The organism is Nonomuraea sp. ATR24 (genome assembly GCF_041950485.1).
Lineage (GTDB): Bacteria > Actinomycetota > Actinomycetes > Streptosporangiales > Streptosporangiaceae > Nonomuraea > Nonomuraea ceibae.
In genome coordinates this window covers 84,965-139,524 of sequence record NZ_JBGNUU010000014.1, presented here as the reverse complement: position 1 = coordinate 139,524, position 54,560 = coordinate 84,965, and the positions used below count along the sequence as shown (strand labels likewise).

The 54,560-nt window shown below is 73.8% G+C and carries 54 protein-coding genes, 3 tRNA genes and 1 pseudogene (2 of these 58 running past the window's edge); 30 read left to right on the top strand and 28 right to left on the bottom strand.

The features are described 5' to 3' along the window. The 3 genes from ACBI99_RS30230 to ACBI99_RS30220 form a co-directional block, all read right to left on the bottom strand. A protein-coding gene (locus tag ACBI99_RS30230; protein ID WP_357587560.1) for a hypothetical protein crosses the window boundary here: on the bottom strand, positions 1-277 show its 5' portion. 221 nt of this gene lie to the left of the window's left edge; only the first 277 of its 498 coding nucleotides appear in the window; its start codon is at positions 275-277; its stop codon lies off the left edge, out of view. A gap of 116 nt (positions 278-393) precedes the next feature. Then, positions 394-1,398: a LacI family DNA-binding transcriptional regulator gene (locus tag ACBI99_RS30225; protein ID WP_375074051.1), complete on the bottom strand. Its 1,005-nt coding sequence runs from the start codon at positions 1,396-1,398 to the stop codon at positions 394-396. Continuing rightward, positions 1,379-2,701, bottom strand: a complete 1,323-nt coding sequence (locus ACBI99_RS30220; RefSeq protein ID WP_375074108.1) for a rhamnulokinase family protein — start codon at positions 2,699-2,701, stop codon at positions 1,379-1,381. Before ACBI99_RS30220 ends, ACBI99_RS30225 begins: the two co-directional genes overlap by 20 nt. A 170-nt stretch (positions 2,702-2,871) precedes the next feature. On the opposite strand from ACBI99_RS30220, the gene ACBI99_RS30215 reads away from it, so the two are divergent. From ACBI99_RS30215 to ACBI99_RS30200, 4 genes are all read left to right on the top strand, one after another. Beyond that, complete coding sequence (locus tag ACBI99_RS30215) at positions 2,872-3,183, top strand: L-rhamnose mutarotase (protein WP_219502014.1); 312 nt, start codon at positions 2,872-2,874, stop codon at positions 3,181-3,183. Positions 3,184-3,196: 13 nt separating this feature from the next. Then, entirely contained in the window at positions 3,197-4,342 is a 1,146-nt protein-coding gene (rhaI, locus tag ACBI99_RS30210) for an L-rhamnose isomerase (protein ID WP_219502016.1), read from the top strand. Further along, on the top strand, positions 4,342-6,381 hold the full coding sequence (locus ACBI99_RS30205) for a bifunctional aldolase/short-chain dehydrogenase (protein WP_246644311.1): 2,040 nt from the start codon (positions 4,342-4,344) through the stop codon (positions 6,379-6,381). The genes rhaI and ACBI99_RS30205 overlap by 1 nt, the downstream gene beginning before the upstream one ends. A 310-nt stretch (positions 6,382-6,691) precedes the next feature. Continuing rightward, positions 6,692-9,004, top strand: a complete 2,313-nt coding sequence (locus ACBI99_RS30200) for a DUF4132 domain-containing protein (protein ID WP_375074050.1) — start codon at positions 6,692-6,694, stop codon at positions 9,002-9,004. Positions 9,005-9,112: 108 nt separating this feature from the next. Here ACBI99_RS30200 and ACBI99_RS30195 read toward each other — a convergent pair whose 3' ends face one another. From ACBI99_RS30195 to ACBI99_RS30160, 8 genes are all read right to left on the bottom strand, one after another. After that, entirely contained in the window at positions 9,113-9,754 is a 642-nt protein-coding gene (locus ACBI99_RS30195) for an FMN reductase (RefSeq protein ID WP_375074049.1), read from the bottom strand. Between the two features lie 13 nt (positions 9,755-9,767). Next, positions 9,768-10,871 carry an LLM class flavin-dependent oxidoreductase gene (locus ACBI99_RS30190; RefSeq protein WP_375074107.1) on the bottom strand — a complete coding sequence of 368 codons (1,104 nt, stop codon included), beginning with the start codon at positions 10,869-10,871 and terminating at the stop codon, positions 9,768-9,770. Positions 10,872-10,946: 75 nt separating this feature from the next. Continuing rightward, on the bottom strand, positions 10,947-11,567 hold the full coding sequence (locus tag ACBI99_RS30185) for an epimerase (protein ID WP_375074048.1): 621 nt from the start codon (positions 11,565-11,567) through the stop codon (positions 10,947-10,949). Beyond that, positions 11,564-12,328, bottom strand: coding sequence for an IclR family transcriptional regulator (locus tag ACBI99_RS30180; RefSeq protein ID WP_219502026.1), 765 nt, complete (start codon positions 12,326-12,328; stop codon positions 11,564-11,566). The genes ACBI99_RS30185 and ACBI99_RS30180 overlap by 4 nt, the downstream gene beginning before the upstream one ends. A 53-nt stretch (positions 12,329-12,381) precedes the next feature. Continuing rightward, a tRNA-Val gene (locus ACBI99_RS30175) sits at positions 12,382-12,453 on the bottom strand. 1 nt (position 12,454) lies between these two features. Then, positions 12,455-12,529 (bottom strand) — tRNA-Gly (locus tag ACBI99_RS30170). A gap of 34 nt (positions 12,530-12,563) precedes the next feature. Next, positions 12,564-13,037 carry a hypothetical protein gene (locus ACBI99_RS30165; protein WP_357587552.1) on the bottom strand — a complete coding sequence of 158 codons (474 nt, stop codon included), beginning with the start codon at positions 13,035-13,037 and terminating at the stop codon, positions 12,564-12,566. 36 nt (positions 13,038-13,073) lie between these two features. Next, complete coding sequence (locus tag ACBI99_RS30160) at positions 13,074-13,808, bottom strand: SDR family oxidoreductase (RefSeq protein ID WP_375074047.1); 735 nt, start codon at positions 13,806-13,808, stop codon at positions 13,074-13,076. 85 nt (positions 13,809-13,893) lie between these two features. Between ACBI99_RS30160 and ACBI99_RS30155 the strand changes: the two genes are divergently transcribed. Both ACBI99_RS30155 and hutH read left to right on the top strand, forming a co-directional pair. Next, positions 13,894-14,628, top strand: coding sequence for an ArsR/SmtB family transcription factor (locus ACBI99_RS30155; protein ID WP_375074046.1), 735 nt, complete (start codon positions 13,894-13,896; stop codon positions 14,626-14,628). Positions 14,629-14,645: 17 nt separating this feature from the next. After that, on the top strand, positions 14,646-16,196 hold the full coding sequence (hutH, locus tag ACBI99_RS30150) for a histidine ammonia-lyase (RefSeq protein ID WP_375074045.1): 1,551 nt from the start codon (positions 14,646-14,648) through the stop codon (positions 16,194-16,196). Here the strand turns inward: hutH and ACBI99_RS30145 are convergent. After that, positions 16,193-17,356 (bottom strand): NAD(P)-binding domain-containing protein, encoded by a 1,164-nt coding sequence (locus tag ACBI99_RS30145; RefSeq protein ID WP_375074044.1) that lies wholly within the window; start codon positions 17,354-17,356, stop codon positions 16,193-16,195. The two genes, hutH and ACBI99_RS30145, sit on opposite strands and share 4 nt — an antisense overlap. Positions 17,357-17,413: 57 nt before the next feature. Here ACBI99_RS30145 and ACBI99_RS30140 point away from each other — a divergent pair, with 57 nt between their 5' ends. The 4 genes from ACBI99_RS30140 to ACBI99_RS30125 all read left to right on the top strand — a co-directional run bounded on the left by ACBI99_RS30140 (position 17,414) and on the right by ACBI99_RS30125 (position 20,927). Continuing rightward, entirely contained in the window at positions 17,414-18,328 is a 915-nt protein-coding gene (locus tag ACBI99_RS30140; RefSeq protein WP_246644312.1) for a LysR family transcriptional regulator, read from the top strand. Continuing rightward, a complete protein-coding gene (locus tag ACBI99_RS30135; protein ID WP_375074043.1) occupies positions 18,298-19,308 on the top strand; it encodes a chorismate-binding protein in 1,011 nt (336 codons plus the stop codon). Before ACBI99_RS30140 ends, ACBI99_RS30135 begins: the two co-directional genes overlap by 31 nt. Continuing rightward, the gene (locus tag ACBI99_RS30130; RefSeq protein WP_219502050.1) at positions 19,305-20,135 is read left to right on the top strand and encodes an aminotransferase class IV; all 831 of its coding nucleotides are present in this window, start codon (positions 19,305-19,307) and stop codon (positions 20,133-20,135) included. The genes ACBI99_RS30135 and ACBI99_RS30130 overlap by 4 nt, the downstream gene beginning before the upstream one ends. 102 nt (positions 20,136-20,237) lie before the next feature. Beyond that, a complete protein-coding gene (locus ACBI99_RS30125; RefSeq protein WP_219502052.1) occupies positions 20,238-20,927 on the top strand; it encodes a hypothetical protein in 690 nt (229 codons plus the stop codon). Here the strand turns inward: ACBI99_RS30125 and ACBI99_RS30120 are convergent. After that, a complete protein-coding gene (locus tag ACBI99_RS30120; protein WP_308125653.1) occupies positions 20,921-22,297 on the bottom strand; it encodes a hypothetical protein in 1,377 nt (458 codons plus the stop codon). The genes ACBI99_RS30125 and ACBI99_RS30120 overlap by 7 nt on opposite strands. An 82-nt stretch (positions 22,298-22,379) precedes the next feature. Between ACBI99_RS30120 and ACBI99_RS30115 the strand changes: the two genes are divergently transcribed. After that, positions 22,380-22,988: a DUF305 domain-containing protein gene (locus ACBI99_RS30115; RefSeq protein ID WP_375074042.1), complete on the top strand. Its 609-nt coding sequence runs from the start codon at positions 22,380-22,382 to the stop codon at positions 22,986-22,988. A gap of 1 nt (position 22,989) precedes the next feature. Here the strand turns inward: ACBI99_RS30115 and ACBI99_RS30110 are convergent, their stop codons facing one another. Then, on the bottom strand, positions 22,990-23,406 hold the full coding sequence (locus ACBI99_RS30110) for an SsgA family sporulation/cell division regulator (RefSeq protein WP_049570603.1): 417 nt from the start codon (positions 23,404-23,406) through the stop codon (positions 22,990-22,992). 444 nt (positions 23,407-23,850) lie between these two features. Between ACBI99_RS30110 and ACBI99_RS30105 the strand changes: the two genes are divergently transcribed. After that, a tRNA-Val gene (locus tag ACBI99_RS30105) sits at positions 23,851-23,925 on the top strand. A 407-nt stretch (positions 23,926-24,332) separates the two neighbouring features. Here the strand turns inward: ACBI99_RS30105 and ACBI99_RS30100 are convergent. The 4 genes from ACBI99_RS30100 to ACBI99_RS30085 form a co-directional block, all read right to left on the bottom strand. After that, a complete protein-coding gene (locus ACBI99_RS30100; RefSeq protein WP_375074041.1) occupies positions 24,333-24,797 on the bottom strand; it encodes a hypothetical protein in 465 nt (154 codons plus the stop codon). Positions 24,798-24,981: 184 nt separating this feature from the next. Further along, positions 24,982-26,271 carry an FAD-binding oxidoreductase gene (locus tag ACBI99_RS30095; RefSeq protein WP_375074040.1) on the bottom strand — a complete coding sequence of 430 codons (1,290 nt, stop codon included), beginning with the start codon at positions 26,269-26,271 and terminating at the stop codon, positions 24,982-24,984. A 12-nt stretch (positions 26,272-26,283) separates the two neighbouring features. Beyond that, positions 26,284-26,976, bottom strand: coding sequence for an SDR family oxidoreductase (locus ACBI99_RS30090; RefSeq protein ID WP_375074039.1), 693 nt, complete (start codon positions 26,974-26,976; stop codon positions 26,284-26,286). Beyond that, the gene (locus ACBI99_RS30085; protein WP_219502089.1) at positions 26,970-27,422 is read right to left on the bottom strand and encodes a carboxymuconolactone decarboxylase family protein; all 453 of its coding nucleotides are present in this window, start codon (positions 27,420-27,422) and stop codon (positions 26,970-26,972) included. The genes ACBI99_RS30090 and ACBI99_RS30085 overlap by 7 nt, the downstream gene beginning before the upstream one ends. A 121-nt stretch (positions 27,423-27,543) precedes the next feature. On the opposite strand from ACBI99_RS30085, the gene ACBI99_RS30080 reads away from it, so the two are divergent. Together ACBI99_RS30080 and ACBI99_RS30075 are read left to right on the top strand one after the other, a co-directional pair. Next, positions 27,544-30,276 carry a BTAD domain-containing putative transcriptional regulator gene (locus ACBI99_RS30080; protein ID WP_375074038.1) on the top strand — a complete coding sequence of 911 codons (2,733 nt, stop codon included), beginning with the start codon at positions 27,544-27,546 and terminating at the stop codon, positions 30,274-30,276. A 125-nt stretch (positions 30,277-30,401) separates the two neighbouring features. Further along, the gene (locus ACBI99_RS30075) at positions 30,402-31,757 is read left to right on the top strand and encodes an FAD-binding oxidoreductase (RefSeq protein ID WP_375074037.1); all 1,356 of its coding nucleotides are present in this window, start codon (positions 30,402-30,404) and stop codon (positions 31,755-31,757) included. Positions 31,758-31,762: 5 nt separating this feature from the next. On the opposite strand, the gene ACBI99_RS30070 is transcribed toward ACBI99_RS30075, so the two are convergent. Continuing rightward, a complete protein-coding gene (locus ACBI99_RS30070; RefSeq protein ID WP_219502093.1) occupies positions 31,763-33,190 on the bottom strand; it encodes a PLP-dependent aminotransferase family protein in 1,428 nt (475 codons plus the stop codon). Between the two features lie 170 nt (positions 33,191-33,360). Between ACBI99_RS30070 and ACBI99_RS30065 the strand changes: the two genes are divergently transcribed. Then, positions 33,361-34,188, top strand: a complete 828-nt coding sequence (locus ACBI99_RS30065; RefSeq protein WP_375074036.1) for an MBL fold metallo-hydrolase — start codon at positions 33,361-33,363, stop codon at positions 34,186-34,188. On the opposite strand, the gene ACBI99_RS30060 is transcribed toward ACBI99_RS30065, so the two are convergent. Together ACBI99_RS30060 and ACBI99_RS30055 are read right to left on the bottom strand one after the other, a co-directional pair. Continuing rightward, on the bottom strand, positions 34,170-35,480 hold the full coding sequence (locus ACBI99_RS30060; RefSeq protein WP_375074035.1) for an FAD-binding oxidoreductase: 1,311 nt from the start codon (positions 35,478-35,480) through the stop codon (positions 34,170-34,172). The genes ACBI99_RS30065 and ACBI99_RS30060 overlap by 19 nt on opposite strands. Continuing rightward, positions 35,480-35,938 carry a cupin domain-containing protein gene (locus tag ACBI99_RS30055; RefSeq protein ID WP_375074034.1) on the bottom strand — a complete coding sequence of 153 codons (459 nt, stop codon included), beginning with the start codon at positions 35,936-35,938 and terminating at the stop codon, positions 35,480-35,482. The genes ACBI99_RS30060 and ACBI99_RS30055 overlap by 1 nt, the downstream gene beginning before the upstream one ends. A 78-nt stretch (positions 35,939-36,016) precedes the next feature. Here ACBI99_RS30055 and ACBI99_RS30050 point away from each other — a divergent pair, with 78 nt between their 5' ends. Continuing rightward, positions 36,017-36,991 carry a DUF5937 family protein gene (locus tag ACBI99_RS30050; protein WP_375074033.1) on the top strand — a complete coding sequence of 325 codons (975 nt, stop codon included), beginning with the start codon at positions 36,017-36,019 and terminating at the stop codon, positions 36,989-36,991. Positions 36,992-37,160: 169 nt separating this feature from the next. Here ACBI99_RS30050 and ACBI99_RS30045 read toward each other — a convergent pair whose 3' ends face one another. After that, positions 37,161-38,129, bottom strand: a complete 969-nt coding sequence (locus ACBI99_RS30045; RefSeq protein ID WP_219502103.1) for an MBL fold metallo-hydrolase — start codon at positions 38,127-38,129, stop codon at positions 37,161-37,163. Positions 38,130-38,256: 127 nt separating this feature from the next. Here ACBI99_RS30045 and ACBI99_RS30040 point away from each other — a divergent pair, with 127 nt between their 5' ends. After that, positions 38,257-39,594 (top strand): Dyp-type peroxidase, encoded by a 1,338-nt coding sequence (locus ACBI99_RS30040; RefSeq protein ID WP_375074032.1) that lies wholly within the window; start codon positions 38,257-38,259, stop codon positions 39,592-39,594. Positions 39,595-39,821: 227 nt separating this feature from the next. Here the strand turns inward: ACBI99_RS30040 and ACBI99_RS30035 are convergent. Continuing rightward, positions 39,822-40,079 (bottom strand): annotated as a pseudogene (locus ACBI99_RS30035) (MBL fold metallo-hydrolase); the annotation flags it as partial. Here ACBI99_RS30035 and ACBI99_RS30030 point away from each other — a divergent pair. From ACBI99_RS30030 to ACBI99_RS30015, 4 genes are all read left to right on the top strand, one after another. Continuing rightward, on the top strand, positions 39,991-40,797 hold the full coding sequence (locus ACBI99_RS30030) for an ABATE domain-containing protein (RefSeq protein ID WP_375074031.1): 807 nt from the start codon (positions 39,991-39,993) through the stop codon (positions 40,795-40,797). The pseudogene ACBI99_RS30035 and the gene ACBI99_RS30030 sit on opposite strands and share 89 nt — an antisense overlap. A gap of 180 nt (positions 40,798-40,977) precedes the next feature. Continuing rightward, on the top strand, positions 40,978-42,375 hold the full coding sequence (locus tag ACBI99_RS30025) for a hypothetical protein (protein ID WP_219502107.1): 1,398 nt from the start codon (positions 40,978-40,980) through the stop codon (positions 42,373-42,375). A 6-nt stretch (positions 42,376-42,381) separates the two neighbouring features. Beyond that, positions 42,382-42,840 carry a hypothetical protein gene (locus tag ACBI99_RS30020; protein WP_219502115.1) on the top strand — a complete coding sequence of 153 codons (459 nt, stop codon included), beginning with the start codon at positions 42,382-42,384 and terminating at the stop codon, positions 42,838-42,840. Beyond that, a complete protein-coding gene (locus ACBI99_RS30015) occupies positions 42,837-43,127 on the top strand; it encodes a hypothetical protein (protein ID WP_219502116.1) in 291 nt (96 codons plus the stop codon). Before ACBI99_RS30020 ends, ACBI99_RS30015 begins: the two co-directional genes overlap by 4 nt. A gap of 27 nt (positions 43,128-43,154) precedes the next feature. On the opposite strand, the gene ACBI99_RS30010 is transcribed toward ACBI99_RS30015, so the two are convergent. Further along, the gene (locus tag ACBI99_RS30010; RefSeq protein ID WP_357587508.1) at positions 43,155-43,577 is read right to left on the bottom strand and encodes a helix-turn-helix domain-containing protein; all 423 of its coding nucleotides are present in this window, start codon (positions 43,575-43,577) and stop codon (positions 43,155-43,157) included. Between the two features lie 136 nt (positions 43,578-43,713). Between ACBI99_RS30010 and ACBI99_RS30005 the strand changes: the two genes are divergently transcribed. The 4 genes from ACBI99_RS30005 to ACBI99_RS29990 all read left to right on the top strand — a co-directional run bounded on the left by ACBI99_RS30005 (position 43,714) and on the right by ACBI99_RS29990 (position 45,711). Next, the gene (locus ACBI99_RS30005) at positions 43,714-44,004 is read left to right on the top strand and encodes a DUF3040 domain-containing protein (protein WP_357587507.1); all 291 of its coding nucleotides are present in this window, start codon (positions 43,714-43,716) and stop codon (positions 44,002-44,004) included. A gap of 76 nt (positions 44,005-44,080) precedes the next feature. Beyond that, positions 44,081-44,308: a hypothetical protein gene (locus ACBI99_RS30000; protein ID WP_357587506.1), complete on the top strand. Its 228-nt coding sequence runs from the start codon at positions 44,081-44,083 to the stop codon at positions 44,306-44,308. Beyond that, positions 44,305-45,021 (top strand): hemerythrin domain-containing protein, encoded by a 717-nt coding sequence (locus ACBI99_RS29995; protein ID WP_375074030.1) that lies wholly within the window; start codon positions 44,305-44,307, stop codon positions 45,019-45,021. The genes ACBI99_RS30000 and ACBI99_RS29995 overlap by 4 nt, the downstream gene beginning before the upstream one ends. A 57-nt stretch (positions 45,022-45,078) precedes the next feature. Further along, positions 45,079-45,711, top strand: coding sequence for a metal-dependent phosphohydrolase (locus ACBI99_RS29990; RefSeq protein ID WP_375074029.1), 633 nt, complete (start codon positions 45,079-45,081; stop codon positions 45,709-45,711). On the opposite strand, the gene ACBI99_RS29985 is transcribed toward ACBI99_RS29990, so the two are convergent. The 3 genes from ACBI99_RS29985 to ACBI99_RS29975 are packed head-to-tail and all read right to left on the bottom strand — an operon-like array spanning position 45,674 to position 47,865. Beyond that, a complete protein-coding gene (locus tag ACBI99_RS29985) occupies positions 45,674-45,937 on the bottom strand; it encodes a DUF4031 domain-containing protein (protein WP_219502124.1) in 264 nt (87 codons plus the stop codon). The two genes, ACBI99_RS29990 and ACBI99_RS29985, sit on opposite strands and share 38 nt — an antisense overlap. Then, entirely contained in the window at positions 45,934-46,677 is a 744-nt protein-coding gene (locus ACBI99_RS29980) for an HAD family hydrolase (protein ID WP_219502125.1), read from the bottom strand. Before ACBI99_RS29980 ends, ACBI99_RS29985 begins: the two co-directional genes overlap by 4 nt. 18 nt (positions 46,678-46,695) lie before the next feature. Then, a complete protein-coding gene (locus ACBI99_RS29975) occupies positions 46,696-47,865 on the bottom strand; it encodes a cytochrome P450 (RefSeq protein WP_219502128.1) in 1,170 nt (389 codons plus the stop codon). A 359-nt stretch (positions 47,866-48,224) separates the two neighbouring features. On the opposite strand from ACBI99_RS29975, the gene ACBI99_RS29970 reads away from it, so the two are divergent. Together ACBI99_RS29970 and ACBI99_RS29965 are read left to right on the top strand one after the other, a co-directional pair. Then, entirely contained in the window at positions 48,225-49,463 is a 1,239-nt protein-coding gene (locus ACBI99_RS29970; protein WP_219502130.1) for a hypothetical protein, read from the top strand. 19 nt (positions 49,464-49,482) lie between these two features. Beyond that, entirely contained in the window at positions 49,483-50,172 is a 690-nt protein-coding gene (locus ACBI99_RS29965) for a DUF2786 domain-containing protein (RefSeq protein ID WP_219502131.1), read from the top strand. 246 nt (positions 50,173-50,418) lie between these two features. On the opposite strand, the gene pgm is transcribed toward ACBI99_RS29965, so the two are convergent. Then, a complete protein-coding gene (gene pgm / locus ACBI99_RS29960) occupies positions 50,419-52,047 on the bottom strand; it encodes a phosphoglucomutase (alpha-D-glucose-1,6-bisphosphate-dependent) (RefSeq protein ID WP_219502133.1) in 1,629 nt (542 codons plus the stop codon). Between the two features lie 99 nt (positions 52,048-52,146). Here pgm and ACBI99_RS29955 point away from each other — a divergent pair, with 99 nt between their 5' ends. The 3 genes in view from ACBI99_RS29955 to thrS are tightly spaced (at most 42 nt apart) and all read left to right on the top strand, a layout consistent with a single transcriptional unit that may run on beyond the window. Further along, positions 52,147-53,049: a TIGR03564 family F420-dependent LLM class oxidoreductase gene (locus ACBI99_RS29955; RefSeq protein ID WP_219502135.1), complete on the top strand. Its 903-nt coding sequence runs from the start codon at positions 52,147-52,149 to the stop codon at positions 53,047-53,049. Positions 53,050-53,079: 30 nt separating this feature from the next. Then, positions 53,080-53,685 carry a GH25 family lysozyme gene (locus tag ACBI99_RS29950; protein ID WP_219502137.1) on the top strand — a complete coding sequence of 202 codons (606 nt, stop codon included), beginning with the start codon at positions 53,080-53,082 and terminating at the stop codon, positions 53,683-53,685. A gap of 42 nt (positions 53,686-53,727) precedes the next feature. Then, positions 53,728-54,560 carry the start of a threonine--tRNA ligase gene (thrS, locus tag ACBI99_RS29945; protein ID WP_375074028.1) on the top strand. It continues 1,132 nt past the right edge of the window, so only the first 833 of its 1,965 coding nucleotides appear in the window; its start codon is at positions 53,728-53,730; its stop codon lies beyond the right edge, outside the window.

Sequence of the window (54,560 nt, the reverse complement as noted above, 5' to 3'; positions counted from 1 at the left end):
CGCCGAGCATGAGCAGGATGCCCTGGAGCGCCAGGCCGGTGTAGCCGTTGCGCAGGAGGCCGGGCAGCAGCTGCTCGGGCCGGAACTCGATGCCGTACATCGTCAGGAACGGCACCACGCCCAGCAGCACGTACAGCAGCCCGCCCATGAGCGAGGCGACGGGGGAGATCCGTGACCCGGCGAGGAACGCCAGCCCGGCCCCGGCGAGCACGACGAGCCCGAGCCCCGGGAACGACAGCTCGAAGCGTTGCGCCAGCGTGAGCGAGAGGTGTGACACCCCGTACATCAGGGCCAGGGCTGCGAGCGGCGGCAGGAGCAGACCCGCGAGGAACCCCAGCCCATGACGAACACCATTTGACATCATTCACCCCGTTGCTCCGCTTATGTCCCAAGCTACCGCGTGGACTCCCGCACGACGAGGTCCGGCTGGAACATGACCTGCTGGTGGGCGTGTGTGGCCGGGTCGTCGCACTCGTCCAGCAGCAGCTCGGTCGCCGCCCGGCCGAGCTGGTAGGTCGGCTGCCGGATCGAGCTCAGCGACACCGCGGACGCCGAGGCGAAGTCGATGTCGTCATAGCCGATCAGCGACACGTCGGCGGGCACCCGCACCCCCGCCTGGAGCAGCCCGCGCAGCACGCCGAGCGCCAGCAGGTCGTTGGCGCAGAACAGCGCGTCGGGCAGCGCGTCCTCGGCGAGCAGCGTCAGGGCGGCCTGCTGGCCCGCCGCCGCCGTCATCGCCGGCATGGCCAGCTCCCGCAGCTCCGCCGGGTCGCGCCCGGCCGCCGCCAGCGCCCGCCCGGCCCCCCGCAGCCGGTCCTGGCACTGCCGGATCGAGGCGGGTCCCGACACGTACGCGATCCGGTCGGCCCCGCCCGCCAGCAGGTGCGTCACCGCCAGGGAGCCGCCGGCGACGTCGTTGACCGCGACCGCGCACTGGTCGGGCCGCTCGGCCGGATGGTCGACCAGCACGACGGCGATGCCGCGCTCGCGCAGCATGGCGAGCCGGCGCGGGTCGGCGCCCGACGGCGTGATGAGCACCCCGCGCACCCGCTGCTCGGCGAAGACCAGCAGGTTGCGCTCCTCCTTGGCCGGGCTGCCGGAGGAGTTGCCCAGGATGACCGCGTAGCCGCGCTCGCTGGCCAGGTCCTCCACCCCGGCGGCCACGTCGGTGAAGAACGGGTTGCCGATGTCGATCACCGACAGGCCGACCGTGCGGCTGTGGCCGGCGCGCAGCGTGGAGGCCGAGCCGTGGCGGACGAAGCCGAGCTGCCTGATCGCGGTCTCCACCCGGTCGCGGGTCGAGCCGGCCACCTTCTCGGGCCGGTTGAGCACGTTGGACACCGTGCCGGGGGACACCCCGGCCAGGGCCGCCACGTCCTTAATGCTCACCGTGGTCATCTTCGCCCCCGTGTGGCTCGTAGGTGCGCACGCCCGCGCTGCGCCGGATCAGGTCCCGCATCTCGGCCAGGTCGCCGACCAGGCCGCGCGCCCGGGCCTGCATCAGCGCGTTGCCGAGCGCGGCCGCCTCGACGGGCCCGGCGACGACCGGCAGCCCGGTCGCCCGGGCCGTCAGCCGGCACAGCAGCTCGTTGAGCGAGCCGCCGCCGACCAGGTGGACGACCTCGACGGGCCGGCCGCTGAGCCGCACCGCGTCGTCGATCGCCCGCCGGTAGGCGAGGGCGAGGCTCCGCAGGATGCATCGTACGACCTGCGCCCGCCCCTCCGGAGCGCGCTGCCCGGTCCTCGCGCAGTGATCGGCGATGCGCGCGGGCATGTCGCCGGGCGGCAGGAACGCCGGGTCGTCCGGGTCGACGACCGCCTCGGCGCGGACGCGCTCCGCCTCGGCCAGCAGCGGCTCCAGCGGCGGGTTCCCCCACACGCGCAGGCACTCCTGGAGGATCCACAGGCCCATGACGTTGCGCAGGTAGCGGGTGGTGCCGTCGACGCCCGCCTCGTTGGTGAAGTTCGCCAGCCGGCTCTCCTCGGTGAGCACCGGCGCGGGCAGCTCCACGCCGACCAGCGACCAGGTGCCGCACGAGATGTAGGCGAACCGGGAGGTCTCGGCGGGCACGGCCACCACGGCGGAGGCGGTGTCGTGCGAGGCGACCCTGACCACCCGGGTCTGGTAGCCGACCTCCTCGGCCACGTCGTCCAGCAGCGCGGCGCCGCCGCCGTCCGCGGCGATCGGCGGGAAGATCCGGCGCGGCAGGCCCAGCGTGTCGATCAGGTCCCACGCCCAGTCGCGCCGCCTCACGTCGTACAGGCCGGTCGTGGAGGCGTTCGTCCGCTCGGCCCCGATCGTTCCGGTCAGCCAGTAGCCGAGCAGGTCCGGGATCATCAGCATCGTCGCGGCCCCGTCGAGGCGCTCGCGCAGCAGCTGGTTGACCGTGTTGAACGGCAGGAACTGCACCCCCGTCACCTCGTACGGGTCCACCCGCGCGGTGACGCCGGCGGTGCGCGCGTCGCGGTAGTGCACCGGGTTGCCGATCAGGCGCCCGGCGCCGTCGAGCAGCCCGTAGTCGACGGCCCAGGAGTCGATGCCGACGGACTCGGCCGGTCCCGCCGCCCGCAGCCCGTCGAGCACGCCCCGGTAGAGGCCGAGGATGTCCCAGTGCAGGGTCCCGGACACCCGTACGGGCCGGTTGGGGAAGCGGTGCACCTCCGTCAGCGTCATCCGCCCGGCCGACACGTCGGCCCGCATCACCCGTCCGCTGGACGCACCCAGATCAACAGCCGTGAATCGCACAGCCTGATTAAAACGTAACAATCACAGCTGCGCCAGAGTGCTCCTGGAGGCATTGACGGCGGAAGGAACAGCACCTAGATTCCGGAGGCGGCTGGTTAAAACGTTCCTAACGAAGGAGATCGCGCGTGGAGCGGGTGTGCTTCCTGCTGAACGTACGGCCCGACCGCCTCGACGAGTACCGGGAACGGCACCGGCAGGTGTGGCCCGGCATGCTCGACGCGCTGCGGGAGGCCGGATGGCGCAACTACTCGCTCTTCCTGCGCGACGACGGGCTGCTCGTCGGCTACCTGGAGACCGACGACTTCGCCGCCGCCCGGCACGCGATGGCCGCCACCGAGGTGAACGCCCGCTGGCAGCGCGACATGGCGCCGTTCTTCGAGGAAGGCCGGCCCGACGAGAGCATGGTCAGGCTCGGCGAAGTCTTCCATCTGGACTGATTCGGGGAAGTGGATGATCAAGGAAGCGCTGCGGAAGCAGCGGATAGAGACCCCCTCGTGGGCCTACGGCAACTCCGGGACCCGGTTCAAGGTCTTCGCGCAACCGGGAGTCCCTCGCGACCCGTACGAGAAGATCGCCGACGCCGCGCAGGTGCACCGGTTCACCGGCGTGGCGCCCACCGTCGCCCTGCACATCCCCTGGGACAGGGTGGACTCCTACGCCGACCTGGCCCGGCACGCCGCCGAGCTGGGCGTCGGGATCGGCGCGATCAACTCCAACGTGTTCCAGGACGACGACTACAAGCTGGGCAGCGTCACCCACCCCGACCCGGCGGTGCGCGCCAAGGCGCTGGCGCACCTGCTGGAGTGCGTGGACATCATGGACGAGACCGGGTCCGACACGCTGAAACTGTGGTTCTCCGACGGCACCAACTACCCCGGCCAGGACGACATCCGCGCCCGGCAGGACCGGCTCGCAGAGGCCCTGTCGAGCGTGTACGAGCGGCTCGGCGACGGGCAGCGCTTCCTGCTGGAGTACAAGCTGTTCGAGCCCGCCTTCTACGTGACCGACGTGCCCGACTGGGGCACCGCCTACGCCCACTGCGTGCGGCTCGGGCCCAAGGCCCAGGTCGTCGTCGACACCGGGCACCACGCGCCGGGCACGAACATCGAGTTCATCGTGGCGTTCCTGCTGCGCGAGGGGAAGCTCGGCGGGTTCGACTTCAACTCGCGCTTCTACGCCGACGACGACCTCATGGTGGGGGCGGCCGACCCGTTCCAGCTGTTCCGCATCATGTTCGAGGTGATCGGCGGCGGCGGTTACACCGAGCGGACCGCGTTCATGCTCGACCAGTGCCACAACATCGAGCCGAAGATCCCCGGGCAGATCCGGTCCGTCATGAACGTCCAGGAGGCCACCGCCAAGGCGCTGCTCGTCGACCGCGACGCGCTCGCCGCCGCGCAGCGCGCCGGTGACGTGCTCGGCGCGAACGCGGTGCTCATGGACGCGTACAACACCGACGTGCGGCCGCTGCTGGCCGAGCTGCGTGAGGAGATGGGGCTGGCGCCCGACCCGATGGCCGCCTACGCCAAGTCCGGATATTTCGCGAAAATCGCCGCCGATCGGGTGGGCGGCAACCAGGCAGGATGGGGAGCCTGATGACCGTCGTCGACGAACTGCTCGCCCGGGCGCACACGCTCGGCTCCGACCCGCGCAACACCAACTACGCCGGCGGCAACGCCTCCGCCAAGGGCACCGGCACCGACCCCGTCACCGGCGGCGACGTCGAGCTCATGTGGGTCAAGGGCTCCGGCGGCGACCTCGGCACGCTGACCGCCGCCGGCCTGGCCGTGCTCCGCCTCGACCGCGTCCGCGCCCTCACCGCCGTCTACCCGGGCGTCGAACGCGAGGACGAGATGGTCGCCGCGTTCGACTACTGCCTGCACGGCAAGGGCGGCGCCGCCCCGTCCATCGACACCGCCATGCACGCCCTCGTCGACGCCGCCCACGTCGACCACCTGCACCCCGACTCCGGCATCGCCATCGCCACCGCCGCCGACGGGCCCGCGCTGACCGAGCGGATCTTCGGCGACCGCGTGGTGTGGGTGCCCTGGCGGCGGCCCGGCTTCCAGCTCGGCCTCGACATCGCCGCCGTCAAGGAGGCGAACCCCGCCGCCATCGGCTGCGTCCTCGGCGGCCACGGCATCACCGCCTGGGGCGCCACCAGCGACGAATGCCAGGCCAACGCCCTCGACATCATCCGCACCGCCGAGCGCTACATCGCCGAGCACGGCCGCCCCGACCCGTTCGGCCCCGTCGTCCACCAGCCGCTGCCCGAGGACGCCCGCCGCCGCCGCGCCGCCGAGCTGTTCCCCGTGATCCGCGGCCTGGCCGGCACCGACACCCGGCAGGTCGGCCACTACACCGACAGCCCCGAGGTGCTCGACTTCCTGTCCCGCGCCGAACACCCCCGCCTGGCCGCCCTCGGCACCTCCTGCCCCGACCACTTCCTGCGCACCAAGGTCGCGCCGCTCGTCCTCGACCTGCCGCCCGACGCGCCCCTGCCCGACGCCCTGGCCAGGCTGCGCGAACTGCACGCCGCCTACCGCGAGGAGTACGCCGCCTACTACGCCCGCCACGCCACACCCGGCTCGCCGCCCATGCGCGGGGCCGACCCGGCCATCGTGCTCGTCCCCGGCGTCGGCATGTTCAGCTTCGGCAAGGACAAGCAGACCGCCCGCGTCGCCGGCGAGTTCTACGTCAACGCCGTCAACGTGATGCGCGGCGCCGAGGCCCTGTCGTCGTACCGGCCCATCGACGAGGCCGAGAAGTTCCGCATCGAGTACTGGGAGCTCGAAGAGGCCAAACTCCGCCGCCTGCCCGCGCCCAAGCCGCTCGCCGGGCGCGTCGCGTTCGTCACCGGCGGCGGCTCCGGCATCGGCGCCGCCACCGCCCGCCGCCTCGCCGCCGAAGGCGCCTGCGTCGTCGTCGCCGACCGCGACCACGCCGCCGCCGAGAAGGTCGCCGCCGAACTCGGCGCCCGCGCCCACCGGCCCGCCGACGCCGCCATCGCCGTCGCCGTCGACGTCACCTCCGAGGACCAGGTCACCGACGCCGTACGGCAGGCCGTCCTCGCCTTCGGCGGCATCGACCTCGTCGTCAACAACGCCGGCCTGTCCCTGTCGCGCTCCCTCCTGGAGACCACCCTCGACGACTGGGACCTGCAGCACGACGTGATGGCGCGCGGCTCGTTCCTCGTCTCCCGCGAGAGCGCCCGCGTCCTCATCGACCAGGGCACGGGCGGCGACATCGTCTACATCTCCTCCAAGAACTCCGTCTTCGCCGGGCCCAACAACGTCGCCTACGGCGCCGCCAAGGCCGACCAGGCCCACCAGGTACGGCTCCTCGCCGCCGAACTGGGCGGCCACGGCATCCGCGTCAACGGCGTCAACCCCGACGGCGTCGTCCGCGGCTCCGGCATCTTCGCCTCCGGCTGGGGCGCCAACCGGGCCGCCGTCTACGGGGTCGAGGAGGAGAAGCTCGGCGAGTTCTACGCCCAGCGCACGCTGCTCAAGCAGGAAGTCCTGCCGGAGCACGTCGCCGCCGCCGTCCTCGCCCTCACCTCCGGCGACCTCAGCGTCACCACGGGCCTCCACATCCCGGTCGACGCCGGCGTCCCCGCCGCCTTCCTCCGCTGACCCACCCGGCCCCGGCCGTTTGGCCCGCCCGCCCGCCGCCCAGGGAACCGCCCCAATCGGGCGATCCGCGGGCGGGGTGGTATTCCCGGGCGGTTGGCATCCCCGGGCCGTGGCCGACCCAGGCGGGGGCCAACCCCCGTACGGTGACCGGCGCTGGGCGGGAGCCCGTCTGCGCCTTCCAGGGGCCGCCACCTCACCGGGAGGGCCCGCAGGCGGTCACCAGGGCGGCCCTTTCCGTACGGGGCCGGGCCCGGTGGGGAGGTTCGCCTGGAGGGGCGGATTGTCGGTGCGGTACGGCAGGATCGGCCGCATGATTCCCTCGCTCGACGAGCTGGCCGCCCATGACCGGGAGATGGCCGCGGTCCCGCTGACCGCGCACGACGTACGGGAGAAGCTGCGCGACCGGGTGAGGCCGGTGCGCCGCGCGGTGGCGGCGGAGCTGCGCGAGGCGGACCACGAGACGTGCCGCCGGGCGGCGCTCGCCCTCGCCCGGCTGACGGCCGACGACCACAGCGAGGAGTTCACGCTGGCGTTCACCCGGTCCGACGGGTGGAGCGTCGAGGAGCTGACGGAGCTGTGCGAGGTGATCGGCAGGGGTGGCAACGGCTGGCACGACCTGGAGTGGATCCCGCTGCTGGGCGAGCGCGCCGCCGCGTTCCCCCCGGAGCGGCGGGCGGGGCTGTGGGCGGTGGCCGAGCGGCTGATCGACGAGGCGGGACGCTTCTACCTGGGCGGGCAGGAGAGCCGGCTGGTGCAGCGGGCGCTGGCTCCGGTCAACCCGGAGGCGCCGCCCCTGCCGCTGGGCCTCGACGGCTGGGGCGCCCTGGTCCGCGCCCACCTGGGCGGTTCGCCGGCTCCGCACCTGGTGGAGCTGGTGGAGCATTTGGCGGAGGCGGGCAGCCCGCGGCCGACGAAGGCGTGGCGTGCCCGCGCCGTGGACCTGCTGGCGGCCGACGGCGCGGCGGAGCTGGTGGCGGCGGCGGTGCGCGCGTTCGACGGCCCGCTGCCCGCCGGGCACGTCCGGCTGCTGCGGGTCGAGGTCAACAGTGACATGGCCCGGGGTTTCGCCTGGGCGGCGGTGCTCACCGGCGTCGACGGGGCCGTGGCGGCGCTGGTCCGGCTGGCGGAGGCCGCGGCGGGCGGCGGGCGCGAGGTGGTGATGGATCTCAAGCTGGCCGGCGCGGCCGTCCACGCGATGGCCGAGTGCGACGGCGCGGTCGAGGCGCTGCGCCGCCTCCAGCGGACGGTCAGGAGCCGGGCGCTGCACAAGCAGATCGACGCGGCCCTCACCACGGCGGCGGCCCGCGACGGCATCACCGCCGCCCAGCTCGTCGAGCGCGCCGTCCCCGCGCACGGGCTGGCCGCCGACGGCACCCGCTCGTGGCGGTGCGCCCCGTGGACGGTCACGCTCGCGGTCGAGGACGCCCGGACCGTACGCGTCTCCGCCCGCTCCGACGACGGCACGGTCCGCCGGAGCCTGCCCGGTGACCTCGGCGGCGGCCCCGAGCTCGCGGCCGAGATCAAGGCCGTGGCCAAGGAGGTCCGCCGCACCCTGTCGGCCGAGCGGGCCCGCCTGGAGTCCCTGTTCACCGTCGACCGTTCGTGGCCGTACGAGGAGTGGGCCCGCCACTACCGCGACCACCCGATCACCGGAGCCGTCACCCGCGCCCTGATCTGGCAGAGCGGCGACGGCGAGCCCTTCCTGCCGGGCGGGTCCTTTCTGCCCGGCGATTCCGAGCCGGTGGGGGACCGCGTCCGGCTGTGGCATCCGGCCCGCGCCTCCCTGGACGAGGTGCGCGAGTGGCGCGAGACGGTGACGGGGCGGCAGCTGCGCCAGCCGTTCAAGCAGGCGTTCCGCGAGGTCTACCTCCTCACCCCGGCCGAGCTGGAGACCTCGCCCCGCTCCGAGCGGTTCGCCGCCCACCTCGTCGTCCACGACCGCCTCTACGCCCTGGTCAAGGAGCGCGGCTGGCAGGCCGAGTGGCTGCACCACCACGACGAGGCCGACGCCCGCAAGGAGCTGGCCGAGGGCGCCTGGCGGGCGCGCTTCCGCTACGTGTCGGCCGGGCGCGAAGGCGGTGAGCTGGTGGCCTCGACCGGCGCGGTCCGCTTCGAACGGCGCGCGGGCCGCCGGTGGGCGGAGGCAGCCCTGGCCGAGGCGCCGCCGCTGGTGTTCAGCGAGGCCATGCGTGACGTGGACCTGTTCGTCGCCGTCACCTCGATCGGCGCCGACCCGGGCTGGTCGGGCCGGGGCGGCGAGCGGCACCGCGCCTACTGGCGCACGCTGCCGGACGCCGAGCTGCCCCCGTCGGCGGAGGTGCGCCGCGACGCGCTCGCCCGCATCCTGCCGCGCACCGCGATCGCCGGCCGCTGCGAGCTGGCCGACCGGCAGCTGATCGTCCGCGGCGACCTGCGCACCTACCGCATCCATCTGAGCAGCGGCGCCGTCTTCATGGAGCCGGGCGACGTCTACCTGTGCGTGGTCGCCCGCCGGGCCACGGGCAGGCAGTTCCTGCCGTTCGAGGAGGACGGCCGGCTGGCGGAGATCCTCAGCAAGGCGTTCCTGCTCGCCCGCGACAGCGCGATCACCGACGAGTCGATCCTGCGGCAGATCCGCCCCTGAAGCCCCGCGCCGGCCCTCGGACGATCACCGGCACGCGCTGACGATCGCCCGCGGATCCGGATGCGATATCCGGACCCGATATGCGGAAATGTCGGGCGATCTACGGGCTTATCCCTGGCGGACCGCCGCGAGCTGCTGCTCGAACGGGACGACCTCTTCGATCTCCGGCGGCCCGCTCACGTCCTCGGTCTGCCCGGCCTTCGGCTCCCGCGCGGGGGCCAGGCGGAGCATGAGGTCGGCCAGCTCGCCCGACGCGCGGGTGATGCGGTCCGGCAGGCCGCCGGTGTAGGCGTCGCCGGTGCCGCCCCAGTCCTCCGACGCCGCGTACACCGCCGTGGGCACGACCACGGCGCGCAGGTAGGCGAACAGCGGCCGGAGCGCGTGCTCCAGCGCCAGCGAGTGCCGCGCGGTGCCGCCGGTGGCGGCGATGAGCACCGGGGTGCCCATCAGCGCGTCCTGGTCCAGCAGGTCGAAGAACGACTTGAACAGCCCGCTGTAGGACGCGCTGAACACCGGCGTGACCGCGATGACCCCGTCGGCCTCGGCCACGGCGTCCAGCGCCGAGCGCAGCCGGGCCCCGGCGAAGCCGGTGACGAAGTTGTTGGCGATGTCCACCGCCAGCTCCCGCAGCTCGACGACGCGCGGCGTGGCGCCGCCGAGCCGCCGCCCGGCCGCCTCGGCGAGGCGGTCGGCCAGCAGGCGGGTGGAGGACGGCTGGGTCAGTCCCGCCGTGACGACGACGAGCTTCATCGGGGTTTCTCCTTTACGAACGGGGGGCGGGCTGGGAGAGCTGTTCGGTGCGGGCCGCCAGCAGGGAGGCGTGGGTGGGCGCGTCCGGCACCTCGGCCGGGCGGCCCTTGGCGAACTCGGCGCGCAGCACCGGCACGACCTCCTCGCCGAGCAGGTCGAGCTGCTCCAGGACCGTCTTGAGCGGCAGCCCCGCGTGGTCCATGAGGAACAGCTGCCGCTGGTAGTCGCCGAAGTGCTCGCGGAACTCCAGGGTCCGGTCGATGACCTGCTGCGGGCTGCCCACGGTCAGCGGCGTCTCGGCGGTGAACTCCTCCAGCGACGGCCCGTGACCGTACACGGGGGCGTTGTCGAAGTACGGCCGGAACTCGCGCACGGCGTCCTGCGAGTTCTTGCGCATGAACACCTGGCCGCCGAGCCCGACGATGGCCTGTTCCGGGGTGCCGTGCCCGTAGTGGGCGTAGCGCTGCCGGTAGAGGGTGATGAGCCGGACGAAGTGCTCCTTCGGCCAGAAGATGTTGTTGGCGAAGAACCCGTCACCGTAGTAGGCGGCCTGCTCGGCGATCTCCGGGCTGCGGATGGAGCCGTGCCACACGAACGGCGGCACGCCGTCGAGCGGCCGGGGCGTGGACGTGAAGCCCTGGAGCGGGGTGCGGAAGCGGCCCTCCCAGTCCACGACGTCCTCGCGCCACAGCCGGTGGAGCAGCGCGTAGTTCTCGATGGCGAGCGGGATGCCCTGGCGGATGTCCTGGCCGAACCACGGGTAGACGGGCCCGGTGTTGCCGCGGCCCATCATGAGGTCGACCCGGCCTCCGGACAGGTGCTGCAGCATCGCGTAGTCCTCGGCGATCTTGACCGGGTCGTTGGTCGTGATCAGCGTGGTGGCGGTGGACAACTGCAGCCGCTCGGTCCTGGCGGCGATGTAGCCGAGCATGGTCGTGGGGGAGGACGGCACGAACGGCGGGTTGTGGTGCTCGCCGGTGGCGAACACGTCGAGCCCGACCTCCTCGGCCTTGAGCGCGATCGTCACCATCGCCTGGATCCGCTCCGCCTCGGTCGGGGTGCGGCCCGTCGTCGGGTCGGTGGTCACGTCGCCGACACTGAAGATCCCGAACTGCATATTGGTCACCAGCCCATACTGTTGAAGTTTCAACAGCCAGCTCAGCAATCGAGGCTGCCTGTTTATTCCAGCGGTTCACCAGGCGTCGATGTCGGCCGCCGTGAGGACCCGCCGCGGAGCCCCCCGTTCGGCAACGGCGATCATAGCCCGCCCGAGCCGCTCGGCCGTGGTGACCGCCGCCGCCGGGCGCAGGAGGCGCAGCAGCAGGCGGAACGGCGCCGCGGCCACGTAGGCCGGCCGGTGCAGGCGGGTGCGCGCGACAGTGCGGTGCATGGGCTGTCCATACCCGGGCACCCCGCGTGGCACGTACCCGGGCACATACCCGGGCCGGAAGACGTAGGCCCGCAGCGGCAGCGCCAGCAGCGCCTCCTCGGTCGGGTCCCCGTCCTCCGCGCCCGACACGTACAGGAACGCCGACCCCGGGGCGACCTCCGCCAGCGCCGCCCCGGCGGCCAGGGCGACGTCCGCCGGGGAGCCCTCCGGGCAGCAGAAGCAGGCGTCGTGGCCCGCCAGCGCGTCCCGTACGGGCGCGAGGTCGGACAGGTCGGGGCGGACGAGCTCGCGCAGCTTGGGATGCCGCTCCCCGGTGGGGACGCGGCCGACGGCGAGGACTGCCCCGACGCGGTCGTCGGCCAGGCACGCTCGGAGCACGCCTCGCCCGATCACGCCCGCCGCCCCCACGACGATCACCTTCACGGATCCTTGCCTCCCAGGTCCCTGGCGGCCTCCCGCAGCACGGACGGCGCCCACGGCGGGATCTCCAGGCCGAGCGTGGAGATCCCGAGGGTCCAGCGGCAGTCACCGTCGCCGCCGGTCGGCACGGGCACGGTGATGGCCGCGCACGCCACCTCTTCCCGGTACTGGCCGTGTTCCTCCACCACCTGCCCGGGACGCAGCCCGTACAACTCCTTCTCCACGTCGTCGGCGGTGGCGGGCGTGCGGGAGGTGAAGCGGCGCAGCCCCGACTCCTCCAGGATCGCGCGCCGCTCGGCGGGCGGGAGCGCGACCAGCAGCGCCTTGCCGAGCGCGGTCGCGTGCGGCGCGGCCTCCAGCCCGGCCTGGAGGTCCTCCAGCCACGGCGAGTAGAGGCCCTCGGCCACCTCGGCGACCACCAGCCGTCCTTCGGTCAGCCGCGCCAGGTAGGCGGTGTGGCCGGTGCTGGCGGCCAGGTGGCCGAGCACGGCACGGGCGTTGGGCGGGCGGCCCAGCGCGCCGAGCATGTCGTGGAAGCGCTCGGCCACCTGCGGGCCGGGCAGGTAGTCGCCGCTGGGCAGCCGGAGCAGGTAGCCCTCGTAGCAGAGCGTGCGGACCAGATGGTAGGAGGTGGAGAGGTTGAGCCCGCACCGGCGGGCGATCACCTTGACCGTCAGCGGTCGGTCGGACTGGGCGACCTCCTCCAGCACGCGCAGTGCGCGTGACACGCTGCGGATCAGGTCGCTGGGTTCATCGCCGCTCATGCACCCCAGCATCCGCCGTGGCGGGCCGGCGCGCCATTTGAAAAGTGACCGTGTGGACGATACTGGGATTGAACCAGTGACCTCTTCCGTGTCAGGGAAGCGCTCTCCCGCTGAGCTAATCGTCCTTGGAGCGGAAGACGGGATTCGAACCCGCGACCCTCACCTTGGCAAGGTGATGCTCTACCACTGAGCCACTTCCGCGCCCGCCCGGCCGGTGCCGGGCGACGAGAGAACTCTAGCGAAAACTCGCCGACTCCCCAAACCGGAGCGCTCCGACCTGCTCGGCGTACCAGGTGATCCCGGCGACGTGGGCGGCGATCTCACGCAGCGTCCAGTTCGGGTCGCGCGGGGTGTCCCAGGCGTCGGGGGCGGTGGCGTAGCGGTGCACGTACGCCTGGGCCAGGCGGGGCCAGCGGGCGCGCGCCTCGTCCAGGTCGAGCTCGGTGAAGCGGGCCCAGTCGGAGTCGAGCGTCACGGTCCGCCCGTGCCAGGGGGTGTCGAGCGGCGGCTCGCCCGCCAGCAGCGCCTCCACCTCGGCCAGGTGGTCGACGAGGTGGTCCTGGATGCGGCGGGCGGCCTTGGCGGGGGTCCACAGGCCCTCGGTGACGATCGGCCTGCCGTCCCAGGCGAGCCAGGTGGCGGCCAGGGCCAGGCAGCGGTCGGCGGCCTCGGCCACGGCGATCGCGGGGTTCGTCGCGGAATCGGTCATGGCCCGATCCTGGCCGCCGGACGTTCAACCGGCGGTCTAAGTGTGCCCGCCGTTGACGGTGACGCGCTCGCCCGTGATGAACGCGGCCGCGTCCGAGGCGAGGAAGCAGACCGCTCCGGCGATGTCGCCGGGGGTGCCCATGCGGCCCAGCGGCACCTCCGACAGGTACTCGTCCACCTCCAGGCCCGCGTGGCGCTCGACCGGGATCCAGCCGGGGGCGACGAGGTTGACGGTGACGCCGTGCGGGCCGAGCTCGCGGGCCCAGGAACGGGTGAGCGCCTGCTGCGCCGCCTTGGCCGCGATGTAGGCGGACATGCGGGGCAGCGCGCGGTCGACCACGTCGGAGCCGATCTGGATCACCCGGCCGCCGCCGCGCTCCTTCCATCCGGGCAGGAAGGCCCGTACGAGCAGGGTGGGGCTCTTGACGAAGAACGTGAGCTGGTCGAGGTGGTCCTGCCAGGTCAGGTCCTCGATCGGCACCTCGGGCTGCGGCCCGGTGGCGTTGAGCACGAGCGCGCCGACCGGTCCGAGCCGCCCGGCGACGGCCTCGGCCAGCGCGCGGGTCGACTCCTCGTCGGTCACGTCGGCGGCGAACGCCTCCGCCCGGCCGCCCGCGGCCCGGATCCCGTCCGCCACCCGCTCGGCTCCGTCGTGGTCGGAGCGGTAGTTCACCGCGACGGTCCAGCCGTCGCCCGCCAGCCTGCGCGCGATGACCGCGCCGAGCCCCCGCGACGCGCCCGTGACGAGCGCGACCTTTGCCTCAGTTGTCACCTGCGCGGTCCTTTGCCTCGTTTATCACGGTCGCGAGCCTATTGCTTCGTCCGGCGGCGAAGGATGGGTGGGTTAACGTCACGGTATGGCTGCTGACCACACCGTTCGTGACGCCGACATCGCCCCCGTGGCGGCGCTGATCGCCGACCCGACCCGGGCGGCCATCCTGACGGCGCTGCTGGGCGGGCGCGCGCTGGCGGCGGGCGAGCTGGCCCGGCTGGCCGGGGTGAGCGCCGCCACCGCGAGCGCGCACCTGGCGCGGCTGCTCGACGGCGGCTTCGTGACCGTGGTCCGGCAGGGCCGGCACCGCTACTACCGCCTGTCCGGGCCGGAGGTGGCCGAGGTCATGGAGGTGCTGGCCCGCGTCAGCGCCCGCCCGCCGGTGCGGTCGCTGCGCCAGTCGCGGCAGGCCCGCCTGCTGGAGGAGGCGCGTACGTGTTACGACCACCTGGCGGGGAAGGCGGGGGTGGCGCTGCTGGAGGCGTTGCGCGGCAGCGGCTGCCTGGCGGGGGAGGAGGTCACCGCCGAGGGGGAGCGGCTGCTGGCCGGGATCGGCGTGCACGTGGCCGGGGCGCGCGCGACCAGGCGGCGCTTCGCCCCGGAATGCCTTGACTGGACCGAGCGGCGGCCCCATCTCGGCGGCGCGCTCGGCGCGGCGGTCACGGCGGTGCTGCTGGAACGCGGCTGGTTCCGGCAGGGCGCGGCGCCGCGTGCGCTGACCCTCACCGACGAGGGCAGGAGTGAGCTGGCGGCGCTCTTCCCGAGCCACGTGACAGCGCCCTGGAGTAAGGAGCTAACCTGGCAATCGCCGGTTACCTAAGCGGGAGAAAACACATCATGCGCGACAACGGAGTCGTGAACGTCGGTCCCGAACCCCTCACCTTCGACGACGTCATCCGGGTGGCCCGCCACGGCGCCGCCGTACGCCTCACCGACGACGCCATGGCCGCCGTCGCGGCCTCCAGGCAGCGGGTGGACGAGCTGGCCGAGAGCCCGGTCCCCGCGTACGGGGTGTCCACCGGGTTCGGCGCGCTGGCCACCCGCCACATCGACCCCTCGCTGCGCGCCCAGCTCCAGCGCTCCCTGGTGCGCTCCCACGCCGCCGGCAACGGGCCCGAGGTGGAGACCGAAGTGGTGCGCGCGCTCATGCTGCTGCGCCTGCACACGCTCGCCACCGGCCACACCGGCGTGCGGCCGACCACGGCCAAGGCCCTGGCCGCCCTCATCAGCTCCGGCATCACGCCGGTCGTCCACGAGTACGGCAGCCTCGGCTGCTCCGGCGACCTGGCCCCGCTGGCGCACGTCGCGCTCACGCTCATGGGCGAGGGCGTCGTCCGCGACCCGTCCGGCGACGTCACGGCGGCGGGCGAGGCGCTCAAGCAGGCCGGTATCGAGCCCGTCGAGCTGGCCGCCAAGGAGGGCCTGGCGCTCATCAACGGCACCGACGGCATGCTCGGCATGCTCGTGCTGGCCATCGACGACCTCACCCGGCTCGTGCGCACCGCCGACGTGAGCGCCGCGATGAGCGTCGAGGCGCTGCTCGGCACCGACCGCGTGTTCGCCCCCGAGCTGCAGGCGCTGCGCCCGCAGCCCGGCCAGGCGCTCGCCGCCGCCAACATGGTGAAGATCCTGGCCGGCTCCGGCATCATGGCCAGCCACCGCGACCCGGAGAGCTGCACCCGCGTCCAGGACGCCTACTCGCTGCGCTGCGCCCCCCAGGTCGCCGGCGCCGCCCGCGACACGATCGCGCACGCCGCCGCCGTCGCCGGCTGGGAGCTGGCCAGCGCCGTCGACAACCCGGCGGTGCTCGCCGACGGCCGCGTCGAGTCCAACGGCAACTTCCACGGCGCGCCCGTCGCGTACGTGCTCGACTTCCTGGCGATCGTGGCCGCCGACCTGGCCTCGATGTCCGAGCGGCGCACCGACCGCTTCCTGGACGTGGCGCGCAACCACGGGCTGCCCGCGTTCCTGGCCGACGACCCCGGCGTCGACTCCGGCCACATGATCGCCCAGTACACGCAGGCCGCGATCGTCTCGGAGCTCAAGCGCCTGGCCGTGCCCGCCAGCGTCGACTCCATCCCGAGCTCGGCCATGCAGGAGGACCACGTCTCGATGGGCTGGTCGGCCGCCCGCAAGCTGCGCCGTTCCGTCGACGGGCTGACCCGGGTGCTGGCCGTCGAGGTGCTCACCGCCGCCCGCGCGCTCGACCTGCGCCGCCCGCTCGAGCCCGCCCCCGCCACGGCCGCCGTGGTCAAGGCGCTGCGCGAGACCGTGCCGGGTCCCGGCCCCGACCGCTTCCTCGCGCCGGAGATCGAGGCCGCCGTGCGGCTCGTCGCCGACGGCGGCGTGGTCGAGGCCGTCGAGTCGGTGACCGGCCCGCTGGCCTAACGCCGGGGCAGCGCCACGATCGCGTCCACCTCCAGCAGCAGGCCGGGCATGAACAGCCGGGACACCTCCACGGTCGTGCTCGCCGGCGGCGTCCCGGTGATGTACTTGCGCCGTACGCGCCCGTACTCGACCCTGTCGTCCATGTTCGTCAGGTACGTGCGGATGAAGGCGAGATCGGCGAACGTGGCGCCCTGGTCGGCCAGGATGCGCGACAGGTTCTCGAAGACGCACTCGGCCTGGGCTGCCATCGAGCCCTCGCCGACCACGTCGCCGTTCGCGTCGAAGGCCGCCTGGCCCGAGACGTACAGCATGTCGCCCACGCGGACCGCGTGCGAGTACATGCCGTTCGTGGCCGGCACCGCCGCCGGGTTCAGCGGCACCGCCCGGCCCGGCGCGGCGGGCCGCCCGACGTGCCCGGCGATCGCGGTCAGGTCGCGCTCTCCCAGGCCCGCCGCCTCGGCCTCGCGCAGGCGGCGCAGCGCGGCGGCGGCCAGCGAGGCGCCGTCCCACGCGGCCAGGTCCAGGTCCTTGGCCGCCAGCCCGAGCGCGTAACGGGTCTCCCGCGCGGGCGCGGCCAGCCGACCGGCCAGCGCGCCGAGCGGGGTGCCCGCCAGCACGGCGGCGAGCGCGTCCCGGTCCACGCCGTGCGCCTCGCCGTACGCGAACGTCTCCGCGAGCAGCACCTGGGCGGGCACGAGCGCGCTCATGACGGCGAGCTTCAGCGCCGCGCCCGCGCCCAGCGGCCCGAGCTCCCGCACGGTGCCGAACACCGACAGCACCTCGCGCACGGCCGCCACGTCGCCCCCGGCCAGCACGGTCAGCGTGCCCTCGGCCGCCGGGGCGACGCTGCCGAGCACCGGCGCGTCCACCAAGCCCGCCTCGGGCGGCAGCAGCGCCCGCAGCTCGCGCACCGCGTCCGGGCCGATCGTCGACATCTCCACCACGGTCACGCCGGGCCGCAGCCCCGGCAGCGCCGCCGTCAGCACCTCGCGCACCGCGTCGCCGTCGCGCAGCATCGTGATGACCAGGTCCGCCCCGGCCACCGCCTCGGCGGGCGAGATCCCGGTCCCGCGCCGCCACGTCGTCACCTCGTGCCCGGCCTCGGCGAGCCGCCGGGCCATGGGGACGCCCATGCGTCCCTGTCCAAGAAATGCAATCACGTCACCATTGAAGGGATTCGCACGGTATTCCACCACCGACTAGATTGCATGCCAGCCATGCCTGACGTGAATGCCTTCGACACCGCGGCCCTGCGCCTGTTCGACGAGGTGGCCAGGGGCGGCTCGTTCACGGCCGCCGCCGAGCTGCTCGGCCAGACCCAGTCGGCCGTCTCCCGGCGCGTCGCCGCCCTGGAACGCGCCGCCGGCGGGCCGCTGTTCGAGCGGCTGCCCAGGGGCGTGCGGCTCACCCCCGCCGGGGCCGCGCTGCACCGGCACGCCGTCGCGGTGCTCGACCGGCTCGACCGGGCCGGCGAGGAGCTGGCCGCCATCCACGGCGGCAGCGGCGGCACGCTGCGCGTGGGCGCGTTCGCCACCGCCAACGCCGAGCTGGTGCCCGCGACGCTCAGCCGCTTCGCCGACCGGCGGCCCGGCGTGGAGCTGCGGCTCGTCGAAGCGCTCAGCCCTCGCCTCACCGAACGGCTCCAGGCCGGTGCGCTGGACCTGGCCGTGATCAGCGACTACCCGGCCGGGCTGCCCAGCGGTGGCGGCCGCGTCGTCCACCTGCGCGACGACCGGCTGCTGGTCTGCCTGCCGCACGGGCACCGGCTGGCCGGTGAGGACGCCGTCGACCTGCGCGAGCTGGCCGGCGAACGGTGGATCGAGGCGGCGCCGCGCGGCCAGCCGACGCTGCTCGCCGCCGCCTGCGCCGCCGCCGGGTTCACCCCGCGCGGCGGGCTGCGGGTGGCCGAGTGGTCGGGCAAGTTCGGCTGCGTCGCCGCCGGGCTCGGCGTCACCCTCGTCCCCGAGCTCGCCGCCCGCGCCGTCCCCGCCGGGCTCGTGCTGCGCCCCCTGCGGGACGAGCTGCCCGTACGGAAGGTGTACGCTGCCCTGCCCGAAGCGCCACTGCCTGCGGCGCTGGAGTTTGTCCGAATGCTGAAAGAATGGGAAGCGTGTACGGCTTCGCCCACCTGAACGGCCGGCTCGCCACCGGGCTGCGTGACGTGACCACCGACCTGGCCGCGCTCGACTCCGAAGGCTGGTGGGCCGTCGTGGTCGGCTTCGAGGGCAAGGTCACCTGCGCCCGCTTCGACCAGGTGCGCCAGGCCCCGCTGCCCCGCCCGCGCGCCCCCTGGCAGGGCCCCCGCCCCGGCGACTGGCGCGGCTCCCTCGACCAGGACGCCTACGAGCGGGGCGTCCGCACCATCCGCGACCACATCGAACGCGGCGAGGTCTACCAGGCCAACCTGTGCCGGGTGCTGACCGCGCCGCTCCCCGACGGGGCCGACCCGCTCGCCCTCGCCGCCCGCCTCGCCGAGGGCAACCCCGCCCCCTACGCGGGCGTCATCCAGGTGCCCGGCCTCGCCGTCGTGTCCGCCTCGCCCGAGCTCTACCTGTCGCGCGACGGCGACGTCGTCGAGTCCGGCCCCATCAAGGGCACCGGCGCCACCGCCGGCGACCTGCTGGAGAAGGACCACGCCGAGAACGTGATGATCGTCGACCTGGTCCGCAACGACCTCGGCCGGGTCGCGGCCGTCGGCACCGTAGAGGTGCCCCGGCTGTGCGCCGTCGAGGAGCACCCCGGGCTCGTCCACCTCGTCTCCACCGTGCGCGCCAGGCTCGCGCCGGGAGCGGGCTGGCCCGAGCTGTTCGCCGCCACGTTCCCGCCCGGTTCGGTCACCGGCGCGCCCAAGTCGTCGGCCCTGCGCATCATCAATGCGCTCGAACCCGAGCCGCGCGGGCCCTACTGTGGGGCAGTGGGCTGGGTCGACGCCGACCGGGGCACGGCGGCGCTGGCCGTCGGCATCAGGACGTTCTGGATGAGCGGCGGCGAGATCCGCTTCGGCACCGGAGCGGGCATCACCTGGAGCAGCGACCCCCGGCGAGAGTGGCTCGAAACCGAGCTCAAGGCGTCCAGGCTCATGGCACTGGCATCCTCAGGAGGAAATCGATGAACATCCCGGTCTGGGTCAACGGAGAGCTGATCGACCCCGCGCAGGCCACCGTCTCGGTGTTCGACCACGGGCTCATGGTCGGCGACGGCGTCTTCGAGACCGTGAAGATCGTCCGCGGCGAGGTCTTCGCGCTCACCCGCCACCTCGACCGGCTCGCGCTGTCGGCCCGCCGCATGGACCTGCCGGAGCCCGACCTCGACGCGATCGCCGACGGCGTCGCCCGGTGCCTGGAAGCCGCCCCCGCCTGGGCGCTCGGCCGCATCCGCATCACCTACACCAGCGGCCCGGGCCCGCTCGGCTCCGACCGCGGCGACCAGGGCACCACCTGCGTCGTCATCGTCGACGAGCAGAAGCCGTTCCCCGCCACGGCCAAGGTCACCGTCGTGCCCTGGCCGCGCAACGAGCGCGGCGCGCTGTCCGGCGTCAAGAGCACCTCCTACGGCGACAACGCCAAGGCCCTGGCCTACGCCAAGGCGCGCGGCGGCGGCGAGGCCGTTTTCGGCAACCTGGCCGGCAACCTGTGCGAGGGCACCGGGTCCAACGTCTTCATCGTGCGCGACGGGCAGCTGCTCACGCCGACGCTCGAGTCCGGCTGCCTGGCCGGCGTCACCCGCGCCCTGGTCCTGGAGTGGTTCGGCGCCGAGGAGGTCGACGTGCCGCTGAGCGCCCTCTACGGGGCCGAGGAGGCGTTCCTCACCTCGACCACGCGCGACGTGCAGCCGATCAGCCTCGTCGACGAGACCGAGCTGCCGGCCGCGCCGGGGCCGATCACGGCCAAGGCCATGCGCGTCTTCGCCGAGCGCTCCGCCGCCGACCTCAACCCCTGACCCGCCGGGTCCGGCGGGCGTGATCATGACGAGGCGAGCGGAGACGTGATGGCGGGGCAGGGCGCGACACCGGCACGACGGCGGAACAGGGCGCCGGCGGGCGTGGTGTCCGTCGCGGCCGCGGCCGCCGTCGTGGCCGCCGGCCTGGCCTGGTGGCAGGGCGGCGGCGACCCCGCCGTCACCACCGCGGCCGTCCGCCCCCTGCCCGCCGCCTCCCCGCCGGCCGGGCCGTCGCTCGCCGCCTCCTTACGGCAGGCGCTGGCGCGCACCCCGGCGGCCGACTTCACCTACGAGGGCGGGCTGTCGCAGAGCGACTTCTACGCCGACGCCCGGGGCCGCATCGCCCACCGCCGGGGCGGCGCCGAGCTCGCCATGACCGTCATCTCGCCCGCCTCCGAGAACAGGCCCGTCGAGGTCACCGTCCGCGACGGCCGCCCCGGCAGGGTCCCCGAAGGCGTGGCCGACCACGCCCGCGTGATCGCCGTCCTGGCCTCCACCGGCACCGCCGCCGCGCTGGCCGCCGCCACCACCGGCGTGAACCGTACGGGAGACGTCCACCGCGGCGAGGTGGCCGCCACGGACGCCCCGCAGGACGTCCAGGAGCTGCTGCGCGACATCGCCGGCGGCTGGAGCAGGGACGAGCTGGCGCGCAGCACCCTCGTCTGGACGCTCACGCTCGGCGCGCACGGCCTGCCGTCACGGTTCGCCGTCGAATGGCGGGCGCCGGTCCAGGGCGCGGTGCTCACCTCGTCCTGGACCACCGCCTACAGCGGCTGGCGCGCCGCTCAGTAGCTCTTCTGCGTCTGCACGTTGAAGTCGGCCATCTCCACCTTCGCGGCCGGGTCGGTCAGCGGGTCGTCGATCCGCAGCACGTCCAGGCCCTCCCGGATGTCCGCCGAGTACACGTACCCGTTGTAGTAGTAGGCCGACCACGAGCCCGCGATGCCGCCGTCGTCACCGTCGAACGGGCCGCGCTCGAAGAAGCCGATCTCCTTGGGGTTGTCGGAGTCGGTGAAGTCGACGAACGACACCCCGCCCTGGTACCAGGCCTGGACCATGATGTCCTTGCCCGGCACGGGCAGCAGGGAGCCGTTGTGGGCGACGCAGTTCTCGTCCTCCTGCTGCTCACGCGGGATCTTGAAGTAGCCGCGCTTCTGCAACTGGCCGTCGACCAGGTCGTAGACCGCGTCGGCGCCCTTGGTGGCGGGCGTGTTGCGGTCGCAGGTGGCCGCCGAGCCGCCGCCGAGCTCGTCGGTGAACAGCACCTTGGTCGCGTCGTTGTTGAACGTCGCCGAGTGCCAGATCTGGAAGTTCTCCCGGTCGCTGACCTGCTGCAGCAGCTTGGGGTTGAGCGGGTCGGCGATGTCCAGCAGGAAGCCGTCGCCGAAGCAGGCGGCCGCGGCCAGGTTCTTCTCCGGGTAGGCGGTGATGTCGTGGCAGCCGGTGGCCTCCTCGTGCCCCTGGATGGGCAGGTCGGGCGAGGCCGCGACGCGGGCGGCGGCCGGGTTGGCCATCGGGATCTCGACGATCTGGATCAGCTTGTGCGGCGGCGGGCAGGTCGTCGACTCAGGCTCGGGCCCCGGCGACGACACGTACACGAACAGCGTGTCGTCCTTGGGCACCATCGTGTGCGTGTGCGAGCCGCAGTCGGTCGCCACGGCCGACACGAACCGAGGGCTGGACTTGTCGCTGATGTCGAAGATGCGCAGCCCTTCCCAGGCGCGCTCGCCGTCGGTCGAGTCGCAGCCCTCGCCGCTGCGCGGCTCGTCCACCGACAGGATCAGCAGGTCGCGGTAGACCGACACGTCGTTCTGCTGGGCCGGGCAGGCCACCTGGCTCACCGTCTTGGGGTTGGCCGGGTCGCTGATGTCGAAGACCGTGAAGCCGCCGAAGTTGCCCATGTACGCGTAGTCGCCCTGGAAGGCCAGGTCGGTGTTCCAGTCCATCGGGCCGTTGAGCGGGGCGGCGCGCGGGACGTTCGCCACGTGCTTGACGTTGTCGCTCATCCGGATCTCGCCCGGCTTGAGCGCCTGGCCCGCCGGCGTCCCGGCCGTGGTGCCCGGCGGATCGGCCTGCGGTGGTCGCTCCGGGCCCGCCGCGCATGCGGATACGAGCAGAACGGCCGCGCACAGCACGGCCCCCCGTAGCCTGGCCAAGATCACGCCTGTCCCCCTCGTTTCATAGCTCAGTATGGAAGCTATGCCAGCGAGGTCCGGAATGCGCGCACTATTGGTCACAGTTCTGATGCTGAACGCCCTGGCTGCCTGCTCACAGGCGCCGAGCGGGCCGTCGGCGGTCGGCACCGGAGCGCCCGTCATCGTGCCCGAAAAGCCCGGCGCGCCGGGCCGCACGGCCACCCCCGGCGAACGCGTCGGGCAGGGCGCGGCCACCCCCGCAGCCGCCGACGTACGCTTCGCCGAAGGCATGATCCCGCACCACCGCCAGGCCCTGGAGATGACGAGCCTGGTCGCCAACCGCGGCCGCAGCGAGGAGGTCCGCAGGTTCGCCGACCAGATCGCGCTCACCCAGCAGCCCGAGATCGACCTCATGACGAACTGGCTCGCGCTCGTCGGCCGCCCCGCCCCCCGCGGCCACGCCCACCGCGGCGGCGACGGCTACGGCATGGCCACCGAGGAACAGCTCCAGGCGCTGCGCGCCGCCCGCGGCGGCGCGTTCGACCGGATGTTCCTGCAGCTCATGATCCGGCACCACGAGGGCGCGGTGAAGATGGCGGGGGAGGAGCTGGCCGAGGGCAAGGACCAGCGCATGCGCATGATGGCCAGGGACGTCTACGCGGGCCAGCGCATCGAGATCGCCCGGATGCGCAAGACCCTGGAGAAGCTGCCCGCCTGACTCAGGACGGCCAGAGCATGTTGGTCAGCTCGGCGTCCAGGTCCATGTAGTCGGTCTCGCGGCCGGCCGGCACCTTCTCGTACGTGCGGTGCAGGAACTCGGTCAGCGGGGCCAGCGGCACCTCGAAGAGCGCCTGCCCGAACGGCGAGGTCAGGCTGATGTGCAGGGTCCGCTCGCCGTCGTTGCGCGCCGGCCACACCTGCACGTCACCGTCGCCGACCCGGCGCACGATGCCCACCGTGAGCAGCTCACGGGCGAAGATCCACTCGACCGGTTCGTCGTTCCCTACGTGGAAAGCCATGCGGATGGCGTACGGGTCGTCGGCTGTGTAGCTCAGCCCGGCGAGCAGGGGGACGGTACTACGGTCGGGGACCACAAGCCGAAGGCCAAGCTCGGCGGAGACGGTGGTGCTGTTCATCGTCAGCCAAACCTTTTCGTCGTAGGTCCCCTCTACGGGGCTTGCACTGCTCTGGGCGGACTTCGTCCGGAGCTATGACGCGGAACGAAGAAACCTGTAGGAAAGATTCCGCTCCAAGGCCCTTCTGTAACGCAACTCACAGCTGGACATTTGGGCATCTACCTGGCTAAACGGCATCAATCGGGTCGTATTTGCGAGGGTTTTGCGTGTTGTGGGGCCAGTCCCGGCGAGCGCACCAAGAACGTTCCTGAGATGGATCACGGTCCGCGTCTACCCGGGACACGACGATGGTATGCCACCCGGCCCTCCCGCTGATGGGCAACCGCCGCCTTTCACCCGAATCCCGCCCGGCCGCCTCCCGCCCCCGCCGAGCAACCGTTTCGCCAGGGGGTCGGGAGTGCGGTATGGTTTTCCCCGTCGGCACCGCGAGGAGCCGCACAGGGCGGGCGATTAGCTCAGCGGGAGAGCGCTTCGTTCACACCGAAGAGGTCACTGGTTCGATCCCAGTATCGCCCACCAGGAAGTAGCAGGTCAGAGGGGCTTCGGAGCAGATCCGGGGCCCTTTCTGCATGTCTGGGAAGTCAATGGGAGCCAATCGGGGAGCCATCTCACTCGGACTCTCTACCCGTGTCGGCTGTCGCCGAAGATCGTGTTCATCGTCTGGGCACCCTTGGTGATCACCGGCCGTAGCTGGTGCCGGTAGACCGCTTCCGTGACGCTGGTGCCCGCGTGCCCGACGAGATCGGCGATGGTCTCGATGGGTACGCCTTGGTCGCAGCCGCGTCCACGTACGCCGGGACGCAGAAGCGTACCGGCGACCTGTACGCCGAAGGCTTCAAGGTCGCCGGCTACGGCAAGGACGGCGCGGGAGCTCTGCCACGAGGATCACGGCCCTTCGGCCGGTCCCGGGAGCGATCCGTCCTGGGTCACCGCAGCCGTCGCATCTTGTCATGCCTCCGCTGGGCAGCAGGCGGGTTTCGCGCAGAGGGCGAGGGAGGAGCGCCGAGCACGCCGTCGAGGAAGAGCGTGACCCACCACCAGCGCATGCCGCAGTCGTTCACCTCGGTGGCGAGCTCCCTGCCACATGCCTCGCACGCCAGGTTGGGCCCGTCGTCCGGGCCCCAGCCGCAGCATCCGCCCGCCGGGGGATCCGGAGGGGGAGCCAACGCGATGATGTCCGCCGCGTTCACCACGATCGACCTGCCTGGCCCGTCGGACACGAACTCGCGGCCGTGCCCCGCGATCGCGATGTACGGCTTCCATCCGACCGGCCGCGGATTGACCGCGAACCTGCCTCGCGGGATCAGCTGCGGCTTCTCGTCAGCCAGGCCGAGCTCACGACCGGGCTGGAGATCAGCGGGGTAGCCGATCTCCTCCAGGTCCAACGTCACAGCCGTACCGCACGTGGCGCAGGTGAACATGGCCATTGTCATGAATGTAGCCGAATCCCGGGATCTTGGTGAAGCTGAGGCGCACAGTTCACTACCGAGCGACACCCGAAGCACCGCGACATACCCGACGGCAGGAAGGGCTCCGGGGTGGATCCGGAGCCCTTCGTCGCAGGCGGGTACGGGCTCAGCTCGTGATCGGGAAGTTGGCGCGGATGACGCCGCCCGGGTCGCGCTCGCGCTTGATCCGCTCCAGGCGTGCCCGCACCTCGGCGGGGAAGGCCTGGGCGGCGCTCTCGCCGGGGGCGAGGAAGGTGTACGGCTTGCGCCCGCTGACCGCCTCGCCCAGCTGGGCCACCAGCGCGGCCTGCTTGGCCTGCACCGCCTCGGCCAGGTGCGGCAGCCGGAGCCCGAGCAGGTAGAGCAGGTACGGCTCGCCGAGCGCGCCGCCGGGGCCGCCGTCCGGGCGCGCCTCGGCCAGGGCGCCGCCCAGGTGCCGGATCTGCAGGTTCAGCAGCGGCGCGAGGTCGGCGTCCGCGAGGACGTCCGCGGGCAGCCCCGTCAGCAGTTCGGTGCGGGCCAGCATCGGGCTGGGGTCGACCGGCTCGGCGGCGATGGCGCCCAGGTCGGCGACGTCCATCGGGCCGCGGCTGTCCGACAGGCTGCCGCCGATCGCCGCCAGCGGGGCCAGCAGGTCCTCCGCCTCGGCCGCCCCGCCGAGGAAGGTCACGTCGATGCCGACGGTCGCCGGGGCGGGGGGCGGCGGGGCCATCCGGTTGAGCCACAGCGACAGCTCGCGCGGCGCGTCGGCCGTGATGGCCCGGAACGCCTCGAACACCTCGCCGGTGCGCTCCGCCGGCCACACGACGCGCCCGCCGTACAGGCCGGGCACCTCGTACAGGTCCAGTTCGACGGCGGTGATGATGCCGTAGTCGCCGCCACCGCCGCGCAGCGCCCAGAACAGGTCGGCGTCGGAGTCCGCCGTGACCCGCACCTGTTCGCCCCCGGCGTCGACGATCTCGAACGCGCGCACGGAGTCTGCGGCCCAGCCGTACGCGCGGCCGAACCAGGAGACGCCCCCGCCGGCGACGAACCCGGCGACGGACACCACCGGGCTGCTGCCCGCCGGCCCGGTGAGGCCGTGCTTGCCGGTGGCGGCCAGCACCTGCCCCCACCGCGCGCCCGCCCCGGCCCGGACCACCCGCCCGGCCGGGTCGACGGTGATCTCGTCCAGGCGGGCGGTGCGCACCAGGATCGTCCCGTCGACGTCACCGGAGGCGCCGTGACCGGACGGCTGGGCGGTGACGGTCAGCCCGGCCTGGCGGGCGTAGCGGACGAGCGCCACCACGTCGGCGGCGTCGGCCACCTCGGCGACCGCGACCACCGGCTGGCGCACCCCGATCGCCCAGGGCGCGGCGGCCCGGTCGAACCCGTCGTCGCCAGGCAGGAACACCTGGCCTCGCACGATGTCACGCATGCATGTACTCCTTCAGAAGGGGATGGGGCCCTCGTCCTGGACGAAGGCGGCGGTGGGGCCGTCCGGGCCGAGCAGCGCCATGGCCACGATCGGCGCGGCGCCCTCCTCGGGCGTCTTGATCCCGGCGCCGTGGTTGATGTCGGTCTTCACCCAGCCCGGGTCGACCGCGTTGACCTTGACGGGGGTGTCCAGCAGCTCCTTGGCGTAGGACACGGTGATCATGTTGAGCGCGGCCTTGGCCGAGCAGTAGGTCACGTTGAGCATCGGCCACAGCGGGTGCCGACGGTCCAGGGCGCGGGTGATCGAGCCGCGTTCGCTGGAGACGTTCACCACGCGCCCCGCGGGGGAGCGGCGCAGCATCGGCAGCATCGCGTTCGTGACCTCGATGACGCCGAACACGTTCGTCTCGTAGATGAGCCGGGCCTGCTCGGCGGTGGCCTGGCTCGGCGGCCCGTCGGGCAGGACGATCCCGGCGTTGTTGACGAGGATGTCGAGCCCGCCGTACTCCCGCTCGATCCGCTCGGCGGCGGCGCGGACGGCGGCCGGGTCCGTGACGTCCAGGCGCACGTACGGCAGGCCGAGCCGCTCGGCGGCGGCCTCGTCGCGCGCGCCGACGATCGCGGTGACGCCGCGTTCGGTCAGCAGCCGGGCGGTCGCCAGGCCGATGCCCCTGGTGGCCCCGGTGACGAGGGCGACGCTCACCATGCCGCGCCCGCGATCTGACGGGTGGCGGCGTTGAGGCGGTTCCACAGGTTGACGGTGGCGATCTGCAGCAGCAGTCCGGCCAGCTCCTGCTCGGAGTAGTGGTCCGCGGCCTCGTCCCACACCGCGTCGCTGACCAGGCCGCCGTCGGGCAGCCGGGTGGCCTCCTCGGTCAGGGCGAGCGCGGCGCGCTCGGCGTCGGTGAAGTACGGCGTCTCGCGCCAGGCGGCCACGGCGAACAGCCGCTCGTCGCTCTCGCCCTGCTTGCGCAGGTCCTTGGCGTGCATGTCCACGCACACGCTGCACCCGTTGATCTGGCTGGCCCGCAGCAGCACCAGGTCGACCGTGACCTTCGGCAGCCCGGCCTGGTCGGCCGCCTTGCCGAGCGCGAGCAGCGCCTGCATCGCGCCCGGCAGCACCAGGGCGGGGTTCTTCATCCGTGCTTCCATGAGTGACTCCTCAGCAGAGTTGGTTGCCGCTTTCCGCTGACGAGTCTCGGCAAGGGCTTTGATGCGCCGGCTATGCGCGAGCTATGGAGCGCCGATATGCCGTGACTTGTACGATCCTGGGGTGTCTGCGCGTTTCCTGATCCTGGGTCCCGTGGAGGTCTCGGCAGGCGACCGGCCGCTGCCCGCCCTCGCCCCCCGGCACCGTGCCTTCCTCGGCCACCTGCTGCTCCACGCGGGACGCGCCCAGAGCGTGGAACGGCTGATCGACGCGGTGTGGGGGCCGGCGCCGCCGGACACCGCGCGCGCCCAGGTGCACGCCGCGCTCGCGGCGATCCGGCGCGTCCTGCGCGCGGCGGGCGTGGCCGACCAGCTCCGGACGAGCGTGGCCGGATACGTGCTCACCACCCGGCCCGGCCAGCTCGACCTGGAGGACTTCACCACGCTCACGGCCACGGCCGAGGACGATCCACGGCACACCGCCGGGCGGCTGCGTTCGGCGCTGGAGCTGTGGCGCGGGCCCGCGTTCGCCGACGTGCAGGCGGAGTACGCGCCGGACGCCCGCGCGCGGCTGGAGGACCGGCGGCTGACCGCCGTGGAACGGCTGGCCGACCTGGAGCTCGCCGAGGGACGCCACGAGGACCTGATCGACCGGCTCGGCGCGGAGCTGGCCGCCCACCCGCTGCGCGAGCGGCTGACCGGGCAGCTCATGCTGGCCCTGCACCGCGCCGGACGGCAGGCCGACGCGCTGGCCGCCGGACGCGCCTACCGGTCCCGGCTGGCCCATGAGCAGGGCCTCGACCCGGGGCCCGCGTTCCTGTCCGTGGAAGAGACCGTGCTCCAGGGCCCTGACGTACGGGCCGACGAGAGCCCGAAGGGGAAGAGCGCGACGTACCTGCCCTACGACGTCGCCGACTTCGCCGGCCGCACCGCCGAGCTGACCCAGCTGATCGCCGGGGACGGCCCCATGCCGTCGATCACCGCGATCGACGGCATGGCCGGCATCGGCAAGACCGCCCTCGCCGTGCGCGCCGCCCACCAGCTGGCCGACCACTACCCCGACGGCCGGCTCTTCGTCGACCTCCACGCGCACACGGCGGGCAGGCAGCAGGTGAGCACGTCCGAGGCGCTGGAGGCCCTGCTGCGCCAGCTCGGCGTCCGCGCCGAGGCCGTCCCCGCCCACCTGGAGGAGCGCGCCGCGCTGTGGCGGGCCGAGCTGGCCGGCCGCCGCGTCCTCGTCGTCCTGGACAACGCCGCCGACTCCGCGCACGTACGCCCGCTGCTCCCCGGCCCCTCCGGCAGCCTCGTCCTCATCACCAGCCGGCGCCGGCTGACCGATCTCGACGGCGTCCGGTCCCTGCCCATGGAGGTGCTGCCGGCCGCCGACGCCACCGACCTGTTCACCCGGATCGTGGGCGAGCGCGCCGTACGGGAGCCGGACGCGGTGGCCGAGGTCCTGCTGCTGTGCGGGTTCCTGCCGCTCGCCGTACGGATCGCCGGGGCGCGGCTGCGGCACCGGCCCCGCTGGAGCGTCGCCTACCTGGCCCAGCGCCTGCGCGACGAACGGCGCAGGCTGTCGGAGCTGGCCACCGCCGAGCGCGGCGTGGCGGCCGCGTTCGCCCTGTCCTACCAGCAGCTCGACGACACCGAGCGCCACCTGTTCCGCCTGCTCGGCCTCCACCCCGGCCGCGACGTCACCCCGCCCGCCGCCGCCGCGCTGGCCGGGCTCGACGTAGCCGACGCCGAGGACACGCTGGAGTCGCTGCTCGACACGCACATGCTCCAGCAGCACGAGCCGGGCCGCTACCGCTTCCACGACCTGCTGCGCCAGTACGCCCACGACACCGCCGCCGAGGAACCGCCCGCCGAACGCCACGCCGCCATGACCCGGCTGCTCGACCACCACCTGTGCACCGCCTCAGCCGCCATGGACCTGCTCTATCCCGACAGCGCGCACCGGCGGCCGAGGACCGGCCGCCCGGCGGCGCGCTTCCGCGACGCCGCCGAAGCGCTCGCCTGGCTCGACGCCGAACGCGGCAATCTCGTACGGACCGCCGCGCACGCCTGCGACACCGACTGGCCGGCCCACACGGGGGCGCTGGCCACGACCCTCTACCGCTACCTGTACGACCACGCGCTGCACGACGACGCCCGCACCCTGTACGGCAGGGCGCTGGAGGCGGCCCGGCGGCTGGCGGACCCCGCCGGTGAGGGCCGGGCGCTGACCGACCTCGGCTGGGTGCACCACCTGCAGGGCGACCACCGGCTCGCGGCGGAGCACTTCGACCGGGCCCTGACCGCCTGCCGGGCCGCCGACGACCGCCGCGGCCAGGCGCGGGCGCTGACCGGCCTGGGCGACGTACGGGCCGCGACCGGCGACCACGAGGGCGCGCTCGCCGCGCTGCGCCGGGGGCTGGAGCTGTTCCGCGAGCTCGGCGACCGCTTCGGCGAGGCGGTGACCACGGACTACCTCGGTGTCGCCCAGGAACGGCAGGGCCGCTTCGCCGAGGCGGACGCCCTGCACCGCGAGGCGCTGGAGATCTTCCGCGCCATCGGCAGCCGGGGCGGCGAGGCCGACGCCCTGCACCACCTCGGCATCGCCTGCCTGCGGCTCGGCCGGCCGGGCGAGTCGGGCGCGCACCACGGCGACGCCCTGGAGCTGTACCGCCGCTTCGGCTACCGGCGCGGCGAGGCCAAGGCCCTCAACGGCCTGGCCACGGCCGCACTGGCGCTCGGCGAGGCCGGCCGGGCGCGGCGTCTCTACCGGGACGCGCTCGACGCGGCCGTCGAGGTGGGCGACCTCGCCGAGCAGTCCCGCGCCCGCGCCGGCCTCGCCGGCCTGGCGGCCAGCCCCTGAAGGGCCAGGGTCCCGGCTCCGGTCCAGATGCCCGGGCGTTTGCAGATGCGGGGCCGGAATTGGTCCTCCGGGCGGCTGCGCGATCGGCCCTTATCGAGGGTACCGATCGGTGTCACGCTCAGGGCATGACAACGACAGCGACTCGCTTCGACGGCCGGCTCCTCACCCCCGGCGACGCCGGTTACGACAGCGCCCGCACCGTCTGGAACGCCATGGTCGACCGGCGGCCCCGGATGATCGTCCGCGCGGCGGGCGTCGCCGATGTGGTCGCCGCCGTGCGGCTGGCGCGGGAGCTGGACCTGGAGATCGGCGTGCGCTGCGGCGGCCACAACGCCGCCGGCTTCGCCGTCCCCGACGGCGGACTCATGATCGACCTGACGCCCATGGGCGGCGTGCGGATCGACCCGGCCCGCCGCCGGGCCCGGGTGCAGGGCGGCGCGCTGCTCGGCGCGCTGGACCGCGCGTCCCAGGCGTACGGCCTGGCCACCACCGCCGGCAACGTCTCGCACACCGGCGTCGGCGGGCTCACGCTCGGCGGCGGCATGGGCTGGCTGGCCCGCCAGTACGGCCTGGCCTGCGACAACGTCATCTCGTACACGATGGTCACCGCCGAAGGGGACGTGGTGACCGCGAGCCGTGCCGAGAACCCCGACCTGTTCTGGGGCCTGCGCGGCGGCGGCGGCAACTTCGGCGTCGTCACCGAGTTCGAGTTCCGGCTGCATCACACGGGCACGCGGACGCTGGTCGCCGAGTTCGACTTCCGCGCCGAGGACGCCGTCCCGGTCCTCGAGGGCTGGCGCGACCTGAACGCCGTCGCGCCCCGGCAGGCGACGTTCACCGCCGGCGTCGGCAGCGGCCCGGAAGGCCCGATCGCCACGGCCGGGTTCGTGTGGGTCGGCGACCCGGACGAGGGCCGCCGGCTGCTCCCCGCGATGCGGGCGCTCGGGCGTCCCGTCGCCTCACGCGTCACCACCCCGTCCTACCTCGAACTCCAGCGGCGCGACGACTCCACCGGCGGCCACGCCTACCGCCGCTACGCCAAGGCGCACTACCTGCGGCGATTCCCCACCGCGGCGATCGAGGCGTTCCTGCTGCGCGGCGGCGCCGACCTGAGCGCGGACCCGTACCTGCCGGGCGTCGGCCTGCAGGCGCACGGCGGCGCGATCGCCGACGTCCCCGAGGCGGACGCGGCGTTCGGCCACCGGGGCACGATGTTCGAGTTCGGGGCCGGGTCCCGCTGGACCGACCCGGCCGAGGACGACGCCAGGATGGGCGCCGCCCGCGCCGCCGGGGCGTCGCTCGAACCGTACGCGAGCGGGGTGTACGTCAACTCGCTGACGGCCGACGAGCTGGCCGAGGGGCAGAGCGGCGTGCGGCGGGCGTACCCGGCCGCGAAACTGGCCCGGCTGACCGAGCTCAAGACCGCGTACGACCCGGCCAACGTGTTCCACCTGAACCAGAACATCCGCCCGGCACGCTGATGGCCTCAGCGTTCCCGTACCTCGCGCACGGCCGCCGCGAGCAGCGCGACCCCTTCGGCGATGGCGGCCTCGCCCAGGATGGCGTAGCCGAAGATCAGGCCGCCCGGCCCGGCGCCGGTGATCCGGTACGGGCCGACGCCGTGGATGCCGAGCCCGCGCCGGGCGGCGGCGGCCACCACCTCCGCCTCGTCGAGGCCGGACGGAAGCCAGGCGACCACGTGCTGCCCGGCGGCGATCCCGGCCGGTCGCAGCTCGGGCAGCTGGGTGCGCAGGGCGTCCAGCAGCGCGTCACGGCGGCGGCGGTAGACCGGGCGCATCCGGCGCAGGTGGCGGTCGAACTCCCCGCGCGCCAGGAAGTCGGCGAACGTCAGCTGGTCGATGACCGGCGACCCCCGGTCGGCGAGCACCTTCGCCGCGGCGACGTCGCCCACCAGCCGGGCGGGCACGACCAGCCAGCCGAGCCGCAACCCGGGCGCGAGCGTCTTGCTGGCCGTGCCGCAGTAGACGACGTGATCGGGCGCCAGGCCCTGCATGGCGCCGACCGGCGAGCGGTCGTAACGGTACTCGGCGTCGTAGTCGTCCTCGATCACGAGCGCGCCGCGCCGCTTCGCCCAGCGGATCACCTCCGCCCGCGCCGGGGCCGACAGCACTCCGCCGGTGGGCCACTGGTGCGACGGCGTGAGCACGACCGCGTCGGCGTCGGCCCGGTGGAGCGCGCCGACCTCGACGCCGTCCGGGCCCACCGGGACGCCGACCACCTCCAGACCGGCGGCGCGGGCCAGCACCAGGGCGTCGTCGTTCGACGAGGGGTCCTCCAGGGCGATCCGCCTGGCGCCGTGCTGGACGAGCACCTGGATCAGCAGCGCGATGCCCTGCCCGTAGCCGCCGCAGACGACCACGTGGCCCGGCGCGGCCGAGGTGCCGCGCACCCGGTTGAGGTAGTCGCACAGGGCCGTGTGCAGCTCCGGCACGCCACGACCGTCGAGGTAGGCGAACCGGTCGTTGGGCGTGGCGGTGAGCACGGCGCGGACCGAGCGCAGCCAGGCGGCCCGGGGGAACTGCGACACGTCGGTGCGCCCGTACCCGAAGTCGACCCGGAAGCCGGGGCCGTGCGCCGCCGGGGTCGCGGGGCCCGCGCCGGCGGCCACCGGCGGCATCGACGCGGCGACCTGCGTGTAGCCGCCCGACCGGCTGGCGAGGTAGCCCTCGGCGACGAGCTGCTGGTAGGCCTCCACGACCACGCCACGGGAGACGCCGAGCCCGGCCGCCAGGGTGCGGGAGGGCGGCAGCGAGGCGCCCGCCCGCAGCCGGCCGGCCCGGATGCCCGCGCGGATGGACGTCTCGATCTGCCGGTGCAGCGGCACCCCGGCGTCGCGGTCCAGCTCGATGAGCAGGTCCTCGGCCAGGCCGGAACCGGTCCTCGAACGCCCCATAGGATCGGACCCTACCGGCGGGCGCCCCGTCCGGCCAGGCTGTGCGACCTGGCGGGGCACGGCTCCCTTCGGCATCTCAGCACCCATCGCAGGAGGCGGCGGATGAACGGCACCGAGCCCGGGCAGGCGCCCCGGCACCGCACGACGACCGCGGGCCGCCGGGCGTGGCCATGCTGACGCAGGTCGCCGAGGGGGTGCTGATCCACCAGAGCATGTTCGTGCGGACCAACGCCGTCGTCGTGCGGGGCGCGGCCGGGGTGCTGCTCATCGACCCCGGCGTGACCGGCGCCGAGCTCGGCTGCCTCGCGGACGACCTGCACGGGCTGGGACAGCCCGTCGTGGCGGGGTTCTCCACCCATCCCGACTGGGATCACCTGCTCTGGCACCCCCGGCTCGGCCAGGTGCCCCGCCACGGCACGGCGCGCTGCGCGGCCGCCGTACGCGACCAGCTCGCGGACCCGGACGCGAAGGCCCGCGTCGCCGACCACCTGATCGGCACGGAAGTCGCCGGGCAGGTGCCGCTCGACCTGCTCGGCGACATCACCGGCCTGCCCGCCGGGACCGCGTACATCCCCTGGGACGGTCCCCGGGTCCGGATCGTCGAGCACCGGGCGCACGCGCCGGGCCACGCGGCGCTGCTGATCGAGGAACGCGGGGTTCTCGTCGCCGGCGACATGCTCTCCGACGTCCTGGTCCCGATGCTCGACCTGGACGCCGCCGACCCGGTCGAGGACTACCTGGAGGCGCTGCGGCTGCTGGAGGAGGTGGCGGGCGACGCGGGCGTCGTCGTCCCCGGTCACGGCTCCGCCGGCGGAGCGGGCCAGGTCCGCGCCCGGATCACCCTGGACCGGGCGTACGTGCACGCCCTGCGGGACGGCCACGAGCCGAGTGACCCCCGGATCGGGCCGTCGGCCGAGCCCGGCTGGGAATGGGTGAGCGACGTGCACACCGGGCAGCTCCAGCGCCTGGCCCGCCCCCGCTACCCGAGCACCGGGTAGTTCGCGCGGAACACGTGGTGCGGGTCACGAGCCCGCTTGATCTCCCGCAGCCGCGCGAGCGTCCCGGCGGAGAAGGACTGCGCCGCCGTGTCGCCGGGGGAGAGCATGGTGTACGGCTTGCGTCCGCTGACGCGGCTCTCCAGGTCGGCCACGACCTCGGCCTGCTTGGCGCGCGTCGCGTCGGCCGCGTGCGGCAGCCCGAGCCCCAGCAGCCCGAGCAGGTACGGCTCGGTCAGCGCGCCGCTCGCACCGGCACCGCCGCCCGGCTCGGCGAGCGCCCCGCCCAGATGCCTGATCTGCACGTTGATGAGCGGTTCGACCGGCTTGGCCAGCAGGCGCTCCACCGCGTCCGCGTCCAGGCCGGTGAGCAGCTCCGCCCGGGCGATGGACGGGGCCGGGTCGGTCGGCTCGGCGGTGATGCCGCCCAGCTCGGCAAGGGGGACGACGCCCCGGCTGTCGGAGAGCGCGCCCTCGATCTTGCCGAGGCGCGCCAGCAGGTCCTCGGCCCGGGCCGCCTCACCCAGGTAGGCCAGGTCCAGCGTCACCATCGGCGGCGCGCCGGGCGGCTGGAACCGGTTGATCCAGACGCTGAGCTCGCGCGGCGCCTCGGCGGTGATCTCCAGGAACGCGTCGTACACCTCCCCGGTCCGGTGCTGCGGCCAGATCACGCGCCCGCCGTACAGGACCGGCACCGGATACAGCTCCAGCTCGACGGCGGTCACCACCGCGAAGTCCCCGCCACCGCCGCGCAGCGCCCAGAACAGGTCGGGGTCGGACTCGGCGGTCACCCGGCCCGGCTCACCGTCGGCGTCCACGACGTCGAGGGCGCGCACGCTGTCGGAGGCGAAGCCGTACGCGCGGCTGAACCAGCCGATCCCGCCGCCCAGGGTGTAGCCGGTCACGCTGACCCCGGGCGCGCTGCCGGACAGGCCGGCCAGCCCCAGCGGGCCGGCCGCCGCCAGCACCTGCCCCCACTTCGCGCCCGCGCCCACCCGGGCCACGCGCTCCTCCGCGCGCACCTCCACCTCGTTCAACCGGCCGGTACGCAGCAGGATCACGCCTTCCACGTCACCCGAGGCGCCGTGGCCGCTCGGCTGCGCGGTCACCGTCAGGCCCGCCCGGCGCGTGTAGCGGACGAGCGCCGCCACGTCGCCGGCGTCCGCGGCCTCCGCCACGGCGGCCACCGGCTGCCCGACGGTCAGGTTCCACGCGGTGGCAGCCTGGTCGAAGCCGTCGTCACCGGGCAAAAGCACGCGCCCCTTGAGGGCGCCGCGCAGGTCGTTGCTCGTCATCAGCTGTCTTCCTGGTTCTCGTCAAGGTCAAGGCCGGCGAAATGGTTGTCGTGGGCTTCGTGGAGCCTGCCCTGGTCGCGCTCGGTCACGGTGGCGAGCCGCGCGAAGTACTCCTCCCGGGGCACGCCCGGTGAGAGGGCCATGAGGAGGGTGGCGGGCTCGGGGCGGTCCTTCCGGATCGCGTGCACGGCGCCCGCCGCGGCGTGCGCGGTGTCCCCGGCCCGCAGGGTCCGCCAGGCCCGCCCGTCGAAGTAGCCGACCTCGCCCTCCTCGACGACGAAGGTCTCGCTGAAGGTCGTGTGGAAGTGCGGGGAAGGGCCCCGGCTGGAGGGCGACATGCGCCACCTGTAGAGGCTCACGGTCCCGCCGGTCTCCGCCGGGGTGGCGAGGACCTCGATGACCGATCCGCCGGGGCCCAGCCGGATCGTTCGCGCCGGTGTCGGCTTCGTCTCCGTCATGCCCCGAGTCTCGTGACTCCGCGGCCCGCTCGCGCTCACTTCGGCCCTGGCCTAATGGTGTGGCCCGACAATGGGGAGATGATCCGCTACCGACTGGGCGCCGGGGCCGCGGGCGTGCGGTGGGCGATGTCGCCGATCCACGAGGTGGTCAGCCTCGCCCGGCTTCTGACCGAGCCACGGCGTCACCCGATGTTCCACCCGTGGCTGCGCCGTCGCCGCGATCGCCTGTCGGGGCTGGACCTGGGCGCGCTCACGATCTTCATGGCGGATGGCGCGTACCGGCCCGACTTCCTCGACCCGTCGCCGATGTCCAGCGAGCCGTCGTTCGAGGAGTGCGTGGCCGCCCTCCTCGCCACCCCGCTGGACCAGGTCCGCGCCGAGCTCGCCGACGCCGCGATCGGGCGGGAGGCCGGACTGGGCCACCGGCTGCTCGGCGACCCCGGCCGGGTCAGGGCGGAGGCCGCTTGCGCGGTGCGCCGCCTCTGGAAGGCGGCCGTGGAGCCGGAATGGCCGTCCATGCGGCAGGCGCTGCGGGCCGAGATGCTGGACCGGGCCCTCCAGGTCAACCGCGAGGGGCTGCGCGAGGTCCTTCCGCGCCTGCACCACTCGACGGCGCTGGAGGGCGACACCGTCACCGTCGCGTCGGCCGTCGACGTCGACGTCGACTGCCCGGACGGGCTCATCCTCGTCCCGTCGCTGTTCATCACGGACCGGGTGCAGTGCGCCACCTCCGCCCACTGGGCCCCGGCGATCTACTACCCGGCGTCCGGGCGTTACCTGTGGGCGGCGCCGGCCACGCCGCGATCCCTCGACCGGCTGCTGGGGACGACCCGGGCGGGCATCCTGGCCGCGCTCGTCACCCCGTTGCAGACGGGCGTGGTGGCCGGGCTGGTGGGCGTGACCGCCCCGACGGCCAGCGAGCACCTGACGGTCCTGCGCGACGCCGGGCTGATCGACAGCAGCCGGGCCGGCCGCACGGCCACACACGAGCTCACCGACGCCGGCCGCGCCCTCCTGGCCGCCGCCTCGCCGCACCCCCGCCGCCCTCGGTGAGCACGCCGGGGGCGGGACCGGCCGCGGGCGGAGCTGAGGAGGACGAGCGTGCGCCGCCGGCGTTCGCGGCTGGAGCCTGTCGCGCGGCGATCTCGCCCGCGCCATGCTCGACGTCCTGGCCGACCCCGCCACCCACCGCCGGGCCCTGGGCGTCGGCCCCGGCTGACGGTCAGCGGCGGTGCTGGTGCTGCTCCGGCAGGTGGCTGTCCGGGTGGACCCACAGCAGGACGTTGTCCGGCCGCGAGGCGCCGGGCCGCTCCCGCTGCCGCCGGAAGAACTCCAGCACCTCCCGGTCGGAGTGGCGCAGGCTGAAGTGGATCAGGACGAACAGCGTACGCGGGTTCGCCTCGACGATCGGGCGCAGCCGGCTCCACACCGTGTGCCCGACCCGGTCCGCGCGCTCCAGCTCGCCGTCCTCCAGGAAGGTGCACTCGGTGATGACGACCGGGTAGCCGAACAGCCAGGGGTTGCGCTCGAAGACGCGCACGTGCGTGTCACCCAGATAGGCGAAGAGCGGCCGGGTGGTCAGGGCGTCGACCTCGACGCCCTTCTCGCGTTCGCGCGCCATCAGGCGCCCGAACTCGGCGCCCCTGCCCCGCTCCGCCAGTGACCGCCGCAGCTCCTCGAACTCCGGCCGCAGCGCCTTGACCCGCTCCGAGAAGGCGTAACCGACGCAGGGCACCTTGTGCTCGCACTCCACCACGCGCACCCGGTGTCCCCGGCGCCCGAAGCCGAACTCGTCGCCCCCGGCCACGCCGTGCAGGCGGTGGCCCCCGGCCAGGGCGGGGTCGAACCCGGCCCCGTGGTTGAGCTCGGCGGAGGCGCGGATGTAGGACTCCGCGTACGGCACCGCCTCGGCGGGCAGGTAGACGTCCACGCCGGAGGGGTTGGCGGCCAGGTGGTCGAGGTCCTTGGCGTGGTCGTGGTGGGTGTGGGTGAGGAAGACCGTGTCCGGCCGCCGCCCCTCGCACAGGCCGGCGTCGAGGCAGCACCGCAGCTCGGGGATGTGGAAGAACGTCTTGTCGTTCGCCCGGGAGTAGCCGGTGAGGGTCAGCTCGGTGCCGGGGATCCGCCACGTCTTCCACTGCCGGAACGGGTGTCCCCGCTCCAGCCGGTCGGGGTGCTCTGCCTGGTTCATGTGGGTGTGGGCCGTTTCCGGGAGTTTCGGGCAGTCATGGGCGGGGCCGGGGAGAGGGGCGACGGTGCCGCCGCCTAGGCTTCAGGCTACCTGAAGGTTATGACCCCCTTCGCCTTGGAGGACACCCATGCCCAGTTCGTCTACGCCTGCCTTCTCCCGGCGCACCCTGGTCACCTCGCTCGTGGCGACCGCGGGCGCGAGCGGGGCGCTGGCCCTCACGGGAGACGACGCGCCGGCCACCCCGTCGAGGCAGGCGGCCCCGGAGCGGCGTCACGAGACGCAGCAGCCCGGCATCGCCACGCCCCAGCAGCTCTACGCCTGCTTCGCCGCCTTCGACCTCGAGAGCGCCGGCCCCAAGGGCAAGCCCCTGCCCACCGAACGGATCGCCGTCAACTTCCAGCGCCTCATGGAGCACTGGAGCGCCGCCGCCGAACGGCTCATGCGGGGCCGCCCCGCCGGGCCGCTCCCGTCCAGCCGCCCCGGCATGCCTGCCGACACCGGCATCGCCGACGGCCTGCCGCCCTCCCGGCTGACCGTGACGTTCGGCCTCGGACCCGAGCTGTTCGGCCGCATCGGCCGTAAGAAGGAGCGGCCCCGGCACCTGCGCCGGCTGCCGGCCTTCTCCACCGACCAGCTCCAGCCCGCCTGGAGCGGCGGCGAGCTGTTCGTGCAGATCTGCGGCGACGACCCGCAGAGCATCAGCCACGCCTTCCGCGCCCTGCGCGGCCGCGCCCCCGGCCTCGCCCGGCTGCGCTGGAGCCAGCAGGGCTTCCTCGGCCGGTTCGGCGACGCCACCCCGCGCAACCTGTTCGGGCACAAGGACGGCACCGCCAACCCCAGGCCGGGCACCGCCGCCTTCGACGACGCCGTACGGGTCACCGCCCCGGACGAGCCGTCCTGGTTCACCGGCGGCACCTACCTGGTCTTCCGCAAGATCCGGATGGACCTGCCCACCTGGGACACCTCCACCGCCGACAAGCAGGACCGGTCCATCGGCCGCCGCCGCGACAACGGCGCCCCGCTCAGCGGCGGCCACGAGTTCACCCCCGCGGACTTCGGCAAGAAGGGGCCCGACGGCAAACCCCTCATCCCAGCCGACTCCCACGTGGCCCTGGTCCACGGCATCCCCATGCTGCGGCGCTCGTACAACTACGACTACGCCTTCCAGGCGCCGCCCGCGCCGGACGCCGGCCACGAGCACCCCGGGGGCGACAAGCCCGGCCACAGCCACGACGACCCGCTGCACGACCACGCCGGGGCCGGGCACAACAGCTACGACACCGGCACCCTGTTCTGCGCCTACCTGCGGGACCCTGGCGACTTCGTCCGCGCCCAGCGCAAGATGGCCGACGCCGGCGACCGGCTCAACGCCTTCATCCAGCACACCGGCAGCGCCGTCTTCGCCATCCCCCCGGCGGTCCGGCCCGGCCGTTCCCTCGCGGACGCGCTGTTCCCCGCCCGCTGACCCCGGACCGCGCCCCGGGGGCAGGGCGGACGCGGTGCGGGAGCCGTCCCGGGGTCAGCCCCGCTCGCCCAGGTCCAGGCGGTCGAGCAGCCCGGCGGCGGTGAAGGCGGCCACCAGCTCGTCGCGCCCCTCGGTGAAGTGCGCCCAGCTGTCCGCTCGACGAGTTCGAGCGAGGCGTTGTCGCCGCTGACGTAGACGGTGGGCAGGCCATCCCCGGTCAGGACGAACCCGACGACCTGCCCGGTGAACGGCTCGACGTCCTCGCGGGCGCCGGGCCCGTGGACGGCGGGCACGCCGGTGACCGTGACCGTGCCGCCGCCGGGGCGCTCCAGCTCGACCGCCTCCCAGTCGGCCAGCCCCCTGGCCCCGCCGCCCAGGCGCTGGCCGCCTCCGGGCGTGGTGAGGGTCCGCGGGACGCCGGCGAGCAGCGCCCGGCCGGAGACGTCCAGGTTGTCGGGGTGCTCGTCGTGGGAGAGCAGGACCACGTCGATCCGGCCCAGGTCGGCCGGGGCGGCGGCGGAGGGGCCGTCTTGGTCGGCCGGCCGCGCGGCACGAGGTAGTCGCGGGGGCGTCGAAGGTCGGGTCGGTCAGGAAGCGCAGGCCGCCGTACTCGAACAGGGCGGTCGGGCCGCCGAGGACGCCGCGCCGGGAGCGGCGGACCACCTCGCCCTCGACTTCGCCAACAGCGCCGTCGCGCTGCCCGGAGGGCGGTTCGTCGACCTTCTCGGCACCCCGGAGGCGGCGAACCGGTGGCTGGCCGAGCGCGGCCTGGCTCCGGCCGACGCCGGCGTGCGGGAGATGTGCGCGACGCAGCTGCGTTCGCTGCGCGAGCACGTCAGGTCGCTGTTCGCCGCCCGCGTGGCCGGGGTGCCCGCTCTGCCCGCGGCGCTGTCGGCCGTCAACGACGCGCTGAGCAGGGCGCCCACGGCGGCGCTGCTGTACTGGGACGACCGGCGCGGCCCGTACCGCGCGGCGCCGTGCCCGGTCAACGAGATCCTCGACCGCGCGCTCGCGGCTCTCGCGGCCGACGCGGCCGACCTCCTCACCGGCCCGGACGCCGGCCGCCTCAGCTCGTGCGGGGCCGCGCCCTGCAACCGCTTCCTGCTGAGCCGCGGCCGCCGCCACTGGTGCTCCGTCCGCTGCGGCGACCGCGCCCGCGCCGCCCGCGCCTACGCCCGCCGCGCCCGCTCGCAGGCCGGCTGACCCCGCAGCCGGGGGTTCTCGCGTCCTCCGTTTCCCCCGGTGGGGGATATATCCACCTGTGTGACAGGCGGGGCCACATATATGCGTTGACTGGGGCGGAGCTGGTGGCGTTCCATTCAGGATGGCTGCCATTGCCGGGGGGTCTCGGGCGGCCGCACGCGGCGCGGACGGAGGCGGAGCATGCGCTATCGGCTCGACCCGGCGGCGGAGGCGCAGGCCGTACGCGGCAACCTGATCGGCGCCCTCTACACCGGCGGCATCGCCTGGCTGGTCTCCTCCTACATGAGCGGCCGGATCCCCGCCGTGACCGTCGTCGTGCGGATCCCGCGCGACTTCGAGCTCTTCCCCTGGCTGGCCGGCGGCACCGGCGTGATCTCCGCGCTGTTCACGATCGCGCTGGCCGCGAGCGTGGTCCGCTGGCAGATCGCGCTGTCGCAGCGGCGGCAGGCGCGCGATCCGGTCAAGGCGCTGCTGCTGCCGCCCACGGCCCAGCACGGCGCCGCCCTGCGCCAGTCACGGCCCGGCCGCACCACGGTGGGCAACGTCGCGCTGCTGGCCGTGCCGTGGGTGGTGTTCCCGCTGGTGATCGTCGCGCTGGGCACCCAGCTCGTCCCCGAGCGGATGGGTTCGCGCGCGGAGGAGGCGATCTGGGTCGCCGGCCTGGCCGGCGGGGTCGGGCTGGCCGTGCTCGTCGTCGTCGCCGTCGACGTCACGCGCCGGCAGCTGCTGGCCTGGCAGGTGCGCAGGCTCTCCCAGGACCCGGCCTTCGCCGCGCTGATGCCGCCCGCCACCGCCACCCCGGCCCAGTACCGGGCCCCGGTCATCCCCGAACTGAGGATCACCTACTACGATCCGCCCCCGAGCATCACCTTCGGCCTGCCCAAGGTCACCGCCGAGCGCAACGTCTTCGGCCGGCCCCCGCTGGACATCGCCTACTTCCGGCTGTTCGAGAACGAGTTACGGGTGCGCGACTTCGTCAAAGGGGCCTTCCGCCGCTGCGGGCACGTGCACCTGCTGCGCAGCGCCGCCTCCGTGAGCTACTCCGAGCTGGCCCGGGCGCGGCGCACCGGGACGCTCAAGAACCTGTTCATCACCTCCGACCGGCGCATGCTGCGGGCGCTCGGCGCGCGGTCCACCGAGCCGCTGCCCAGCGGGTTCCGCACCATCAGGGGGACCGGCGGCAAGGGCGTGCGCGTCTGGGACCGCAAGGGCAGCTACCCCTTGTCCGCCTATCTGTGCCACGGGAGCTACTGGAAACGCGCCGTCGACACCCTGCTGGAGCTCGCCGACCTCGTCGTCATCGACCTGTCGGGCTTCCAGAAGGAGAACGTCGGCACCGGCTACGAACTCCAGCGCGTCATCGACCGCTACCCCGTCCACCGCGTCGTCGTCCTCGCCGACACCGGCAGCGACACCCGCTATCTGGCGACCCACATCAGGCACGCCTGGGCGCGGATGGCCCCCGGCTCGCCCAACTCCGGGGACGGCGCCAGGACCCTGCTGGTCAGCCGGATCGCCATCGGCGGCCCGGCGGCCACCCACCACCTGCTGGCCTACGCGCTCCAACGACTGAGGTGATCGAGGATGTCCGCCCCCGGCAACGACCTGGCTCCCGTGATCGAGCTCTACAAGGTCGCGGTGGAGATGGCCGACCGGGTCTCGGCCCGGCGCACCCTGGCCAACGCCTTCTTCCTGTCCGTCCAGAGCACGCTGCTGTCGGTCGCCGCGCTGTCGCTGTTCACCGGTGTCAGGCCGTGGCCGGTCCCGGTGGTGTTCGCGCTGGTCGGAGTGGTGCTGTCGGGCACCTGGTGGGTGCAGTTGCGCAGCTACCGCGATCTCAACCGGGCCAAGTTCGCCGTCATCAACGAGATCGAGCTGCAACTGCCCGTGCAGCCGTTCGGCAGCGAGTGGCAGGCGCTCCTGGCCAGCCGGACCGGGCCGCTGCGGGGCCGCTACGCCGACCTCGGCAGCACCGAGCGGATCGTGCCCGGCGTGTTCGTGCTGCTGCATCTGCTGCTGATGGCGGGCAGACTCCTGGCATGACCTACCTGGACGCGGACGCGCGCCTCATCCGGAGCCTGCTGCCCGCCGGAGCCGCCCCGCCGGACGACGCCACCGGGCTGTTCGTCCTGTACGCGGTGCTGCTGCGGGCCAAGGGCGAGGCGGTGAGCGCCGAGGACGTCCACGACGCCTGGTCGGCGTGGATGAGCACGCGCGATCCCGGCCACCCGGCGCTCGTCCCGTACGCCGACCTGCCGCCCGCCACGCGCGCGGCCGACGAGCCGTACGCCGAGGCCATCCGCGCGGCGGCCGCCCGGCGCCGCCGCTGACCCGGGCGGGCGGCGGGCCGGGGGCCGTCAGCCGGTGCTGGTCCAGACGGGCAGGGTCAGCACGGTGTGCATGCGGCGCAGCTCGTCGCGGTGCAGGGCGCTCAGGCGGGTCAGCACCTGCTCGCCCTCCGGCGTCACCAGGACGCGCACGGCGCGGCCGTCGTCGGGGTGGGCCTCCCGCCTGACCAGGCCCTGCGACTGGGCGCGGTTGACCAGCTCGACGACGCTGTGGTGGCGGAGCTGGAGCCGGTCGGCGAGCTCGCGCACGGTCGCCCACTCCCGCCCGGGGAAGCCCTTCAGCGCCAGCAGCAGCTGGTATTGCTGCGGGGTGAGGCCGTCGGCGCGCACCGTCTCCTCGCTGAAGCGCAGGTAGCTGCGGATCCCGAAGCGGAAGCGGGCCAGCGCCTCGAAGTCCTGCTTGGTCAGGGGCGGGCTCTCATGGTCGGACACCGGACAAGTCTATCGCGTCACGAGGTGACGTGCGGCGCAGCGACAGTACATCACTCCAGGTCAACGTGATGAAAGACCGCCCATGTTCACCCGATTTCTATCGTGTTACGATGCAAATGCGTCCTGGGGAGGTATCGTGCTCAGTGATCGAGATCGCGAAGTGCTGCGGGAGATCCAGTGCCGGCTGCTGGCCGACGATCCGGCTTTCGCGCGGGACTTCTCGACCGACGCCCGGCTTCTCGGGGACGACGCCCCGTCCGGCGACCCGGCCACGTCCGCCTTCACGCTGCCGCTCCTGCTCAGCCTGGGGCTCGGCGTGCTCTCCCTGGCAGGCGGGTCGGGCGTCGGCGGGCTGGTGTTCTCCGGTATGGCCGCCGGCTTCTGGTGGCTGCGCGAGCGCCACGACGCGGGCACGTACGGGCCCTGAGCGCGCGTACGGGACACCGGCAGGATCCGGCCATCGATGCCCCGCCGGCCGCACGGGGCGGATATCGGAGGAACAAATGATCGCCATCGTCGCCGTGCTGGGCACGGTCCTGGCGCCGGCCGCCCTGGGGCTCGGCCTCGGCGTGCGGGTCGTCAAGCATAAACGGGCCACGCCGCCCGAACAGGCCCCGGAGGCCGCGCCGGGTGAGCCGGAGGAGCCGCCCGCCCTCCCGGCGCGGCCTGAGCTGACCCCGGACAGCGTGCCGGGCCAGCGGCTCCCCACCGAGCGGAGCGTCGCCCGATGAGCCGGCCCGCGGAGCTGAGACGGCACGCCAGGACCTCGGCCGCGCGCCCCAGGGACGGTGAGACCCCGCACACCCTCACCGGCGAGCACGCCCAGCTCCTGGCCCAGGTCACCGCCCGCGCCCGGGCCCTGCTCGCGGCGGCGGCCCGGGGCGGCTCCCCGGAGCGGGAGGCCCGCGCCCTGACCGCCTACCTGCGCGCCGAGGTGATCCGGCAGATCAGGGACGAGGAGTGGCTGCTGTTCCCCGCCTACGGCGCCGCGCCCGCGCTGTCACGGCTGACCCGCGACCACGCCCGGCTGCGCGCCGCCGTCGACGCGATCACCCGGGCGGCCTCGGACTCCTGCCCGCCGGCGCGGCTCGCGACCCTCACCCGCGACCTGCTCACCCAGCTCGGACGCCACTTCGCCACCGAGGAACGCGTCCTGGCCGCGCTCGGCCGACCGGCCGCCGCGACCGCCGCGCTCGGCGCGCAGCCGCACCGCTGGTTCCCGCTCACCGAGGGGCCGGTGATCGACCTGGACACGCTGCCCCAGGCCGCGGCCGCCGACGCCGTACGCGACCGGCTGCGCAGGCTCGGCCGCGACGAGGCGGTCGAGCTGCGCTCCGGCCACGACCTCAACCTGCTGTGCTGGCAGCTGGCCGACGGCGACTACGGCTTCACGTACCTGAGCGAGGGGCCCGGCGAGTGGCGCGTCCGGGTGCGGCGGCGCTGAGGCGGGGCGGGGTCAGCCGCACGGCCACGGCCCGCCGCGGGGTTCTAGGGTGGAGGCGTGCTGAAGGCGTGGGCCGGGGTGGCGGGGGAGTCGCGGGCGGCGCTCGCCGTGGGGGCGGAGCTGGTGGCCCGCTGGAGCGAGCCGCACCGGCGCTACCACGACCTGGCCCACCTGCGCGCGGTGCTGTCCGCCGTCGGCCTGCTGGAGGGCTCCGCCGCCGACCCCGTGGCGGTGCGGCTGGCCGCCTGGTTCCACGACGCCGTCTACGACGGGCGGCCCGGCTGGGACGAGGAGCGCAGCGCCCAGCTCGCCCAGGCCAGGCTGCCGCGCTGCGGCGTGCCGCCGTCGCGGGTGGCCGAGGTCGCCAGGCTGGTCCGGCTGACCGCCGCGCACGACATCGTCACCGCCGGCGACCGCGACGGCGCGGTGCTGTGCGACGCCGACCTGGCCGTCCTCGGCGGCGACGGCTACGCCGCCTACGCGCGGGCGATCCGCCAGGAGTACGCGCACGTGCCCGACGACCTCTTCAGGCGGGGCCGGGCCCAGGTGCTGCGCCGGCTGCTGGCCGTACCGGAGCTCTATCGCACGCCCGCCGCGCGGGAGCTGTGGGAGGAGCGGGCGCGGGCCGCGATGGCGCGCGAGCTCGCCGAGCTCAGCGGGGCTTGCGGCGGCGCAGCCCCGAGGCGATGAGGCGGTGCAGCAGCTCGCGCGAGCTGACCGGATGCGCGCCGAGCGACACCGCGTGCGCGTGCGCCGTCTCCGGCACGTCGTAGTGGTCGCGGTCGAACGCGCGCCCGGGCACGCCGAGCCGCACCGCGAAGGCGTGCAGCTCGTCCAGCGAGCTGTCGCTGACCAGGTGGGACCAGAGCAGGCCGCGCGGCCCGGGGAAGTTGGGCGGGTCGATGAGCACCGTCACGACGTCAAGGGTAGAACCCGCCCGCGCACGGTGAGCTCGCCCAGGTCGTCCACCACCACATCCACGTCGCGCGCGAGGCCGGGGCCGTCGCGGTCGACCGCCACCACCAGCCCGAACCCGCCCCTGCGGGCCGCCTCGATCCCCGGCAGCGCCGCCTCCACCACCGCCGCCCGGACCGCGGGCAGCGCCAGCCGGCGCACCGCCTCCAGGAACAGCGCCGGGTCGGGCTTGCCCGGCAGGTTCATCAGCGCCGCGTCACTCCCGTCGACCAGCACGTCGAACAGGTGCGTCACGCCCGCCGCCCCGACCAGCCTGCGCCCGTGCAGGCTGGCCGACACCCCGGCGGTACGGGCCCCGCGCCGGCGCAGCTCGTGCAGCAGCGCCACGGCGGCGGGGAACGCGGCGACGCCGTACTTGTCCACCTCGGCGAGGAACAGCTGGTCCTTGGCCAGGCCGAGCCCGTGCACGGTCGGCGCGCCCGGCGGGTCGTCGGCCGCGCCCTCGGGCAGCGTGATGCCGCGCGAGGCCAGGAACGTGCGCACCCCGTCGAGGCGCGGACGCCCGTCGACGTGGCGCAGGTAGTCGCCGCGGATGTCGAACGGCTCGCAGCGGCCGCGCAGGAACGCGTCGAAGACGTGCTTCCAGGCGGCCGCGTGCCCCCGGGCGGTGTCGGTGACCACGCCGTCGGTGTCGAACACGACGGCGCCGATCGCCGTCAGGTCGATGACAGGATCGCTCACACCGCGAACGTAACCCCTCTACCAGGCGACGGGTAGCTTCTCCACGCCGTAGACGATGGCCAGCTTGCGCCACGGGATCTCCCCGGCCACGTGCAGCCCGGGGAAGCGGCGCAGCAGCGCCGGGAAGGCGATGCGCATCTCCATCTGGGCCAGCGGCGCGCCGATGCAGCGGTGGATGCCGTGCCCGAACGCCAGGTGCGAGCCCGCGGTCGGGCGGCCCGGCTTCACCTCGTCCATGTCGTCGCCGAGGTTCGGGTCGCGGTTGGCCGCGGCGAGCGAGCACAGCACCATCTCGCCCTTCTTGATCTGGTGCCCGTGCAGCTCCAGGTCGTCGCGGGCGAAGCGCGGGAAGGCCACCTGCACGACCGTCATGTAGCGCAGCAGCTCCTCGACGACGTCGTTGACGTAGCCGTCGACCTCGCGCACCTTGGCGGCCTGCTCGGGGTTCTCCAGCAGCCACAGCGTGCCGAGCGCGAGCATGCTGGTGCTCGTGTCGTGCCCGCCGGTCAGCAGGCCGTCGGCCATGCTGGCGAGCGTCCGGTCGTCGAGCTCGTCGCCATGCTCGCGCAGCAGCTGGCCGAGCAGGCCCTCGCCGGGGTTCTGCCGCTCACGGGCGACCAGGTCGACCAGGTACGTCATCGCGTCGTTGATCGCCTGCAGCGACGCCTCGGGCCCGGCGGTGAAGTCGAACCGGTCCGTGCTGAGCTTGACGAAGTCGGCGCGCTCCTCGTACGGGACGCCGAGCAGCTCGCACACGACGAGCGACGGGATGGGGAGCGCGAACTCCTCCATCAGGTCCACCGGCGAGCCCTTGGCCGCCATCCGGTCCAGGTGCTCCTCGACCATCGCCTCGATCCGCGGCTCCAGCCTGCGCAGTCGCCGCATGGTGAACTCGGGCGTCAGGTACTTGCGCAGCCGCGTGTGCTCGGGCGGGTCGCGGAAGCCGAGGCCGCCCGGGTCCTCCTGGTTGGAGCCCAGGCCGATGACGCCGGCGAAGTCGTTGCTGAAGCGCTCGTGGTCGCCGAGGACGCCACGCACGTCGTCCCACCGCGTCACCAGGTAGACCGTCTGGCCGCCCGGGATCTCCATCGGGAAGACCGGGTGCTCGGTCCGGATGCGGGCGAGTTCGGCCGCCGGGTCGAACCCGTCGCGCATGAACTGGACGAGCGGGAACTCTGAGTCTGACATCGAAATCCGTCCTGCTGGGATACATCACACCATGTTGGGATAAATCCCTCGATAGATGGTCCCATCCATGACGGGTGGCTGGTGCCCTCCGAAAGGACGAGATTTCATCTCACCTGATGATGAGATTCCGTCCCGCCGACCGCAAGTGTCCTGGTCACCTCGTCCGGCGGTCCCCGCCTCCCGTGACGGCACGGAAGGTAGCTGTCCGGTACGAACCCCGCTTCTTGTGCTGCTCCTGGGGCGTACGGGGAAAGACGGGCAAACCGGGGCGGCAGGCGGCGTTTGGCGTACAAGATGGCGACATTCTGCGATGATCTCGTCGTTTGGAGCCCGAGACTGAGCCTCACGGATAGTGACTGATGCCCACATTCGAGGAAATAGCGGCCTTCATCACAGAGAAGCCGCTCGCGACCGCCGTCATCGCCGTTCTCACGCTGGCCGGGCTGGGGCTGGCCTTCCTGGTCCTGCGCGTCGTCTGGCGCGCCACCGCCTGGCTCGTCGCCCGCTACGTCGCCCCCCGCCCCATCGAGGACCTGCTGACCATCGTCGCCGCGTCCATCGCCACCGGCGTCTCGGCCCAGGGCATGTGGCGCTTCTCCGGCGACGTCCTCGGCCTCGACGGGCCGCTGCGGCTGCTGCTGTTCGCCTTCATCGAAGTCGCCATCATCACCTCCGCCGTACGCGCCCGGCGCAACATGCGCGAGAACTACTCCGCCGGCATCGACGGCATCGCCGTGTGGGCGCTGACCTGCCTGACCGCCGTGCTGTCCAGCATGGACGCGCGCAGCCTCCCCGAAGCGATCTTCCGGCTCGCCGCCCCGCTCGTCGCCGCCTGGCTGTGGGAGCGCGGCATGGCCATCGAACGCCACCGCATCCGCGGCACCGGGCGCATCAACTGGCGGCTCACCCCCGAACGGCTCCTCGTCCGCCTCGGCCTGGCCGAGGTCAGCGACCGCACCGCCAGCGAGGTCGACGCGCACCGCAGGCTCACGCGCGTCGCCCTGGCCGCCAAGCGCGCCAAGGCGCTGCGCGAGTCAGGCGGCTCCGAACGCAAGATGCGCGCCGCCCTCGCCAAGCTCGACAAGGCCATGGACCAGGCCGTCGAGCACACCGGCCTCGCCGTCGACCAGGCCCGCCAGGAAGCCCTGCTCGCCCAGATCGCCGCCCTCTACAACACCTCCGCGCTCATCGACGCCGCCCCCCGCGTGCCCTGGGAGCCCGACCCCGACCACCAGCCCGTGCCCGCCCGCCCCGCACTCCCCCCGGCCCTGGCCGAACTCGTCGACGAGGAGGACGAGGACGTCGACGTGCTCGACGCCACCCCCCAGGTCGTCGACACCGCCCAGCGGGCCGCGCTCATGCGGGCCGCCCGCGCCTACTGGGACCGGCAGATCGCCAAGGGCATCGTCCCGCGCACCGTCGACATCGCCCAGGAGATCGGCATCTCGCTCGCCACCGCGCGCGAGTATCGTGCCCTGTGGAAGCTGGAGCCGCGGGCCCACGCCCTCATCGAGGCGCTGTTCCACCAGCACGGCATCGTCGACACCGGCGCCTTCCCCGCCATCGCCGACGACGGGCGGGTGCTGACCAAGTCCTGAACGGAACGGGGGCGCCAGGGTGCGCGAGCGGACGCTCGAACGGGTCAGGAAACTGCTGGCCAAGGCCGAGCGTACGGACAACGAGCACGAGCGGGCCACGTTCATGGCGGCGGCCACGGCGCTCATGGCCAAGTACGGCATCGACGCCCTCGACCCCGAACAGCCCCGCCGGCGGCCCGGCGACCGCATCGTCACCCTGCCCGGGCCGTGGGCCAGGGAGAAGGCCCGGCTCGTCAGCCTCGTCGCGCAGGCGCTGCGCTGCCGGCCGCTGCTCATCGGGCGCGGCGACGGCGGGCACCGGGTGCACGTCTTCGGCTTCGCCGCCGACCTGGAACGTGCCGAACTGCTCGCCACGTCGTTGCTGCTCCAGATGGCCTCCGGGCTGGCCCGCGTCCGGCTGCCCGACGGGGTCGACGCCGTCCGCGCCTACCGCCGCTCCTGGCTGCTCGGCTTCACCGACGAGGTCTACCGGCTGCTGAGCGAGGCCGAACGGCGCGCCGAGGACGAGTCGCCCGTCGCCGGCACCGCCCTGGTCCTCGCCGACCGCCGCGCCGAGGTCGACCGCGCCGTCTCCGCCGTCTACCCGCGCGTCCGCCTCAGCGTCCCCCGCACCAGCGGCACCGGCTACCGCGACGGCGTCGCCGCCGGCCGCCGCGCCGACCTCAGCCGCACCGGCGTCCCCACCCCACCGACCCGCCAACTCCCCTGACCCCCGCCAGGCCCGGCCACTGACCACCCCTCCCGGAGGCCGCGACTTCCGGGGGGTGGCCGTCTCCTGGTGGGACGCGCGTCTGGGGGAGGGGGCGCCCTCTGGGGGAGGCGGCCCTTCCCAGGCGTACGGCCCCTTCCGAAGGCCCGCCCCCGTCCAGGAGGCCCGCCCCCTCGCGGAGGCCGTGACCTCCGTGGGGTGGCCGTCTCCTGGTGGGACGCGCGTCTGGGGCCGGGGGCAGGTGGGTCAGTTCAGGGCGGCGGAGACGAGGGAGCGGGCCTCCTCCTGGACCTGGGCGAGGTGGTCGGGCCCCTTGAAGGACTCGGCGTAGATCTTGTACACGTCCTCGGTCCCCGACGGCCGGGCCGCGAACCAGGCGCTGGCCGTGGACACCTTCACCCCGCCGAGGCTCGCCCCGTTGCCCGGCGCGGCCGTCTGCACGTCGGTGATGGACTCGCCGGCCAGGGTGGAGGCCGTCACCTGGTCGGCGGACAGCTTGCCGAGCACCGCCTTCTCCTCCCGGGTGGCGGGCGCGTCCACCCGCGCGTAGGCGGGCTCGCCGTAGGCGGCGGTGAGGTCGCGGTAGTGCTCGCTCGGCGACCTGCCGGTGACCGCGCGGATCTCCGAGGCGAGCAGCGCCAGGATGATCCCGTCCTTGTCCGTGGTCCACGGCGACCCGTCGCGGCGCAGGAACGACGCCCCGGCGCTCTCCTCGCCGCCGAACCCGAGCGACCCGTCGAGCAGCCCCGGCACGAACCACTTGAACCCCACCGGCACCTCGTACAGCCGCCTGCCGAGCGACGCGGCGACGCGGTCGATGATGCCGCTGCTCACCATCGTCTTGCCGACGCCGGCGTCGCCGGGCCAGCCGTCGCGGTGCCCGTACAGGTAGGAGATGGCGACGGCGAGGTAGTGGTTGGGGTTCATCAGCCCGTCGGGCGTGACGATCCCGTGCCGGTCGGAGTCGGCGTCGTTGCCGGTGGAGATGTCGTACGCGTCGCGCCCGGCGATGAGGGACGCCATCGCGTACGGCGAGGAGCAGTCCATGCGGATCTTGCCGTCCCAGTCGAGCGTCATGAAGCGCCAGGTGGGGTCGACGAGCGGGTTGACCACGGTGAGGTCGAGCCGGTGCCGTTCGGCGATCTCCCCCCAGTAGGCCACGGCGGCGCCGCCGAGCGGGTCGGCGCCGATGCGCACGCCGGAGGCGCGGATGGCGTCGAGGTCGATGACGGAGGGCAGGTCGTCGACGTAGGAGCCGAGGAAGTCGTGCCGTCCGGCCTCGGCGAGCGCCTTGGTGTAGCTGACCCGGGGGACGTTCTTGAGCCCGGCGGCCAGCAGGCGGTTGGCCCGGTCCTGGATCCAGGAGGTGGCGTCGGAGTCGGCCGGGCCGCCGTGCGGCGGGTTGTACTTGAAGCCGCCGTCGGAGGGCGGGTTGTGCGACGGCGTGATCACGACGCCGTCGGCGAGGCCGGTGGTGCGGCCGCGGTTGTGGGTGAGGATGGCGTGCGACACGGCGGGCGTGGGCGTGTAGCCGTCGCGCGAGTCGATCAGCACCCGCACCCCGTTGGCGGCGAGCACCTCCAGCGCCGACACGCGGGCGGGCTCCGACAGCGCGTGCGTGTCGATGCCCAGGTAGAGCGGCCCGTCGGTGCCCTGCGCCTGCCGGTATTCGCAGATGGCCTGGGTGGTGGCCAGGATGTGGTCCTCGTTGAAGGCCGTCTTCAGCGACGACCCGCGATGTCCCGAGGTGCCGAACGCCACCCGCTGCGCGACCTCGCCGGGATCCGGCTTCAGCGTGTAATAGGCGGTCACCAGCCTGGCGACGTCGACCAGGTCGGCGGGCTGAGCGGGCTTCCCCGCGCGTTCGTGGGTCATGGAGCCACTTTACAAATCGCCGCCCGCACGGCTCCGCCAACACCCTGGGTGATCGGGTTAGACTCGCGCCTGCGGCCACCAGAATGGAGTTCTGTAGCGATGCGATTCGGACTTCTGATCAACGAGCCCCAGGGGGACGACCCGTTCGCCGAGCTGAGCGAGCGGATCGCCCAGGCGGAGAGCGACGGGTTCGACTCGGCCTGGATGTCGAACATCTTCGGCCTCGACGCGCTCACCGCGCTGGCCGTCGCCGGCAGCCGGGCGGGCGGCGGGATCGAGCTGGGCACCGGCGTGGTGCCGACCTATCCGCGCCACCCGGTGGTGCTCGCGCAGCAGGCCATGACCGTCAACGCGGCGCTCGGCGGGCGGCTGGCGCTCGGCATCGGGCTGTCGCACAAGGTGGTCATCGAGGACGTGTTCGGCTACAGCTACGACCGCCCGGCCCGGCACATGAAGGAGTACCTGGAGATCCTGCTGCCCGCCACCCGCGGCGAGCAGGTCTCCTACGGCGGCGAGACGCTCCGCGCGAACGTGCGCCTGGGCACGCCCGGCGCGGGCCTGCCGGTGCTCGTGGCGGCGCTCGGCCCGCGCATGCTCAGGCTCGCCGGCACCGTCGCCGACGGCACCGTGCTCTGGATGACCGGCCCGAAGACCGTCGCCGGCCACATCGCCCCCACGATCAACGCCGCCGCGGAGGAGGCCGGCCGCGAGCGGCCGCGCATCGTCTGCACGCTGCCGGTCTGCGTCACCGACGACGCCCCCGCCGCGCGGGCGCGCGCCGACGAGATCTTCGCGATGTACGGCAAGCTGCCCTCCTACCGGGCCATGCTGGACCGCGAGGGCGCCGAGGGACCCGGCGACGTGGCGGTCATCGGTGACGAGGACTCCGTCCGGGAGCAGATCGAGGGCCTCGCCGCGGCCGGGGTGACCGATTTCGTGGCCTCCGTCTACGGCGACCGCGAGCGCGCCCGGCAGGTGCTCCTCGGCGCGTCCCGTGGGTGAGCGGCGGGCGCCTGCCTAGACTCCGCAAAGGTGAAGCGCTTGCTGCATGGCATCGACGTGTCCAACTGGCAGGGCTCCGTCGACTGGGCTGACCACGCCCGGTCCGGAGTGGCGTTCGCCTTCGCCAAGGCCACCGAGGGAGGAGACTGGACGGACCGGTGGTTCGCCCGCAACTGGGACGGCATGCGGGAGAACTGGATCGTCTGCGGCGCCTACCACTTCGGCCGGCCCAAGGGCGACCCGGAGCAGCACGCGCGCCACTTCCTGGGCACGATCCGGCAGGCGGGCGGGCTGCGCCGCGGCGACCTGCTCGCGCTCGACCTGGAGACGGGCGACGGGCTCAAGCCGGACGAGGTCGCCCGCTACGCCCGCCGCTGGTGCCGGGCGGTCGAGCGGCAGGCGGGGGTGCGCCCGTTCATCTACACCTTCCAGTCGTTCGCCGGCGCGGGCAACTGCGCCGGCCTGGCCGAATACCCGCTGTGGATCGCCAGCCCGCACCATCCGCGCGGCAGGCCGGCCGTGCCGAGACCGTGGCGCGAGTGGACCATCCACCAGCACGCCAACAGCCCGATCGACCGCAACGTGTTCGAGGGCACCCGCCGGGAGCTGACCAGGCTGGGGTACGACCCGCGATAGCATCGGAAACCACCGATCCGCGTGCTATCCCAGGGAGTCACCGTGTCAGCCGAGCTACGCATCACCCTCGCCGGAGCCGAGCGTGTGGTCGCGGCCGGCACGACGGCCGGCGAGGCCCTGGAGGCCGACGGGCGCGCCGTCGTCGCGGCGCGCGTCAACGGCGAGGCGCGCGACCTGGCCCACCCGCTGGCCGACGGCGACGTGGTCGAGCCCGTCGAGGCGTCCAGCGAGGAAGGCCGGGCGATCATCCGGCACTCCACCGCCCACGTGATGGCCCAGGCGGTGCAGGAGCTGTTCCCCGAGGCCAAGCTGGGCATCGGCCCGCCGGTCGACAACGGCTTCTACTACGACTTCGACGTCGACCAGGCGTTCCAGCCCGACGACCTCAAGCGCGTCGAGAAGCGCATGCGCGAGATCGTCAAGCAGGGCCAGGTGTTCTCCCGCCGCCCCGTCACCGACGACGAGGCGCGCGAGGAGCTCGCCGACGAGCCCTACAAGCTGGAGCTCATCGGCCTCAAGGGCGGCGCGGCCGACGAGGAGGCCGTCGAGGTCGGCGCCGGTCAGCTGACCATCTACGACAACCTCGACGCCAAGACCGGCGAGCTCCACTGGAAGGACCTGTGCCGCGGCCCGCACGTGCCGTCGACCCGGTCCATCCCGGCTTTCAAGCTCATGCGCTCCGGCGGCGCCTACTGGCGCGGCAGCGAGAAGAACCCGCAGCTCCAGCGCATCTACGGCACCGCCTGGGAGTCCCGCGACAAGCAGGACGAATACCTCAAGCTGCTGGAGGAGGCCGAGAAGCGCGACCACCGCAAGCTCGGCGCCGAGCTCGACCTGTTCAGCTTCCCGCCGGAGCTGGGCAGCGGGCTGCCGAT

Excerpts from the sequence above, each read along its gene's own strand:
- ACBI99_RS30225 (WP_375074051.1), bottom strand. The coding sequence starts at position 1,398 with ATGACCACGGTGAGCATTAAGGACGTGGCGGCCCTGGCCGGGGTGTCC.
- ACBI99_RS30220 (WP_375074108.1), bottom strand. The coding sequence starts at position 2,701 with ATGCGGGCCGACGTGTCGGCCGGGCGGATGACGCTGACGGAGGTGCAC.
- rhaI (WP_219502016.1), top strand. The coding sequence starts at position 3,197 with ATGATCAAGGAAGCGCTGCGGAAGCAGCGGATAGAGACCCCCTCGTGG.
- ACBI99_RS30205 (WP_246644311.1), top strand. The coding sequence starts at position 4,342 with ATGACCGTCGTCGACGAACTGCTCGCCCGGGCGCACACGCTCGGCTCC.
- ACBI99_RS30200 (WP_375074050.1), top strand. The coding sequence starts at position 6,692 with ATGATTCCCTCGCTCGACGAGCTGGCCGCCCATGACCGGGAGATGGCC.
- ACBI99_RS30195 (WP_375074049.1), bottom strand. The coding sequence starts at position 9,754 with ATGAAGCTCGTCGTCGTCACGGCGGGACTGACCCAGCCGTCCTCCACC.
- ACBI99_RS30190 (WP_375074107.1), bottom strand. The coding sequence starts at position 10,871 with ATGCAGTTCGGGATCTTCAGTGTCGGCGACGTGACCACCGACCCGACG.
- ACBI99_RS30180 (WP_219502026.1), bottom strand. The coding sequence starts at position 12,328 with ATGAGCGGCGATGAACCCAGCGACCTGATCCGCAGCGTGTCACGCGCA.
- ACBI99_RS30165 (WP_357587552.1), bottom strand. The coding sequence starts at position 13,037 with ATGACCGATTCCGCGACGAACCCCGCGATCGCCGTGGCCGAGGCCGCC.
- ACBI99_RS30155 (WP_375074046.1), top strand. The coding sequence starts at position 13,894 with ATGGCTGCTGACCACACCGTTCGTGACGCCGACATCGCCCCCGTGGCG.
- hutH (WP_375074045.1), top strand. The coding sequence starts at position 14,646 with ATGCGCGACAACGGAGTCGTGAACGTCGGTCCCGAACCCCTCACCTTC.
- ACBI99_RS30140 (WP_246644312.1), top strand. The coding sequence starts at position 17,414 with ATGCCTGACGTGAATGCCTTCGACACCGCGGCCCTGCGCCTGTTCGAC.
- ACBI99_RS30135 (WP_375074043.1), top strand. The coding sequence starts at position 18,298 with ATGGGAAGCGTGTACGGCTTCGCCCACCTGAACGGCCGGCTCGCCACC.
- ACBI99_RS30130 (WP_219502050.1), top strand. The coding sequence starts at position 19,305 with ATGAACATCCCGGTCTGGGTCAACGGAGAGCTGATCGACCCCGCGCAG.
- ACBI99_RS30115 (WP_375074042.1), top strand. The coding sequence starts at position 22,380 with ATGCTGAACGCCCTGGCTGCCTGCTCACAGGCGCCGAGCGGGCCGTCG.
- ACBI99_RS30110 (WP_049570603.1), bottom strand. The coding sequence starts at position 23,406 with ATGAACAGCACCACCGTCTCCGCCGAGCTTGGCCTTCGGCTTGTGGTC.
- ACBI99_RS30095 (WP_375074040.1), bottom strand. The coding sequence starts at position 26,271 with ATGCGTGACATCGTGCGAGGCCAGGTGTTCCTGCCTGGCGACGACGGG.
- ACBI99_RS30090 (WP_375074039.1), bottom strand. The coding sequence starts at position 26,976 with ATGGTGAGCGTCGCCCTCGTCACCGGGGCCACCAGGGGCATCGGCCTG.
- ACBI99_RS30085 (WP_219502089.1), bottom strand. The coding sequence starts at position 27,422 with ATGGAAGCACGGATGAAGAACCCCGCCCTGGTGCTGCCGGGCGCGATG.
- ACBI99_RS30075 (WP_375074037.1), top strand. The coding sequence starts at position 30,402 with ATGACAACGACAGCGACTCGCTTCGACGGCCGGCTCCTCACCCCCGGC.
- ACBI99_RS30070 (WP_219502093.1), bottom strand. The coding sequence starts at position 33,190 with ATGGGGCGTTCGAGGACCGGTTCCGGCCTGGCCGAGGACCTGCTCATC.
- ACBI99_RS30065 (WP_375074036.1), top strand. The coding sequence starts at position 33,361 with ATGCTGACGCAGGTCGCCGAGGGGGTGCTGATCCACCAGAGCATGTTC.
- ACBI99_RS30060 (WP_375074035.1), bottom strand. The coding sequence starts at position 35,480 with ATGACGAGCAACGACCTGCGCGGCGCCCTCAAGGGGCGCGTGCTTTTG.
- ACBI99_RS30055 (WP_375074034.1), bottom strand. The coding sequence starts at position 35,938 with ATGACGGAGACGAAGCCGACACCGGCGCGAACGATCCGGCTGGGCCCC.
- ACBI99_RS30050 (WP_375074033.1), top strand. The coding sequence starts at position 36,017 with ATGATCCGCTACCGACTGGGCGCCGGGGCCGCGGGCGTGCGGTGGGCG.
- ACBI99_RS30045 (WP_219502103.1), bottom strand. The coding sequence starts at position 38,129 with ATGAACCAGGCAGAGCACCCCGACCGGCTGGAGCGGGGACACCCGTTC.
- ACBI99_RS30040 (WP_375074032.1), top strand. The coding sequence starts at position 38,257 with ATGCCCAGTTCGTCTACGCCTGCCTTCTCCCGGCGCACCCTGGTCACC.
- ACBI99_RS30025 (WP_219502107.1), top strand. The coding sequence starts at position 40,978 with ATGCGCTATCGGCTCGACCCGGCGGCGGAGGCGCAGGCCGTACGCGGC.
- ACBI99_RS30020 (WP_219502115.1), top strand. The coding sequence starts at position 42,382 with ATGTCCGCCCCCGGCAACGACCTGGCTCCCGTGATCGAGCTCTACAAG.
- ACBI99_RS30015 (WP_219502116.1), top strand. The coding sequence starts at position 42,837 with ATGACCTACCTGGACGCGGACGCGCGCCTCATCCGGAGCCTGCTGCCC.
- ACBI99_RS30000 (WP_357587506.1), top strand. The coding sequence starts at position 44,081 with ATGATCGCCATCGTCGCCGTGCTGGGCACGGTCCTGGCGCCGGCCGCC.
- ACBI99_RS29995 (WP_375074030.1), top strand. The coding sequence starts at position 44,305 with ATGAGCCGGCCCGCGGAGCTGAGACGGCACGCCAGGACCTCGGCCGCG.
- ACBI99_RS29975 (WP_219502128.1), bottom strand. The coding sequence starts at position 47,865 with ATGTCAGACTCAGAGTTCCCGCTCGTCCAGTTCATGCGCGACGGGTTC.
- ACBI99_RS29970 (WP_219502130.1), top strand. The coding sequence starts at position 48,225 with ATGCCCACATTCGAGGAAATAGCGGCCTTCATCACAGAGAAGCCGCTC.
- pgm (WP_219502133.1), bottom strand. The coding sequence starts at position 52,047 with ATGACCCACGAACGCGCGGGGAAGCCCGCTCAGCCCGCCGACCTGGTC.
- ACBI99_RS29955 (WP_219502135.1), top strand. The coding sequence starts at position 52,147 with ATGCGATTCGGACTTCTGATCAACGAGCCCCAGGGGGACGACCCGTTC.